This is a genomic window from Pseudoalteromonas sp. AS71, from assembly GCF_038900275.1.
GTDB lineage: Bacteria > Pseudomonadota > Gammaproteobacteria > Enterobacterales > Alteromonadaceae > Pseudoalteromonas.
Genome location: NZ_JBBMQZ010000007.1, coordinates 1 through 57,671 on the forward strand (window position 1 = coordinate 1; position 57,671 = coordinate 57,671).

At 39.5% G+C, this 57,671-nt stretch carries 55 protein-coding genes (1 of these 55 running past the window's edge); 30 read left to right on the top strand and 25 right to left on the bottom strand.

The features are described from left to right. From ftsY to rpoH, 4 genes are all read left to right on the top strand, one after another. Window positions 1-1,356 (top strand): signal recognition particle-docking protein FtsY (ftsY, locus tag WNY98_RS06730; protein WP_342877462.1); only part of this gene is annotated, 1,356 nt, incomplete at its 5' end. Window positions 1,357-1,443: 87 nt separating this feature from the next. Then, complete coding sequence (gene ftsE, locus WNY98_RS06735) at window positions 1,444-2,121, top strand: cell division ATP-binding protein FtsE (protein ID WP_007582842.1); 678 nt, start codon at window positions 1,444-1,446, stop codon at window positions 2,119-2,121. Continuing rightward, window positions 2,118-3,104, top strand: a complete 987-nt coding sequence (gene ftsX, locus WNY98_RS06740; RefSeq protein WP_007582840.1) for a permease-like cell division protein FtsX — start codon at window positions 2,118-2,120, stop codon at window positions 3,102-3,104. Before ftsE ends, ftsX begins: the two co-directional genes overlap by 4 nt. Before the next feature lie 295 nt (window positions 3,105-3,399). Continuing rightward, on the top strand, window positions 3,400-4,263 hold the full coding sequence (gene rpoH, locus WNY98_RS06745; RefSeq protein WP_024600152.1) for an RNA polymerase sigma factor RpoH: 864 nt from the start codon (window positions 3,400-3,402) through the stop codon (window positions 4,261-4,263). Between the two features lie 158 nt (window positions 4,264-4,421). Here rpoH and WNY98_RS06750 read toward each other — a convergent pair whose 3' ends face one another. From WNY98_RS06750 to gpmM, 4 genes are read right to left on the bottom strand one after another with little or no spacing between them, the layout of a single operon-like run. Beyond that, entirely contained in the window at window positions 4,422-5,183 is a 762-nt protein-coding gene (locus WNY98_RS06750; protein ID WP_143475935.1) for a divergent polysaccharide deacetylase family protein, read from the bottom strand. A gap of 50 nt (window positions 5,184-5,233) precedes the next feature. Next, complete coding sequence (locus WNY98_RS06755) at window positions 5,234-6,499, bottom strand: S41 family peptidase (protein ID WP_342877463.1); 1,266 nt, start codon at window positions 6,497-6,499, stop codon at window positions 5,234-5,236. 34 nt (window positions 6,500-6,533) lie between these two features. Continuing rightward, window positions 6,534-7,673, bottom strand: a complete 1,140-nt coding sequence (locus WNY98_RS06760; RefSeq protein ID WP_024600149.1) for a peptidoglycan DD-metalloendopeptidase family protein — start codon at window positions 7,671-7,673, stop codon at window positions 6,534-6,536. 3 nt (window positions 7,674-7,676) lie between these two features. Beyond that, window positions 7,677-9,221: a 2,3-bisphosphoglycerate-independent phosphoglycerate mutase gene (gene gpmM, locus WNY98_RS06765; RefSeq protein ID WP_342877464.1), complete on the bottom strand. Its 1,545-nt coding sequence runs from the start codon at window positions 9,219-9,221 to the stop codon at window positions 7,677-7,679. A 546-nt stretch (window positions 9,222-9,767) separates the two neighbouring features. Here gpmM and WNY98_RS06770 point away from each other — a divergent pair. From WNY98_RS06770 to gpsA, 4 genes are read left to right on the top strand one after another with little or no spacing between them, the layout of a single operon-like run. Beyond that, on the top strand, window positions 9,768-10,199 hold the full coding sequence (locus WNY98_RS06770; protein ID WP_002957784.1) for a rhodanese-like domain-containing protein: 432 nt from the start codon (window positions 9,768-9,770) through the stop codon (window positions 10,197-10,199). Between the two features lie 31 nt (window positions 10,200-10,230). Then, on the top strand, window positions 10,231-10,488 hold the full coding sequence (gene grxC / locus WNY98_RS06775; protein ID WP_024600147.1) for a glutaredoxin 3: 258 nt from the start codon (window positions 10,231-10,233) through the stop codon (window positions 10,486-10,488). Between the two features lie 34 nt (window positions 10,489-10,522). Then, entirely contained in the window at window positions 10,523-11,008 is a 486-nt protein-coding gene (gene secB, locus WNY98_RS06780; RefSeq protein WP_024604566.1) for a protein-export chaperone SecB, read from the top strand. 3 nt (window positions 11,009-11,011) lie between these two features. Continuing rightward, on the top strand, window positions 11,012-12,019 hold the full coding sequence (gene gpsA, locus WNY98_RS06785; protein WP_024600145.1) for an NAD(P)H-dependent glycerol-3-phosphate dehydrogenase: 1,008 nt from the start codon (window positions 11,012-11,014) through the stop codon (window positions 12,017-12,019). Window positions 12,020-12,088: 69 nt separating this feature from the next. Here the strand turns inward: gpsA and trmL are convergent, their stop codons facing one another. After that, window positions 12,089-12,553, bottom strand: coding sequence for a tRNA (uridine(34)/cytosine(34)/5-carboxymethylaminomethyluridine(34)-2'-O)-methyltransferase TrmL (trmL, locus tag WNY98_RS06790; RefSeq protein ID WP_024600144.1), 465 nt, complete (start codon window positions 12,551-12,553; stop codon window positions 12,089-12,091). A 160-nt stretch (window positions 12,554-12,713) separates the two neighbouring features. Here trmL and WNY98_RS06795 point away from each other — a divergent pair, with 160 nt between their 5' ends. Then, window positions 12,714-13,580 carry a cation diffusion facilitator family transporter gene (locus WNY98_RS06795; RefSeq protein ID WP_165735523.1) on the top strand — a complete coding sequence of 289 codons (867 nt, stop codon included), beginning with the start codon at window positions 12,714-12,716 and terminating at the stop codon, window positions 13,578-13,580. On the opposite strand, the gene WNY98_RS06800 is transcribed toward WNY98_RS06795, so the two are convergent. Genes WNY98_RS06800 through WNY98_RS06810 form a run of 3 tightly spaced genes read right to left on the bottom strand, consistent with a single transcriptional unit; the run spans window position 13,540 to window position 16,573 of the window. Next, a complete protein-coding gene (locus tag WNY98_RS06800) occupies window positions 13,540-14,487 on the bottom strand; it encodes an alpha/beta fold hydrolase (RefSeq protein WP_342877465.1) in 948 nt (315 codons plus the stop codon). The genes WNY98_RS06795 and WNY98_RS06800 overlap by 41 nt on opposite strands. Before the next feature lie 3 nt (window positions 14,488-14,490). After that, window positions 14,491-15,906: an ATP-binding protein gene (locus WNY98_RS06805; RefSeq protein ID WP_342877466.1), complete on the bottom strand. Its 1,416-nt coding sequence runs from the start codon at window positions 15,904-15,906 to the stop codon at window positions 14,491-14,493. Then, on the bottom strand, window positions 15,884-16,573 hold the full coding sequence (locus tag WNY98_RS06810) for a response regulator (protein WP_024600142.1): 690 nt from the start codon (window positions 16,571-16,573) through the stop codon (window positions 15,884-15,886). Before WNY98_RS06810 ends, WNY98_RS06805 begins: the two co-directional genes overlap by 23 nt. Before the next feature lie 177 nt (window positions 16,574-16,750). Here WNY98_RS06810 and WNY98_RS06815 point away from each other — a divergent pair, with 177 nt between their 5' ends. Beyond that, complete coding sequence (locus WNY98_RS06815) at window positions 16,751-17,239, top strand: Spy/CpxP family protein refolding chaperone (protein WP_342877467.1); 489 nt, start codon at window positions 16,751-16,753, stop codon at window positions 17,237-17,239. Between the two features lie 74 nt (window positions 17,240-17,313). Here WNY98_RS06815 and yacG read toward each other — a convergent pair whose 3' ends face one another. The 7 genes from yacG to nadC form a co-directional block, all read right to left on the bottom strand. Further along, window positions 17,314-17,544, bottom strand: coding sequence for a DNA gyrase inhibitor YacG (gene yacG / locus WNY98_RS06820; RefSeq protein ID WP_076925028.1), 231 nt, complete (start codon window positions 17,542-17,544; stop codon window positions 17,314-17,316). 114 nt (window positions 17,545-17,658) lie between these two features. Beyond that, a complete protein-coding gene (pilB, locus tag WNY98_RS06825) occupies window positions 17,659-19,335 on the bottom strand; it encodes a type IV-A pilus assembly ATPase PilB (protein WP_076925029.1) in 1,677 nt (558 codons plus the stop codon). Between the two features lie 126 nt (window positions 19,336-19,461). Beyond that, window positions 19,462-20,103, bottom strand: coding sequence for a dephospho-CoA kinase (gene coaE, locus WNY98_RS06830; protein WP_342877468.1), 642 nt, complete (start codon window positions 20,101-20,103; stop codon window positions 19,462-19,464). Between the two features lies 1 nt (window position 20,104). Next, entirely contained in the window at window positions 20,105-20,998 is an 894-nt protein-coding gene (locus WNY98_RS06835; protein ID WP_342877469.1) for an A24 family peptidase, read from the bottom strand. Between the two features lie 121 nt (window positions 20,999-21,119). Continuing rightward, a complete protein-coding gene (locus WNY98_RS06840) occupies window positions 21,120-22,340 on the bottom strand; it encodes a type II secretion system F family protein (protein ID WP_342877470.1) in 1,221 nt (406 codons plus the stop codon). Window positions 22,341-22,387: 47 nt separating this feature from the next. Further along, entirely contained in the window at window positions 22,388-22,834 is a 447-nt protein-coding gene (locus tag WNY98_RS06845) for a prepilin-type N-terminal cleavage/methylation domain-containing protein (protein ID WP_342877471.1), read from the bottom strand. A gap of 483 nt (window positions 22,835-23,317) precedes the next feature. After that, window positions 23,318-24,169 (bottom strand): carboxylating nicotinate-nucleotide diphosphorylase, encoded by an 852-nt coding sequence (gene nadC, locus WNY98_RS06850; protein WP_342877472.1) that lies wholly within the window; start codon window positions 24,167-24,169, stop codon window positions 23,318-23,320. Window positions 24,170-24,496: 327 nt separating this feature from the next. On the opposite strand from nadC, the gene ampD reads away from it, so the two are divergent. Further along, on the top strand, window positions 24,497-25,051 hold the full coding sequence (ampD, locus tag WNY98_RS06855; RefSeq protein ID WP_342877473.1) for a 1,6-anhydro-N-acetylmuramyl-L-alanine amidase AmpD: 555 nt from the start codon (window positions 24,497-24,499) through the stop codon (window positions 25,049-25,051). Between the two features lie 13 nt (window positions 25,052-25,064). Further along, entirely contained in the window at window positions 25,065-25,916 is an 852-nt protein-coding gene (gene ampE / locus WNY98_RS06860) for a beta-lactamase regulator AmpE (RefSeq protein ID WP_342877474.1), read from the top strand. A 343-nt stretch (window positions 25,917-26,259) separates the two neighbouring features. On the opposite strand, the gene WNY98_RS06865 is transcribed toward ampE, so the two are convergent. Further along, window positions 26,260-26,712 carry a transposase gene (locus WNY98_RS06865; RefSeq protein ID WP_278380352.1) on the bottom strand — a complete coding sequence of 151 codons (453 nt, stop codon included), beginning with the start codon at window positions 26,710-26,712 and terminating at the stop codon, window positions 26,260-26,262. 861 nt (window positions 26,713-27,573) lie between these two features. Here WNY98_RS06865 and pdhR point away from each other — a divergent pair. The 5 genes from pdhR to WNY98_RS06890 all read left to right on the top strand — a co-directional run bounded on the left by pdhR (window position 27,574) and on the right by WNY98_RS06890 (window position 35,457). Then, complete coding sequence (gene pdhR / locus WNY98_RS06870; protein ID WP_008170672.1) at window positions 27,574-28,323, top strand: pyruvate dehydrogenase complex transcriptional repressor PdhR; 750 nt, start codon at window positions 27,574-27,576, stop codon at window positions 28,321-28,323. A gap of 90 nt (window positions 28,324-28,413) precedes the next feature. After that, entirely contained in the window at window positions 28,414-31,080 is a 2,667-nt protein-coding gene (gene aceE / locus WNY98_RS06875; protein WP_342877475.1) for a pyruvate dehydrogenase (acetyl-transferring), homodimeric type, read from the top strand. A 10-nt stretch (window positions 31,081-31,090) separates the two neighbouring features. After that, window positions 31,091-33,010 (top strand): pyruvate dehydrogenase complex dihydrolipoyllysine-residue acetyltransferase, encoded by a 1,920-nt coding sequence (aceF, locus tag WNY98_RS06880; protein WP_342877476.1) that lies wholly within the window; start codon window positions 31,091-31,093, stop codon window positions 33,008-33,010. Between the two features lie 205 nt (window positions 33,011-33,215). Then, window positions 33,216-34,640, top strand: a complete 1,425-nt coding sequence (lpdA, locus tag WNY98_RS06885) for a dihydrolipoyl dehydrogenase (RefSeq protein ID WP_342877477.1) — start codon at window positions 33,216-33,218, stop codon at window positions 34,638-34,640. 136 nt (window positions 34,641-34,776) lie between these two features. Further along, entirely contained in the window at window positions 34,777-35,457 is a 681-nt protein-coding gene (locus WNY98_RS06890) for a tRNA-uridine aminocarboxypropyltransferase (RefSeq protein WP_024594643.1), read from the top strand. Between the two features lie 10 nt (window positions 35,458-35,467). On the opposite strand, the gene WNY98_RS06895 is transcribed toward WNY98_RS06890, so the two are convergent. Next, a complete protein-coding gene (locus WNY98_RS06895; protein ID WP_342877478.1) occupies window positions 35,468-35,983 on the bottom strand; it encodes a hypothetical protein in 516 nt (171 codons plus the stop codon). A gap of 937 nt (window positions 35,984-36,920) precedes the next feature. Here WNY98_RS06895 and WNY98_RS06900 point away from each other — a divergent pair. From WNY98_RS06900 to WNY98_RS06915, 4 genes are read left to right on the top strand one after another with little or no spacing between them, the layout of a single operon-like run. After that, window positions 36,921-37,925, top strand: coding sequence for a Fe(3+) ABC transporter substrate-binding protein (locus WNY98_RS06900; protein WP_342877479.1), 1,005 nt, complete (start codon window positions 36,921-36,923; stop codon window positions 37,923-37,925). Beyond that, complete coding sequence (locus WNY98_RS06905) at window positions 37,925-39,556, top strand: iron ABC transporter permease (protein WP_342877480.1); 1,632 nt, start codon at window positions 37,925-37,927, stop codon at window positions 39,554-39,556. Before WNY98_RS06900 ends, WNY98_RS06905 begins: the two co-directional genes overlap by 1 nt. Continuing rightward, on the top strand, window positions 39,557-40,606 hold the full coding sequence (locus WNY98_RS06910; RefSeq protein ID WP_342877481.1) for an ABC transporter ATP-binding protein: 1,050 nt from the start codon (window positions 39,557-39,559) through the stop codon (window positions 40,604-40,606). Window positions 40,607-40,654: 48 nt separating this feature from the next. Then, a complete protein-coding gene (locus WNY98_RS06915; RefSeq protein WP_342877482.1) occupies window positions 40,655-41,554 on the top strand; it encodes a Dyp-type peroxidase in 900 nt (299 codons plus the stop codon). Between the two features lie 7 nt (window positions 41,555-41,561). Here WNY98_RS06915 and argR read toward each other — a convergent pair whose 3' ends face one another. Continuing rightward, window positions 41,562-42,029, bottom strand: coding sequence for a transcriptional regulator ArgR (gene argR, locus WNY98_RS06920; RefSeq protein WP_002957753.1), 468 nt, complete (start codon window positions 42,027-42,029; stop codon window positions 41,562-41,564). Window positions 42,030-42,254: 225 nt separating this feature from the next. Between argR and mdh the strand changes: the two genes are divergently transcribed. Beyond that, window positions 42,255-43,187 (top strand): malate dehydrogenase, encoded by a 933-nt coding sequence (gene mdh, locus WNY98_RS06925; protein ID WP_342877483.1) that lies wholly within the window; start codon window positions 42,255-42,257, stop codon window positions 43,185-43,187. Window positions 43,188-43,272: 85 nt separating this feature from the next. On the opposite strand, the gene ispB is transcribed toward mdh, so the two are convergent. Next, on the bottom strand, window positions 43,273-44,244 hold the full coding sequence (ispB, locus tag WNY98_RS06930; RefSeq protein ID WP_342877484.1) for an octaprenyl diphosphate synthase: 972 nt from the start codon (window positions 44,242-44,244) through the stop codon (window positions 43,273-43,275). 422 nt (window positions 44,245-44,666) lie between these two features. Here ispB and rplU point away from each other — a divergent pair, with 422 nt between their 5' ends. The 7 genes from rplU (at window position 44,667) to WNY98_RS06965 (ending at window position 49,412) form a co-directional block, all read left to right on the top strand. Beyond that, on the top strand, window positions 44,667-44,978 hold the full coding sequence (rplU, locus tag WNY98_RS06935; protein WP_002957748.1) for a 50S ribosomal protein L21: 312 nt from the start codon (window positions 44,667-44,669) through the stop codon (window positions 44,976-44,978). Window positions 44,979-44,994: 16 nt separating this feature from the next. Further along, window positions 44,995-45,252 carry a 50S ribosomal protein L27 gene (gene rpmA / locus WNY98_RS06940; RefSeq protein ID WP_002957747.1) on the top strand — a complete coding sequence of 86 codons (258 nt, stop codon included), beginning with the start codon at window positions 44,995-44,997 and terminating at the stop codon, window positions 45,250-45,252. Between the two features lie 140 nt (window positions 45,253-45,392). After that, window positions 45,393-46,550, top strand: coding sequence for an Obg family GTPase CgtA (gene cgtA, locus WNY98_RS06945; protein WP_342877485.1), 1,158 nt, complete (start codon window positions 45,393-45,395; stop codon window positions 46,548-46,550). Between the two features lie 73 nt (window positions 46,551-46,623). Then, window positions 46,624-47,115, top strand: a complete 492-nt coding sequence (folA, locus tag WNY98_RS06950) for a type 3 dihydrofolate reductase (RefSeq protein WP_024608315.1) — start codon at window positions 46,624-46,626, stop codon at window positions 47,113-47,115. Window positions 47,116-47,193: 78 nt separating this feature from the next. Then, on the top strand, window positions 47,194-47,571 hold the full coding sequence (locus WNY98_RS06955) for a DUF3718 domain-containing protein (RefSeq protein WP_024608314.1): 378 nt from the start codon (window positions 47,194-47,196) through the stop codon (window positions 47,569-47,571). A 294-nt stretch (window positions 47,572-47,865) separates the two neighbouring features. Continuing rightward, window positions 47,866-48,750: a UTP--glucose-1-phosphate uridylyltransferase GalU gene (gene galU, locus WNY98_RS06960; RefSeq protein WP_076925046.1), complete on the top strand. Its 885-nt coding sequence runs from the start codon at window positions 47,866-47,868 to the stop codon at window positions 48,748-48,750. A gap of 188 nt (window positions 48,751-48,938) precedes the next feature. Further along, window positions 48,939-49,412 carry a peroxiredoxin gene (locus WNY98_RS06965; RefSeq protein WP_076925047.1) on the top strand — a complete coding sequence of 158 codons (474 nt, stop codon included), beginning with the start codon at window positions 48,939-48,941 and terminating at the stop codon, window positions 49,410-49,412. 104 nt (window positions 49,413-49,516) lie between these two features. On the opposite strand, the gene WNY98_RS06970 is transcribed toward WNY98_RS06965, so the two are convergent. After that, window positions 49,517-51,643 carry a S8 family peptidase gene (locus WNY98_RS06970; RefSeq protein WP_342877486.1) on the bottom strand — a complete coding sequence of 709 codons (2,127 nt, stop codon included), beginning with the start codon at window positions 51,641-51,643 and terminating at the stop codon, window positions 49,517-49,519. A gap of 329 nt (window positions 51,644-51,972) precedes the next feature. Between WNY98_RS06970 and WNY98_RS06975 the strand changes: the two genes are divergently transcribed. Beyond that, a complete protein-coding gene (locus WNY98_RS06975) occupies window positions 51,973-53,157 on the top strand; it encodes an NAD(P)/FAD-dependent oxidoreductase (RefSeq protein ID WP_342875308.1) in 1,185 nt (394 codons plus the stop codon). Between the two features lie 197 nt (window positions 53,158-53,354). Here WNY98_RS06975 and WNY98_RS06980 read toward each other — a convergent pair whose 3' ends face one another. From WNY98_RS06980 to WNY98_RS07000, 5 genes are all read right to left on the bottom strand, one after another. Further along, window positions 53,355-54,434, bottom strand: coding sequence for a DUF4238 domain-containing protein (locus tag WNY98_RS06980; protein ID WP_024608050.1), 1,080 nt, complete (start codon window positions 54,432-54,434; stop codon window positions 53,355-53,357). A 45-nt stretch (window positions 54,435-54,479) separates the two neighbouring features. Further along, window positions 54,480-54,761 (bottom strand): hypothetical protein, encoded by a 282-nt coding sequence (locus WNY98_RS06985; protein ID WP_342877487.1) that lies wholly within the window; start codon window positions 54,759-54,761, stop codon window positions 54,480-54,482. A gap of 109 nt (window positions 54,762-54,870) precedes the next feature. Further along, window positions 54,871-56,070 (bottom strand): AGE family epimerase/isomerase, encoded by a 1,200-nt coding sequence (locus tag WNY98_RS06990; RefSeq protein ID WP_342877488.1) that lies wholly within the window; start codon window positions 56,068-56,070, stop codon window positions 54,871-54,873. Next, window positions 56,067-57,044, bottom strand: a complete 978-nt coding sequence (locus tag WNY98_RS06995; RefSeq protein ID WP_342877489.1) for a carbohydrate kinase — start codon at window positions 57,042-57,044, stop codon at window positions 56,067-56,069. The genes WNY98_RS06990 and WNY98_RS06995 overlap by 4 nt, the downstream gene beginning before the upstream one ends. Window positions 57,045-57,060: 16 nt before the next feature. Further along, window positions 57,061-57,671: the 3' end of a trehalase family glycosidase gene (locus WNY98_RS07000; RefSeq protein ID WP_342877490.1), read on the bottom strand. The gene runs 691 nt beyond the window's last position; only the last 611 of its 1,302 coding nucleotides appear in the window; its start codon lies off the right edge, out of view — the gene reads right to left on this strand; the stop codon is at window positions 57,061-57,063.

Consider the following 57,671-nt stretch of genomic DNA (forward strand, 5'->3'; position numbering starts at 1 on the left):
GAGCAAGAGCGCATTGCTTTAGAAAAAGCAGAAAATGAACGTTTAGAACAAGAACGAATTGCTGCTGAAAAAGCAGAAAATGAACGTTTAGAGCAAGAGCGCATTGCTTTAGAAAAAGCAGAGAATGAGCGTTTAGAGCAAGAGCGCATTGCTTTAGAAAAAGCAGAAAATGAACGTTTAGAACAAGAACGAATTGCTGCTGAAAAAGCAGAGAATGAGCGTTTAGAGCAAGAGCGCATTACTGCTGAAAAAGCAGAGAATGAACGTTTAGAGCAAGAGCGTATTGCTGCTGAACAAGCAGAAAACGAACGCTTAGAGCAAGAGCGTATTACTGCAGAAGAAGCAGAAAATGAGCGTTTAGAACAAGAACGTATCACAGCAGAACTTGCAATTGAAGAAGCTAAAAAAGCAGAAAAGCCGAAAAAAGAAGGGTTTTTCTCTCGTCTTAAAAAGGGCTTGTTAAAAACTCGCGTTAATATAGGTTCTGGTTTTGCGTCTATTTTTAGTGGTAAAAAAATAGATGACGAATTATTTGAAGATCTTGAAACGCAGCTGCTCACCGCCGATTTAGGCGTTGACACTACCATGAAGTTGATTGATAGCCTGACTGATGCTGCGAACCGTAAGCAGTTAAAAGATGGTGATGCGCTTTATGAGTTAATGAAACAAGAAATGGCTGCGATGCTAAAAACAGCTGAACAGCCTTTAGTAATTACCGAAGATAAAAAGCCGTTTGTTATTTTAATGGTGGGTGTAAATGGCGTTGGTAAAACAACGACTATAGGTAAGATGGCTAAGCAATTTCAAAACGAAGGTAAGTCGGTTATGCTGGCCGCTGGTGATACGTTTAGAGCGGCTGCAGTTGAGCAACTTCAGGTTTGGGGCGAACGTAACAGCATTCCTGTTATTGCCCAACATACAGGTGCAGATAGTGCGTCGGTTGTCTTTGATGCATTCCAAGCTGCAAAAGCCCGTAATATAGATGTGTTAATTGCTGATACAGCAGGGCGCCTGCAAAATAAAGATAACTTAATGCAAGAGCTTGAAAAAATAGCTCGCGTAATGAAAAAAATTGATCCCGATGCGCCGCACGAAGTCATGCTAACCATTGATGCTGGTACAGGTCAAAATGCAATTAGCCAAGTGAACTTATTTAATCAATGCGTTGGTTTAACTGGTATTACGCTTTCAAAACTAGATGGAACTGCAAAAGGTGGTGTTATTTTTGCGGTTGCAGATAAGTTTAATATTCCAATTCGTTACATTGGTGTTGGTGAAGGTATTGATGATTTACGCGCTTTTAAAAGCGATGACTTTATTGATGCGTTATTTAGCCAAGATGAGGACGACGTTTAATTTACCAAAAAAGGGAGCTTGCTCCCTTTTTAATTGCGAGGAATACCAATTTTATTAGTAAATTAATTGAATTGGCATAATAAAAAGATGATAAATTTTCAGCAAGTAAGTAAGACTTATCCTGGAGGGCACCGCGCCCTCGAAAAAGTTAATTTTCATGTTAAACCGGGTGAACTTGCCTTTTTAACCGGTCACAGTGGTGCGGGTAAAAGTACGTTGCTTAAGTTAATTAGCTTAATGGAACGTCCATCGGCAGGCAGTGTATTTATCAACGGTGTTGATTTAAATAAAGTAAACTCGCGTCAAATTCCTTATGCTCGCCGTGATATTGGTATTATTTTTCAAAACCACCGTTTACTAGAGCGCTATACTATTTTTGATAACGTGGCGCTGCCTCTTATTATTGAGGGTACTCACCATAAGCAAATAGCTAAACGTGTTCATGGTGCGCTTGATAAAGTAGGCCTGATAGACAAAATAAAATGTCATCCGTCGATGCTCTCTGGAGGCGAGCAGCAACGTGTTGGTATTGCCAGAGCAATAGTGAACTCCCCACCAATTTTGTTAGCCGATGAACCTACAGGTAACCTTGATCCTGAGCTTTCAATGGAAATACTAAAGCTGTTTGAAGACTTCAATAAACACGGCACCACTGTTCTTATAGCTACGCATGACTTAGGTTTGGTTGCACGTATGAAGTACCGCAGTCTAACTTTAAAAGATGGTCGTATGCTTCAAGATCCGCTCGCTGAGGGAGCACTATGAGTTTACTTTTTAAAAGTCGTCAAAATAGTAACGACAAGCAAAAAAAATCAGTATTAGCTGGCGGTTATTTTTTCATTATTAATATTTTTCGCCAAGGTGTTCATAGCTTAGGTGAAATGTGGCGTACGCCGCTTGCGTCTATGATGACTATTGCTGTACTTGGTTTGAGCCTAACGTTACCTGCAACACTTTATCTTGTCGTTAAAAACGTACAGCAAGTAAGTAGTGGTTTTGAAGAAGCGAGTGAAATATCGTTGTTTGTAAAAGAAAGTATGAACGAGCAAGAAACGCAAACATTAGTAAAGCGCTTAGCGTTATATCCAGAGGTTGAAAGTGTTGAGTTTATTTCAAAACAAAAAGCACTTACTGAGTTTAAAGACGTATCTGGATTTGGACAGGCCTTAGAATATTTAGATAAGAACCCATTACCAGATGTGGTACTGGTTACGCCAACAAAACGTCACAGACACCCAAATGCTGCTAAAGTACTGTTAACTAAATTAGAAAGTGAACGTGAAGTTGATTTTGGTAAGCTCGATATAGCGTGGTTAGAGCGTTTAAATGCATTACTAGATTTACTGAAAGAAAGCGTAATAACCATCGCATTATTACTGCTTACCTCAGTGACGCTTATTATTGGTAACACTATTCGTTTGTCTATCATGGATAAAAAAGAAGAAATACAAGTCATGAAGCTAGTTGGCGCAACTAACACCTTTATACATGCCCCATTTTTATGGACGGGCATTTGGTATGGTGTAATAGGTGGTTTGTTTGCCTTTATATGCGTAGGACTAATGATGTGGTGGCTTTCAAGCGCTGTGAGCAGTGTAGCAGGGGTATACCAAACAAGCTTTTCGTTAATTGGATTATCGCTTAACGAGCTTGGCTTTTTAGTGTTACTTGCAACAAGCTTAGGATTTGTAGGCTCTTACCTTTCTGTAAATCGATATATTAAAGAAATAGAACCCGATAAAGTATAAGTGAAGCAACTCAGTTCGATGTGCGTATGGTATCGGACTGGGTTGTACCTCCTGTTATTAAAACTGTCATATTTGTGTACTATCCTCCCATAAAGTAATGAGTTGTAAATAAGGTGATACAGCGAGGTTAACCTGCTGCAATCCCTCAATTCATCACTTATTCAGTCGCTTGTAGTAGACTAAACCCATACTAAAAACTGCTTGATTTATACTTTTAAAAAGTTTTAAATTGGGGTTAGCACTCTTAAAGAAAGAGTGCTAAGATAGTTTCAAATGTTTATCACCGAGGTGAAAAATGAGTAAAGATTTATACGCAATGGCACTTACAGTCGGACAACAAAGCGCAAGCATGGACGGTTACCTTCAAGCGGTAAGCACTATCCCTATGCTTAAAGTTGAACAAGAGCAAGAACTTGCTAAAAGGCTTCAGGATGAAGGCGATCTTAGTGCTGCCAAGCAACTCATTATGTCGCATTTACGCTTTGTAGCACATATTGCTAAAAGCTACTCGGGATACGGCTTGCCACAAGCTGACCTTATTCAAGAAGGTAATATAGGCCTGATGAAAGCGGTTAAACGTTTCGATCCTACAGTGGGTGTACGTTTAGTATCGTTTGCAGTGCATTGGATTAAAGCCGAGATTCACGAGTTTGTGCTTAAAAACTGGCGCATAGTTAAAGTTGCAACCACTAAAGCGCAACGTAAATTGTTTTTCAATCTTCGTAAAAACAAAAAGCGTTTAGGTTGGTTTAATCAAGCTGAGGTAAGCACCGTTGCTAGCGAGCTAGGTGTGAGTGAAAAAGAAGTACGTGAAATGGAATCGCGCATGAGCGGCCAAGATATGGGCTTTGACCTAACTGGCGATGATAACGACGACGCACCAACTAGCACTTACTCTCCAGTACAGTATTTAACAGATGGTGCAGCTGATTTAGCTGACGACGTTGAACAACAACAGTGGAAAGAGCAAGCGCATACTCGTTTATTTAGTGCACTTAAAACACTAGACGAGCGTTCACAAGATATTGTTAGCGCACGTTGGTTGTCGGATGATAAAGCGACTCTTCAAGAGCTTGCACAAAAGTACAGTGTATCTGCTGAACGTGTTCGCCAACTTGAAAAAACAGCGATGAAAAAATTACAAAGCGCTATGAGCTAAACACAGTTCAACCTGAAAAATTTAAAAAGCCCTGCATGAGAATGCAGGGCTTTTTGCTTTCGCGTTGGTTTGTGCGAAGCGAAACCCAACGATAAAATATCCTTTCAAGTAATATGCATATTGAATGGTTAGTTTGTAATTAGTGTATGAAAGCTATATCACCTAGCACTAATCTCTTTTCCCTCAGCCTGCGCTAACTGAATGTATTTACGTTCAACCAGCTGCGAAACCGGCACGAGCTCAAAACCTTGCTTAGCTAGCTCGGGTAAGGCATGGCGTAAAAATTCGATTGTTTCTGGATAGGGATGAGCAATTGCTATAGCGGAATTATGTATGGTGGCTAGTTGCTTTAATTCTTCAAGCCTCAGCTGGAGTTGTTCTGCTGTAGTTATATTGTCTAAGAACACTTGGCGACTAATATTAGCAACACCTAAAAAGTTAGCAGCATTTTGTGCTTGGCTTAAGTCGGTTGTACGGCTATCTAAAAAATATAAATGGCGCTTTTTAAGTACTTCCATTGTCCATTTCATAGCTTGGCTTTTTTGCGTGAGCGCTGAGCCCATGTGGTTATTAACGCCTTTAACTTGCGGTAAACTAGCGAGAGCTGTTCCAAGAGTTTGCTGAAGCTGCTCTTTATTCATATTTAAAGTAAGCGCGCCAGGTCCGAGTTCTTTACCGTTAAGTGCCTGCATAGGCACATGGAGTAATAACTCTTTATTTGATTGACTGGCAAGCGTTGCAAAAATTTGCGAATATGGGGTATGAGGCAAAATTGAATACGACAATTGCCCTGGTAAGGAAAGGAACTCTAAGTCCCGTTGATGATAGCCTATATCGTCTATCACTATCGCTATTTGTTTGGCGCTAATTGTTGCTGAGCTAAAACAAATAGCTAATATTAGCCATTTTATTATTTTCACGTTTATAGTTTTTATTATCTTTTTAGCTTCGTTTATACAGCTTATACAAGCTATTGCATGCTGAGTAATTGTTTTGCTTTAACTAATTGTAAATCGGTTAAGTTTCCAGTAAGTAATTGCGCGCTACTGTTAGTGTGTTCATTTTTTATTATAACGGCTTTATTACTTTGTGAAAGGTTTGTTTGATTAACAGCCACATCTGGGGTTATTCCTATTCCATCAATCGATTTACCTAATGGCGTAAAATATTTAGCTGTGGTGAGCTTTAATGCAGTGTTGCCATCACCTAGTGGAATGAGCGATTGTACAGAACCCTTCCCAAAAGATTGACTGCCTACAACAGTTGCTCGTTTATTATCTTTGAGTGCTGCTGCAAGTATTTCGGCTGCAGAGGCTGAATTTTCGTTTATAAGTACAACAATGGGGGCATTTTTTAGAATGTCTCCACGCTTTGCATAAAATGCTTGGTTGGCATCGTAAAAACGTCCTTTAGTTGTCACTATAGTGCCACTTTGTAAAAATAGGTCTGATACCGCCACAGCGCTTTGTAATGTACCCCCAGGGTTATCGCGTAAATCAATCACTAAGCCTTTAAGTGGGTAACCAAAGTGGCTTTGCAGGGCAGCAACTTGCAGAGCAACCTCATGCAATGTGTGGTTAGAAAAATTATTGATAGCAATATAACCAGTACCAAAATCTAGAAGTTCGCTTGTTACGCTTTCGAGGTTTATTTGGCGGCGTGCTACATGAAACGTGAGTGGGTTTTTATTGTTATCACGATTTATAATTAGGTCTATATTTGAAAATTTACTATCTCTTATTAGTGTTGCTACTTCATCGATTGTACGATTTTGGACTGCGTGGTTGTTTACACTTACAATAATATCGTCTGGTAAAATCCCCGCCGCTTTTGCGGGAGAGTTATTAACCACACTAACAATAGTCATATTCTCGTCGATATTTTTAACCTCAATACCAATGCCTGTGTAGCGGCCATTTGTGTTATCAAATAATGAGGTTAGTTCGTGCTCATTTAAGTACTTAGAGTAAGAGTCGAGCTTTGAATATAAACGCTCAAATTGCTGGTTATTATATTTAATGTGGTGGCTATTTTGTAAGGTGAGATCTTCAACGTAGTAGGCATGAATGTTAAAGAGTATTTCGTCTATTTGTTGTCTTTTAAGATCTTTAATCGAGCTTGCTAGTGTGTCACTAGTAAAGGCAATTAAGGTTAGTAATACGAGTAAATACAGACTTATATAAAAGCCTGTATTTTTTTGAACAGTGGTAGTTACTACAGTTTTTTTAGTTGTCATCAGCTGCTCCAGAGCGGTGCAGCGATTAATTTAATTAAATGCGTTTGCACCATTTGATAGGATTTACTGCGCGTCCTTTGTGGCGTATTTCAAAGTATAGACCAGAACTAGCTTGTCCGCCGCTTTGGCCAACTAAAGCAAGTGTTTCTCCTTCGCGTACCATGTCGCCTACATCTCTTAGCAATGTTTGAGCGTGGCCATATAGGCTCATAAAGCCCTCACCATGATCTACAACAATTACCCAACCATAGCCTTTTAGCCAATCGGCAAATACAACTTGGCCGTTATGTACGCTATTAATATTAGTGCCTTCTTTTGCACCAATTAATACACCCTTCCAATCAATACCACCATGTTTACGTTGGCCAAAAGTGTGCTCTAACTTGCCTTTGCTCGGCCAGTCTAATTTACCTTTATTTTTATTTAGGCCCAGTAATTCAATTTTTTGTGTTTTTTCTTTTTCGAGCTCTTCTATCGTTGCTACCAAAGTTTGCTGGTTTTCTTTTAAATAATTTATTGAGCTTTTAGTGCTGTTGAGCTGAGCTTGTAAGTTTTTAAGATTTGCTTGGCGTTCACTTTGTGCATTAACTAAAGCGGTTTGGCGTCTTTTTTGCTCATCAAATAAAAGTTCTAGTTTTTCTTGTGTTTTAACAAGCTCTTTTTGGTTTTGTACTATTTGCTGTTGAAGATCTTTTAGATCTTCAATTTGTTCAATACGAGCTTTATTTAAGTAGTTGTAATAACTTAGTGTGCGCTCAAATTTTGCAGTGTCTTCTTGATTTAATAACATTTTAGAGTAATCGTCGCCACCGGCCATATAGGCACTTTTGAGCTGCGCGGCTAAAACTTTCTGAAATTGAGCATGCTTTTTATCGAGCTCATCGGCTTTATTTTGCAACTCTTTTTGCTGTGTTTTAGTTTCTTTTACTGATTGCTCTGCCATGTTAAGTGCTTTAGCATTTTTAGCTATATCGAGTTCATGGCTTTTGAGGTTTTTTTGTAGTGACGCTATTTTTTTTCTTTGCGCGTTATATTCAGCCTGGCTTTGCTCAAGTGCATTTTGAACTTCTGATAAGTCTTTTTTAGTACGATCTTCATTAGCAACTGCAGATGCAGTCACTAATGAAGTTAGTATTAAACCGCACTTAATTAACCGGTTAATACGTCTATTCATGTGTTATTTCAACATCATGATAGGCGTACCAGTCATTTCGCTTGGTTGCTCCATGCCCATTAAGTGAAGCATTGTAGGGGCTACATCGCTTAATGCCTTACCTTGCATAGGCTCTGCATCGCGACCAACATAAATAAAATGTACAGGTTCACTAGTGTGGGCAGTATGCGCTTGGCCTGTTTTAAGATCAGCCATTTGCTCGGCATTACCATGATCAGCTGTTATTAGTGCTTCTCCACCAAACTCTTCAAGTGCATCAACAACACGTCCGATACAGCTATCTACAGCTTCACAAGCTTTAACAGCAGCTTCAAATACACCTGAATGACCAACCATATCACCGTTAGGGTAGTTACAAATAATAGCATCGTATTTACCGCTTTTAATTGCTGCTACTAGCTTGTCGGTTAGCATTTCTGAGTTCATTTCAGGCTGTAGGTCGTAGGTTGCTACCTGCGGCGAAGGAATTAGCTCGCGTGTTTCACCTTTAAATTCACTTTCACGTCCACCACTAAAGAAAAACGTAACGTGTGCGTATTTTTCGGTTTCTGAAATGCGAAGCTGTGTTTTGTTATTTTTTTCAAACCACTCACCAAGTACGTTTACTAACGGTGTTGAACCAAAGGCAATAGGTGCATCTATATCAGCTGCGTATTCCGTCATCATTACAAATGCGCTAAGCTCTGGCGTTCTTTTTCTTGCGAATCCTTCAAAATCGGGCTCAACAAAAGCGCGCGTAATTTCGCGGGCTCTGTCTGCTCTAAAGTTGGCAAAAATTAGCGTGTCGCCATCGTTTATTGAAGCAGGAGCGGCGCCTGTTGGTGTAATAGTTGTAGCGGCAACAAACTCGTCGTTTTCGTCGCGCTCGTACGCTGCGTTAAGTGCCTCTACGCCGTTATCAAAATTAAAGTCACCTTCAGCTAATGCAATTACGTTGTAAGCTTTTTCTACGCGGTTCCAACGATTGTCTCTGTCCATTGCGTAGTAACGGCCAACAAGTGACGCTAAACGACCGCATTTAAGTTCGCTAAATAACTTTTCAATACGTTCGATTGACGCTTTAGCACTACGTGGAGGTGTATCGCGGCCATCTAAAAAGCCGTGAAAGTAAACTTCTTTAGCGCCACGTTTTGCAGCAAGTTTTATGCTAGCAACTATATGGTCTTCATGGCTATGTACGCCACCTGGGCTTAAAAGACCCATTATGTGGACTGCTTTACCTGCTTTTACGGCTTTATCTATATTTTCAACTAAGGCTGGTGTTGAATCAAATTCGCCATCGTTAATAGCTTTTGTGATACGGGTGAAATCTTGATAAACAATGCGACCAGCACCTAAATTTACATGGCCAACTTCTGAGTTACCCATTTGACCATCAGGAAGACCTACATCTAAACCCGAAGCTGATATTAATGTGTGTGGGCGAGTGGCCCATAAATTGTCTAATACCGGTGTGTTAGCTGCAAGAATGGCGTTACTTTGCGTATCTTCGCGGTGTCCCCAACCGTCTAAAATCATTAATACCAGTGGTTTTTTATGCTCTGTCATAATAGCTCCTGAAAATTAGTATCTGTTGATGGATACTGTGCACCTAAAAAGGTTTATTAGCGTGGTTTTAGCATACCGTGTTTTTAAGCTAGGATCAGCATTGAAAACAAGATATTAAATTTTTTCACTTACTACTATATATGGGGGGCTTTATCGTTTTTTAAACGTCTCTAAGTGCTCCTAAACTCGCATTTTAGGTTGGTTTGGGTATACTTGCGTGGCTAAAGTACAAAATCCTTAAAATATTAGGGCGTGTTGCGCTTTGGTGGTTGAATTTGCAGCAGTATGTTTGGTTTTTAGGCAAGGCAGAGCCTATGAAGTGTGGTTACTCCCCATAAATAGGCGATAACGTAGCATAAATACCAAACATACGCTGCCCGTTGGGTTCTTTCTAGGGACTATTACCTCTTTGTTGCTCGGTTTTTACTTAGCCCACTAGGTTACAAATCTCGCGCCGCGATTTAATCGCCCCTAGATTGAACGAATTTCAATCCACAAAGGCCAACACGCCCTAGGTTTAAAACATAATTTCATAGTGGAAGTAGAATGGATCAATATATTGAATTTATTACAAATCATCCCATTTTAAGCCTTGCTTGGGTTGGTATTGTTTTCCTTATTGTTAGTGGCTGGATAAAGAGTAAGCTTTCAGCTGTTCGTCAAATAAATCCTCAGCAGCTTACGTTACTTATTAACCGTGATGACGGTCAAGTAATCGATATACGTGCGCAAAAAGAGTTTAATGCAGGGCGTATTTCTGGTGCTGAGCATTTGAGCCCAGAGAATGCGAAAAAATCTGACTTTTCAAGCCTTGAAAAGTACAAGACTAAACCCATTATAGTTGTATGTACTACAGGTATGACTGCCCAAGGTACTGCAGCCGCTATGAGTAAAGCTGGTTTTGAACGAGTTTACTTATTAGCAGGTGGCATGGGTGCGTGGCAATCTGCCAGCTTACCAACTACAACAGGTCGCTAATCAGTTTAGCTAGGCCGATAGAGGATTTATTATGAGTAATGTTGTTTTATACACCAAGGCGTATTGTCCATTTTGTCAGCGTGCTCTTTCGCTTTTAAATAGCAAAGGCGTTGAATACACTAATTATGATATTGGTGTACAGCCTGAACTACGCGCTGAAATGATTGCTAAAGCCGGTGGCGCAAGCACAGTACCGCAAATTTTTATTAATGATGAACATATCGGTGGCTGCGACGACATGATGGCTATTGAAGCGCAAGGTAAACTTGACGCTAAGCTAAACGCTTAATTTAATTATAATAACGAACAAGTTAGGAATAACAATGAACGAAGAAAATCAAAACGTAGCCGCTGCAGAAGCTGGCGCACAATTTACTATTCAACGTATTTACACTAAAGATGTATCGTTTGAAACGCCAAATTCTCCGGCCATTTTTCAAAAAGAGTGGACGCCAGAAGTTAAGCTAGACCTAGATACACGTTCAAACAAGCTGGACGAAGGTGTATTTGAAGTTGTTTTAGCGCTAACAGTAACTGCGTCTATTGGTGAAGAAACTGCGTTCTTATGTGAAATTCAACAAGCGGGTATTTTTACTATTGCTGAAGTTGAAGAAGTGCAGCTTGCACATATGCTTGGTGCATTTTGTCCTAACGTGTTGTTCCCATATGCACGCGAAGCTGTTTCAAACCTTGTTAACCGTGGTACTTTCCCACAGCTTAACCTTGCGCCAGTTAATTTTGACGCATTGTTTGCACAATACATGCAACAACGTACTGCGCAAGCTGACCAGGTTACAGCAGACGCATAACCTATGAGTACAGCAACTACAGCTGTTACTGTATTAGGGGCGGGGTCTTACGGCACCGCCCTTGCTATTTGTTTAGCCCGAAATGGTCACAACGTGACACTTTGGGGACGAAATAGCGACGACGTTGCCACGCTTGCAGCTGAGCGGAAAAATCAACGTTACTTACCTGATGCTCCTTTCCCAGACACTCTGACTCTTGACGCTAACTTACAACATGCCGTTGCTAGCAGCGCTATTGTACTTGTTGTTGTGCCAAGTCATGCTTTTGGCGACACACTTGCCCAGATAAAACCTGCACTGCAAGAAGGCGCTAAAGTTGCTTGGGCCACAAAAGGCCTTGAGCCTAATACAGGCCGTTTATTACAAGAAGTGGCTTTACAAGAGTTAGGTGACGATATTCCGCTTGCGGTTCTTTCGGGTCCTACGTTTGCAAAAGAAATGGCGATGGGTTCACCTACAGCTATTTCTGTGTCTTCTACGTCGCCTGAATTTGCTCAGCAGCTCGCTGATTTACTTCATTGTGGTCGCTCATTCCGTGTGTATAACAATGATGATTTTATTGGTATACAGCTCGGTGGTGCGGTTAAGAATGTAATTGCCATTGGTGCCGGTATTTCGGACGGTGTTGGTTTTGGCGCTAATGCGCGTACCGCGCTTATAACCCGAGGCCTTGCAGAGCTTACTCGTTTAGGTTGCGCTCTTGGTGCTAAGCCAGAAACCTTCATGGGAATGGCTGGCCTTGGCGATTTAATACTAACGTGTACAGATAACCAATCACGTAATCGTCGATTTGGTTTAGCACTGGGTAAAGGCGAAAGCGTCGATGCTGCTATTGAGTCAATTGGTCAAGTAGTTGAAGGCTTTAGAAACACCAAAGAAGTGTATTTATTAGCGCAACGTAGCGGTGTTGAAATGCCGATTACCGAGCAAATTTATAAAGTACTTTATGAAAATAAAGATATGAAAGAAGCTGCAATGGCGCTATTAGGCCGAGAGCAGCGTTCTGAATAAACTTATACAAATATACTAAAACTAAAAAACCGACGTTATGTCGGTTTTTTGTTGTTTGGTACAAGGTGTTTATTGCGCGTTAGGAAAACCCAACTGGCGCCACGACTCGTAAACAAACACGGCTACTGCGTTTGATAAGTTCATGCTGCGGCTATTGGCTTGCATAGGAATACGCACACGCTGCTCTTTTGGTAATGCTTGGATCATATCATCAGGTAAGCCGCGGGTTTCAGGTCCAAATACTAAGCAGTCGCCGGCTTCGTAGTTAGCTTCATGATGGAATTGGCTACCTTTGGTTGTACATGCATATACTTTTTTAGGCTTGCACTTCTCAAGATAATCTTCAAAAGAAGCATGGCGTTGAACATGGCTAAATTCGTGGTAATCAAGGCCCGCACGCTTTACTCGTTTGTCGTCCCATTCAAAACCTAACGGCTCAATTAAATGCAGTGCATAGCCGGTATTGGCACATAGGCGAATAATATTACCAGTGTTAGGCGGTATTTCAGGTTGGTATAAAACAATATCCAGCATAGTGAGCCTTTTAAATAATCTGTAGTTTAACGATTTTCAGTATACACGAAACCCTTCAAAAAAATGATATACTCACACTATTGAATACTCCTAATTATCGGATTAAAACGTGCATAACCGTAGCTACGAATTTTGGGTTAAAACTTCCAGCATTGTTACCATGGTAATGGTTAGTTTAATGATTGGCGCAAAAACATGGGCGTGGCTTGCTTCGGGCTCGGCCTCAATGCTTGGCTCGTTAACTGATTCGTTAATGGATATTACAGCCACCGCCATGAGTTTTTTGGTGTTAGGCTACGCACTGCGCCCAGCAGATGATGACCATAGGTTTGGGCACGGTAAAGCTGAAGCACTTGCTGGACTTGGGCAAGCCGCGTTTATTGCGGGCTCAGGTTGCCTACTTGCTTTTCATGGTATTGAGCGGTTATTTAACCCTATACAGTTAAGCCATTCTTTATTAGGTGTGTGGGTAAGTATTTTTGCTATTGCGTGTACGCTCGTCATTGTATTTGTACAAAACAAGGTGGTTAAGTATACCGATTCAATTGCTATAAAAGCCGACTCAGTACATTACAAAGGTGATTTAATATTAAATGCCGCTGTGCTATTAGCTATTTTGTTAGCTTATTATGGTGTGTTGTATGCCGATCCTGTTTTTGCGATAGGTGTTGCCGGTTACTTACTTTATAACAGCTGGGATATTGCTCGCGATAGTGCCGATCATTTAATGGATAAAGAGCTGCCGGACGATGAAAAGCAAAGCATATTTGATATAGCCAGAGCCCATGCAGATGTACATGGTGTGCATGATATTCGTACGCGCCAAGGCGGGAAAGTTAAGTTTATCCAAATGCACTTAGAGCTTGATGACCATTTAAGTTTGATTCGCGCGCACAATGTGGCTGATGAAGTAGAGGCAATGCTTAGCGAACGCTTTGAGTCTGAGGTAGATATACTGATCCACCTCGACCCTTTGTCGGTACTTGTTAAGCCGTCACCGACTCACAAAACTGATACAAGCTCTTAAGCAATGGCTGGCGTATTTCATCACGTTCAAAAAACAGCTCGTGTTTAGCGCCTTCAAAGCTTTTAAGTACTGTATTTGCATGTCTGTTTGCTAATTTGTATTGGGCATTGTTATCAACCACTTCGTCGTTTTGCGCACTGGCAATATAAAGTGGAATAGTCACGCTCAAGTTATCAACCGAAGTTATAAATGCAAACGTTGCATTTAGCCAGCCGTAAGTAACACCGCCGAGCTGTAGTAATGGCTCTTCTTGATATGTTTGCCTAAATAGCTCGTAACGCACTGAGCTGCTGGTTAATACATTTGTAGCAAACTCATCGGGTATGTAATCGGTTTGACCTAGTGCGTAGTTGTCTTTTTGACCCAAAAGGGTCGCGGTACTTGCTATTAATTTAGCTAAAGGTTTTGGTGTGTTTTTTGTGTAAATATCAAGCATAGGCGCTGATAAAAACGCGCCACTAAAATTGTGTTCAAAATGCGCAAGGTAATCAAAAGCAATAGCGCCGCCCATTGAATGACTCACTAATATTTTTTTGCCCGGCCAATAAGTATCGACAATTTGTGTATTAAATAAGTTTAGGTCGGCACTGTAATCTTTAAATTCATTAACATGGCCTTTGTGCTTATTTAGTAGGTGGCGATAAGAGCGGCCTTGTCCTTGGTGGTCGACTATGAATATGGCAAAATTATTATTATAAAGCTCCCATAACAGCTCTTTATATTTATCTAACCCTTCAAGGCGTCCCGAGCTTATTACAATGGCAGTTTTAGCTTTATCAGGTATGGCATAAGCATAAAATAATTGCCCGTTAGGCGTATCTAAATAAGCTTTAATTAGCGTGTTTTTATAAAAGTTATTAATTGTTATTTGATTACTTTTAAGCTCACGCTCACTACTATAAAACATGCTTTACTCTTTTATTAATGGCAAGGTTATATTAGCACACAAGCCACCTTGTTCTTTATTTGATAATACTAAACTGCCGCCATGCGCAGTAATAGCATTTTTAGCAATCGCGAGACCTAAACCCGTGCCACCACTTACGCGGTCGCGCGCATCTGATTGCCTAAAAAAGGGCTCGCAAAGCTTGCCCAGTTGCTCATTTGGCACACCAGAGCCATCATCACATATTTCTATATAAATGGCATCAGCATGCTTTAGAGTAATGCTAATTGTATTATTTGCGTATTTGATAGCGTTGCGTAGTAAGTTTTCAAGTGCGCTGGCAATAAGGCCTTCGTCGCAATTAATATTTACGTCTACAGCGCCCATTATATCTAGCTGCTTATTATTTTGTTTTGCTTCAAACTGCGCATCGTTAATAACGTGATCTACAATTATTTGTAATGATTGTTTTTGCAGTGAAAGCGCTTGGCTTTTTGCTTCTAAGCGAGAAACTTGCAGCACGTCTGCAATCATTTTATCGAGCTGGTTTGCTTCTTTTTCTATGCGTAATAAATACGATTGGCTAGCGTCGTTAGCTTGCATTTGTGCAAGTCCGGTAGCCATTTTTAAACGTGTAAGAGGCGATCGTAACTCATGTGATATGTCGGCTAACAAGCGTTTTTGTGAGCTAATTAAAAGCTCTAACTGATTAGCCATACTGTTAAAATCTCGCCCAAGTATTCCGAGTTCATCTTTACGGTTTACAGAAATATCGGCCCTTGCACTTAAGTTACCCGCAGATAATTTAATTGCTGCTTTTTTAAGGCTATTTATAGGGGCTATTAAATTACGGCTAAATACAAAACTTAAAATGAGAGATGCAACAATTGCGATGACTATTTTCATCCAATTAGGCATTAGCTTAAAGCGCATTATTAGCGGCGGTTGATGGTTAATATCTATTTCATAAAGATAAAAACTCCCTTCAGGCACTTTTATATTAACAGGGCCGAAGGCTTGGTATTTTTCAGTGAAAATAATTTGCGGTGACATGTTTTGAGTAAAGTTTAATAAACTTAAGTCGATGCTCTCTGGCACTTCTTTGTTACTAAGTGAGTCATCGGATTGTGCTGCGCTTAAATATAAAAGTTTACGCTTTGATAGGCGAGGGTGAACTAATACTTCGCTTAGGGTGCGCTTATGTTTAACAGCAGATCGCTCAATGCTTTTAGCGGTATATATCAGGTTTTTTTTCATCGGCCCATAAAGTGGCTCGTTAGATACCGCATTAATAGCGGTAATATTACTTAAAAATACAAGCGCTGCTACGGTGCCGATTATAGTTAACCAAAACCAAATAAATATTTTAAAAAATAGGTAGTGCCCAGGGTGCTTTAACCAAGCAAAGTAAGTACTTTTATTCGCCTTGGATAAAGACATAACCTGTACCTCGCATTGTTTTAATTCGCTCGCCTGGAATATGCTCCGCAATTTTTTTACGGATATTACTTACATGCATATCAATAGAGCGATCAAAAGAAGCTAAACGCCTGCCTAGCACTTCTTCGCTAATTTGCTCTTTACTAACAACTTCGCCTGCATTTTTACACAATAGCGTGAGTATTTCGTACTCTGTACCGGTAAGGGTTAGTGTAGAGCTGTCTATTGAGGCCTCTCGCGCTGCAAGGTTAACAGTAATACCATTAACGAGTAACTTACTCGTTGTAGCCGCATTTAAGCTATTAATGTGCTCTATACGGCGTGTTATCGCTTTTACGCGGGCTAGTAATTCACGATGATTAAAAGGCTTTGGAATATAATCGTCAGCGCCTAGCTCTAAACCAAAAATACGGTCAAAGTCTTCACCTTTTGCAGTAAGCATTATTACAGGGGTGAGCTTTGTTTGCCTAAGCTGTTTGAGTACTTCAAAACCATCAAGCGTTGGTAGCATTACATCAAGCAGTATAAGTGCGTAGTCGTTTGCTTGTGCTAGTTTAAGGCCCTGCTCACCGTCGTGTACGCTTTGTATTTCAAAGCCTTGAGCAGTTAAATATTCACTTAATAGCTCACAAAGGCCCGTATCGTCATCAATCATTAATAGTTTCATTTACAAACCCTTAGAGTTGTTTATAGCGTTATTTTACCCGCTAAATAGTGCAAAGGTGAATCTTTACACAACCTTTACACTGCTTTGCGTTACTTTGCGTTGAGTTGGGTATAGTTAACTCACTGGCTTAGCAGCCACAATCGCTCAACCAACCAATTCAATATTAAGGTAATGATTATGACTAAAGTAAACACACTATCAAAATTAGTACTTATTTGTGGCTTAGCAACAGCAACTCTTGGCGCTGGTAGCGTATTAGCTAAAGGCGACGGGCATAAGCAAGGCCATTCTCAAGCTCGTTTTTTACTTTCTGATCGCGGCGTTGAAAAATTAAGCCTAACAGATGAACAGCAAACTAAGCTAAAAGCTATTTTTGAAGCACAAAAAACACAAATGAAAGCATTACGCGGCGACGATAAAGAAGCCCGTAAAGCAATGCGTGAAACGCACAAAGCAAAAATGGATACGTTACTTTCGGCGGCAACATTTGACGAAAATGCAGCTAAAGAGCTATTAAGCGAACGCCGCGAAAAAGGTGAGCAATTTGGTTTAATCAAACTAAAAACGCAGCACCAAGTAATGCAAGTTCTTAACGCTGAGCAAAAAGAGAAGTTTGCTAAAATGCAAAAGCGTATGAATAAAAAGCATCGTAAGCAAAAAGACTAATCGTTCAATTATATTGAACACTAAAAAGCCAGCATCGCGCTGGCTTTTGTGCTTTTAAATGAAAAGTTCAGCGTTTATTTAAAAAAGTCATCTTCATTTTTAGCCAGCATAGCTTCAATATCTTCAATCATGTCTTGGCTAAACTCTTCTGCTGAGGTGATTGGCGCAGAAATTTTATTATTTTCAAACGACCATTCACCCAAATCAATTAGCTGACAGCGCTTGGAGCAAAAAGGGCGAAATGGGCTTTGCTCTGACCATTCAACTTTAGTTTTGCAGGTCGGGCAGTTTACAACAGTAGGCATAATTTACTCTTTACAATCTTTTTCTGCATTTTACATTACTTAGATATGAGTCTCTAGGTATAAGTAAGGCTCTGAGTTTAGTGTTCAGAACCTTGTCACTTTTACTATGGACCTTTAAAAATTAGTCACGCGATTAATTTCAGCAAGGGATGTAAGACCATCGGCTGCTTTGCGTAAACCTGATAAACGTAAATTATTAAAACCGGCTTTAAGTGATACGTCTGCTATTTCAAGCGAGTTACCACCGCGCATAATAATTTGGGCAATTTCAGGGGTAATTTGCATTACTTCGTAAATACCCACTCGGCCTTTATAACCATCGGTACAGCTATCACACCCTTTAGGTGTATATAATGTCATTTCTTCAATTTGCTCGGAACTAAACCCCTGGCGAGTCAGTTCTTCACTCGGAAGTTGTTCCGGCGTTTTACACTTGGGGCACAAACGACGTGCTAAACGTTGGGCTATTATTAAGCTGATCGAACTTGCTACGTTATAAGCCGGCACACCCATATTTAATAAACGGGTGATTGTTTCTGGTGCTGAGTTTGTATGCAATGTTGATAAAACCAAGTGACCTGTTTGCGCCGCTTTTATTGATATTTCTGCGGTTTCTAGGTCACGTATTTCACCTACCATAACTACATCAGGATCTTGACGTAAAAATGCACGCAATGCGTTGGCAAAAGTCATATCGGCTTTAATATTAATTTGTACTTGGTTTACACCTTCAAGGTTAATCTCAACCGGATCTTCCGCAGTACTAATATTGCGCTCTGGCTGATTTAATATATTTAAACCTGTGTATAGCGATACTGTTTTACCAGAACCCGTTGGCCCTGTTACCAATATCATCCCTTGAGGCTGGGCAAGCGCATCCATATAGAGCTTTTTCTGCTCAGGCTCATAGCCTAATACATCAATGCCTAACATAGCGCTTGATGAATCAAGGATACGCATTACTATTTTTTCACCCCACAAGGTAGGCATGGTACTTACACGAAAGTCGATACTTTTGCGTTCAGTAATTTTTAGTTTTATACGACCATCTTGTGGTTTGCGCTTTTCGGCAATATCGAGTCGCGACATAACCTTAATACGCGCAGAAAGCTTGGTTGCTAATGTATTAGGTGGGCTTGCCACTTCATGCAAAATGCCGTCAATACGAAAACGAATACGGTACTTGTGCTCATACGGTTCAAAGTGTAAATCAGAGGCGCCTTTTTTAATGGCATCCATTAAAATTTTGTTGATGTAAACGATGATAGGCGCATCATCTTTATCGTCATCTTGTGGTGCTGTATCTCTTTGGCTTTCTGAATCTAAATCAGCAAATTCCTGAAACTCGTCATCAGTTAGATTTAAGCTGCCAGTGGCATCTAGCAACTGCTCAATTTTGTTATCGAGTTGAATATAATCAACAACAACAATTTCGCATGAGAGACCGGTACTAAACTCAAAGTTTTCGAATGCGCCGTAATCTGTTGGGTCTGATGCTGCTATATAAACTTTTCGATCTTTTTGAACAAGCGGTAAAATGTGATGTTTACGTATGAGTTTTTCTTTTACGAGATCGGCCGGGATTCTTGTAGGATCAAAATCTTTTAAATCAAAATAAGGTACGCGAAACAAATCAATACATTGTTCAGCTAAATCTTTACTATCGATTTTTCCACATTTAGAAATAAGCTCAGCTGTTGAGGCAAATTCATTTTGTTTGTTTTTAACCGTGTCGGCATCAATGCGGCCAAGGGTTATAAATTTTCTCAATAACGGTGAGTTAATATTCATTGCGCACCTGTTTTATTCCTTCAATAGTAAGCAATTTATCAGAAAAAAGAAGGGGATTACATCACCTTTCATTCTTTGTTGTGATTTTACTAACTAAAATACGAGTTTGTGTGAGTTAGGACAGTGTTAAAGTGAGTTAGTTTTGTTGTGTAATGCATATTGTAGGTACTTTTTATGTAGATCAACAAGTTCTATATGCACTAGGTTTAAACTACGGTCGTTATTTAAAATATCATCCGCTTTTTGCTGTTTATCGGCACGTGACATTTGCGAGGCAATAATACTTTTAACTTGCTCAACGCTTGTGCTGTCACGTTTTGCTGTTCGCGCTACTTGTACAGAGGTTGGTACGTCAATAAGTAAGGTATGGTCGCAATATTTATCAAGGTTGTTTTCAAACAATAAAGGCGCTACTAAAACAACATAAGGGCTAGTTGCATTATTTAAATCGTTTAGTATTTTTATCCGTATAAGAGGGTGTATCAACGCATTAAGCCATTCTTTATCATTGTTGTTAGTAAATATTTTTGCGCGCAGCGCTGCTCTATTTAATGTGCCATCGGGCAATAAAATATGTTCACCAAAGTGTTGGGTAATCTCTTTTAGCCCTTTGCTATTTGGAAGTACTACTTCACGCGCAATTATATCGGCATCAACAATTGTAATACCAAGATCTTTAAACATATTGCTTACGGCTGTTTTACCACAGCCAATACCACCAGTTAAACCTAGTACCCAGCTATTAACTCTAGTAATTTGCTCTCTCATTTTAATAACCAATTAAATTAAAATAAGCGCCTTGAATTTGGTTGCCCCAAAGCATGGTGATCCAACCAGCTATCGCTAAATAAGGCCCAAAAGGGATGGGGGTCGCTTTGTCTTTATCTTGTATGCTCAATAGTGCAATACCAATAATGGCACCTACTACGCTCGAAAGCAGAATAATTGTAAGTAATGACTGCCAGCCAAGCAAAGCGCCAAATACTGCAAGCAATTTAAAATCGCCATAGCCCATACCTTCTTTACCGGTTAGTAACTTAAATAACCAAAACACACTCCACAAGCTTAAATAGCCACAAGCCGCACCAATAATGGCATTAGTAGGCGTAATTGTGTAACCCATTACAGAGGCAATAAGTGCAAGCCATACAAGCGGAAGTGTAAGTTGATCTGGCAATAACATGTGGTCAATATCAATAAAGGTTAGCGCTACTAAAATCCACGTTACAAAAATATATAAAAGGGCTTGCTCGGTCGCACCAAAGCTATAGGCAACAGTTAAACTTAATAGGGCAGTAATTAGCTCTACAGCAGGGTATCGGGCCGAAATAGGGTTACTACAACTTGCGCATTTACCTTTAAGTGCTAACCAACTAATAATAGGAATATTCTGCCAAGGTTTAATGGCAGTTTTACATTTTGGGCAGGTAGAATTGGGTGTTACTAAGTTAAAAGGCTCATTGTTATTGGCTTGTTTAGATTTATTAGCTGTAAGTTCATCCTCTAACAGTAGCCTGCATTCGCTTTGCCAGTCACGTTGCATCATCAACGGTAAGCGATAAATAACTACATTTAAAAAGCTACCAATACATAAACTAATTAAGCCAACGGTGGTTAAATAAAACCATAGTCGGCTTTGCATTATTTCTATAATACTTTGCATTTATTTACCTAAAACTAAAAATTCTTTTTTAATCATACCATTTAAGAGGACGCGATATAAAATCGCTGCTACATGTGCGGCCCTTTAAAATCGCAAGGTTGCTTATATTTTTCCAAAGGGATTAAATCACAGAGCCCAATTGGAAAATAGGTAAGTACATCGCAACAATCAAGCCACCAACAAGTACACCTAGTACAGCCATAATAAGTGGCTCAAGTAGGCTTGAAAGGCCATCTACTGCATCATCAACTTCTTGCTCATAAATAGTAGCTACTTTAGCAAGCATGCCATCTAGTGAGCCAGATTCTTCACCAATCGCCACCATTTGTATTACCATATCAGGGAATATTTTTGAGTTACGCATTGCCCAGTTCATCTGATTACCAGAGCTAACCTCGAGTTTTATGTCTAAAATGGCGTAGCGATAAACTGCATTACCTGAAGCGCCTGCAGCAGAGTCAAGTGCATCAACCAGCGGCACACCAGCGGCAAAAGTGGTCGAAAGCGTTCGTGCATAGCGAGCAACTGCTGCTTTATTTAAAATCATACCAATAACAGGGAGTTTTAGTATGGCTCTGTCGGTCGCATCCCTGAGTTTTAAACTTTTTAACTTTGCTTCTTTAAAAGCATAACCGAAAGCGACTATGGCTATTAGTATCATCCACCAATATTCTTGCATAAATTCAGATATGCCAATTACAAATAAAGTAAAAGCAGGGAGTTCAGCACCAAAGCCATTAAAAATATCTTGAAATTGAGGTACAACAAATATTAAAAGGATAGAGGTAACTATTAGTGCGACCACTAAAACAGCAATCGGATAAAACATTGCTTTTTTTATTTTTGATTTGAGTGCTTCAGACTTTTCTTTGTATAAAGCTACACGGTCGAATATTTTATCAAGAGATCCTGATTGTTCACCAGATGCAACTAAGTCACAATATAAATCATCAAAATAGCGGGGATGCTTTCTTAGTGCTGAATTAAGAGTTTGGCCGGCTTTAACTTCATCGGCAATAGTTCCCATTAATTTACTAATACTTTTATTAGTAGAACCAGAACCAATCATTTCGATTGACTGTATTAACGGAACGCCCGCCATCAGCATGGTGGCAATTTGACGAGTAACTAAGGATATGTCTTTAGGGGTTATTTTTTGAACGCTTTCTAAGCCAAACAGGGGTTTTGCTTTACGCTTAACTTTAGATGGTGTTATGCCTTGCTTACGTAATTGGGCTTTCACCAAGGCCATACTAGAACCCGCTAGTTCACCTTCAAGGCGCTTACCTCGAGCGCTTACACCTATCCATTGGAATGTATCTAGCTTATTTGTTTTTTTCATAATTCATCAAATAAAAAGGGCTAAACAGCCCTTTTATAAATTGTTTATTAACAAAGGTTAGGTATTCTTGTTTGCGAAGAACATGTACCACCAACTGTAAATACAAAAGTTGATGGAGGTGGATCGCCAGCTGCGATTACTGGTGGTGTCAAAGTGTAGGTGTACGCGCCAGCACTATCTGTTCCAGTTGCAGTAATTACGCCTGTTGTTGCAGCGATTGCGACTGATGATAAGTTGTCATTAGCAGCAGGTGCAGCTATACCAAGATCATCAAAAGTATCACAAGCTGTTATGATATTATTATTTTCTTGTAAACATTGTGCCATAGTTGTTTTTACCGAAGCTGCAGAGGTTTTTACTTCAGCAAAACGCGCCTTTAATGTGTAATCTTGGTAAGCTGGTAATGCTACTGCAGCAAGAATACCGATGATTGCTACTACAATCATTAATTCAATTAGGGTGAAACCCTGTTGTTTTTGAGTCATTGTTTTCATGTTTCCTCTCCTAAAGGATAGATTTTTGTAACTTAAATCACTTAAGCGGCAAAATGCCTCACTTAATTTAACTGATTTACTTTACAGTTTTACTTAAAATTAATTTTATTACACTTTAGCTTTAGAGTATGAAACACAAAAGCCGAATGTGAATTCATTATGTTTAGTACTAATTATAAAAGTTTACTAAGTGCACTACATGTTGTAGCAACAAATAGTATAGGCATAAAGTAAGTAGTTTAGTTGCTTTAGTTTTTAATTATGTCTTTAAAAAATAAAGGCACTAGTTATTTATGACTATCTTTTTAAATAAAATAGTACAACAGAATTAGTCTACCATTTTATTTTAGTATTTAGCACGTATCTTATTATAAAAAAGCGATTTAATTTAACAATTTGTTACAAAGTAAGCCTTTTGGGTTATTTAATGCTTTTTTACTTAACTTGTCAATTAATTAGCGGTATTAATTACCCATTATTGCTTTAAAATTGCTCAAAACGCATCGATAAATCGATTGATTGTAAGTTTTTTGTTAATGCTCCGCTTGATATAAAATCGACGCCTGCTTGTGAATAAGTTTTGAGCGTTTCTAGGGTCATATTGCCTGAAACCTCTAGTTTGGCGCGTTTGTTGGTTAAAATTACAGCTTGCTTAATTTGCTCTACGCTAAAGTTGTCTAGCATAATTATGTCGGCGCCAGCTTCAATTGCTTGCTTAAGTTCAGGGAGTGATTCTACTTCTACTTCGACAGGTTTGTTTGGGTGGTTTTGTTTAGCTTGAGCTACGGCTTTGTTTATTGTGCCACAAGCCGCTATATGATTTTCTTTAATTAAAAAAGCGTCAAATAATCCAATACGATGGTTTGCACCCCCACCACATTTTACCGCGTATTTTTGAAGTGCTCGCAAGCCAGGTATGGTTTTGCGTGTGTCGAGTAGTTGCGTAGTTGTGCCGCTTAGCTCTTTTACGTAACGCGCTGTAGTAGTTGCAGTGCCTGATAACGTTTGCACAAAGTTAAGTGCAGTACGTTCGGCAGTTAATATTGAACGAGCTGAACCAATAGCGGTAAATAATGTGCTGTTTGCTTTAACTGCGTCGCCATCATTTATAAGTACATTAACCTTAACGCTTGGGTCTACTTGTTTGAATACTTCAAGGATGATGTCTTTTCCACAAAAAATGCAGTCTTCGCGAGTGATTACTTTTGCGTTGGCTTGCTCGCTCTGAGGGATAAGCTGCGCGGTAATATCGCCTTCTTGCGCGGTTTGATAATTTAAATCTTCGTCAAGTGCAAGAGTGACTAGTTGAGTAATGAGGGAGTGCGAAATAGACATAGGATGCTCATAAGCGTTAATAAATTAAGCAAATTTTACTATGTTTATAAAAGAAAGAGAAGCGATTGCCTTTTCACCAATATAAAGATAAGTGCGTATAGTAAATTAGTATCTACGTGTGGGTTTGAGTTATTTGTAGGTGAGGTTTTATACCTCGCTTTTAATTTCGAAAGTTACGTTACATTGGCGGACGTAAATTCGTACCTACGGGTGGGTTTGAATTATTTGTATGTGAGGTTTTATACCTCGCTTGTTACTATCATTTTTCTAATAAATCCTTTAGCATCAGTACTATGTATCTCTTGGTGTTTATATAATAAACGTATCATGAAAATAGATTTAAATGGTGTTTTAAGTACGGTAGCGCAGCGGCCTTGTTCGCATTTTGATGAGCGCCCTGATGAGGCTGATATTTCTTTATTGGTGATTCACAATATATCATTGCCAGCAGGGCAGTTTGGTACACCTTTCGTTGATGACTTATTTATGGGTAGCATTGACTGTAATGCTCATCCAAGTTTTAGTGACTTAAAGAATTTACGTGTATCGGCCCATTGTTTTATAAAGCGCACCGGTGAGGCTATACAATATGTACCTTTTGAAAGGCGTGCTTGGCATGCAGGCCAATCTGAGTTTGAGGACGCGCCTGCGTGTAATAACTTTAGTATTGGTATTGAACTTGAAGGTACCGACATCGCACCATATTCTTTAGAACAGTACAAAACATTAACTATTATTAGTAAATCTATAATGCAGCGCTATCCAAAAATTACCTCTTCGCGTATTGTTGGGCATTGCGATATTGCTCCAGGGCGTAAAACCGATCCTGGTAGTAGCTTTAATTGGCCATTGTTTTTTAATATGCTTGAACAACTAAGTTAAGAGAGTTATTCCCATGATTTTAGTTTCTATAATAATTGCATTAATACTAGAGCGCTTAGGCGCTCGGTCTAATTACTGGCAGATAAGTTATTACGCAAATGGTTATTTAAATCGCTCTAATAAATTACTTAGTGATAAGGGCTTATTTAGCTCAGCACCGGGCTTTTTAATTTGGCTTTTGCTTCCGGTGATTGCGGTGGCACTAATTTATTGTTTGTCAGATTTTGTATTGTGGCAGTTGGGCATTAATATCGCGGTGCTTTTGGTTTGCTTTGGTTGTGCTAAGCAGCGTGCTTTATATAAGTCGTACTTAAATGCGTTAACGCGAGATGACGGTACTGCTGCATCTTTATATGCACTGCAAATTGGTCAAAAGCGTACTGATGACATCGATGGTGGTGAAACCTTTGGGCAAACATTGGCGTGGGTAAATTTTAGATTTTACTGTGCGGTTATTTTTTGGTTTGTTGTTTTAGGTGCTCCAGGTGCGGTTTTATATGCACTGGTACGTACTTTAGCTGATTTAGTACGAGAAGATCATAAAGTAATATTTGCTAAGCGTTTTAAACTTATACATAAATTACTGTTCTGGCTCGACTGGTTACCTGCACGTATTACCAGCTTTGGTTATTTAGTAATAGGTAACTTTAATAAAGGCACCAGTTGTTGGCTACGTTACGTGCTTAACTTTAAATCTCCAAACCGAGAAGTAGTAACATGTACTGCACTTGCTGCAGAGCAAGTTGAAAAGCGTTATTACGGCTGTACCTACGAAGCCACTTGTATGATTAAGCTTGTTAAGCGCAATGTATTATTTTACTTAGTACTTATAGCGCTACTTACATTATTTGGCGGACTATCGTAGTCGCGATTTTATATCGCGCATTGTGTTTTCGGTTGGGCGATTAGTTGCCAAATGTCGCGGGGTAAACCCATTGCTACGATTGCGTAGTCGCGATTTTATATCGCGCATCGTGTTTTTTGGTTAGGAGATTAGTTGCCAAATGTCGCGGGGTAAACCCGCTGCTACGATATTGTGTAGTCGCGATTTTACATCGCGCATTGTGTTTTTTTAGTTAGGAGATTAGTTGCTAAATGTCGCGGGATAAACCCGCTGCTACGATATTGCGTAGTTGCGATTTTATATCGCGCATTTGTGTGTTTTGGTTGGGCGATTAGTTGCTAAATGTCGCGGGGTAAACCCGCTGCTACGAGTTTAGATAAATACTATCCCAATATGGGTAGTCTGCAATATTTTCTATTAAATTTGCACGCAAAGGGTTTGCGACTATGTATCTAGCGCATCTATTTAAGTCTTCGGTATTTCTTATTAAGTGATCATAAAACCCTTTTTGCCAAAGCTTTTGTCTGCCAAATTGTCTATACACCGTGGCTGAGCGTCCTTTGAAGCTTCTAATTACCTCGCTTAATGTTGCGCTATCGGATAATTGTAGTAACCAATGAATATGGTTTGGCATTATCACGAAAGTATTTGATTTAATCAGTTGCTCTCTTTCTAATTTCCTCATTTCATTGATAATAGCTCTATTAATTATTAAGCTTGTGAGTAGGTTATTTCGCTCATGACAAACCAGTGTTATAGCATAATAGTGGTTTGCTTTTGATACTCTTCCCTTTCGTAATAAATATGAACGATGCATAACATACCTGTATTTTAGCAATCACAGACCCACGAATTTAAAGCATATGCAATTTTTATAAATTTGCGTAGTCGCGATTTTATATGGCGCATTGTGTTTCTCGGTTGGGAGATTAGTTGCTAAATGTCGCGGGATAAACCCGCTGCTACGATATTGTGTAGTCGCGATTTTATATCGCGCATTGTGTTTCTCGGTTGGGAGATTAGTTGCTAAATGTCGCGGGGCAAACCCGCTGCTACGATATTGCGTAGTCGCGATTTTACATCGCGCATTGTGTTTTACGTTTAGGTAATTGCTTGCACAATAGTCGCGGGATAAACCCGCTGCTACGATATTGCGTAGTCGCGATTTTATATCCCACATATGTTTTTCGGTTGGGAGGTTTTTTGCATAATAGTCGCGGTGTAAACCCGCTGCTACGATATTGCGTAGTCGCGATTTTACATCGCGCATTGTGTTTTACGTTTAGTTGATTGCTTGGCTAATGGTCGCGGGGTAAACCCGCTGCTACGATATTGCGTAGTCGCAGTTTTATATCGCGCATTGTGGTTTACTTTTATCCTGTTGTTAATTTCTTTAATAAATTCAACTAGAGTTAACACTCTATTTTTCTGGTCAGACCAATTGTTTTCATCCTATTAACGTTATAACAATTTTTGTAAATTGCGCATTGTTTAATCTTCGTTCAAAATGCGTTACGCTACTTTAATTGCTCAAATTACCTGTAAATTGACAGCTAATAAGGTTTTTGATACCGTATTGAAAAATTTTGGTATGACCAATTTACCTTTTGGGTAAATCATACTACTCAAAGCCCCGCTTTATGGGCTCTTGGTATTTATACAACGCGGACGTTGATTCATGTCTTTAAAGATCAAAGCAGCAAAGTTATCTGATGTTATTTTACAGCAACTCGAGAATATGATTCTTGAAGGCTCGTTAGCACCAGGTGAAAAGTTGCCACCAGAGCGTGAACTAGCAAAGCAATTTGAAGTGTCTCGCCCGTCACTGCGTGAGGCAATTCAAAAATTAGAAGCGAAAGGTTTAGTTACGCGTCGCCAAGGTGGCGGCACGTTTGTAAAAAATCAGCTCGAAGAAGGGCTTACTGATCCACTTTTTGATTTGATTAGTAAACACCCTGAGTCGCAGTTTGATTTACTTGAATTTCGTCATGCATTAGAAGGGATTGCTGCTTACTACGCGGCACTGCGCGGAACCAGCAACGATTTTAGTAAAGTGAAAGAAAGCTTTGATAAAATTGCCCTCGTTAATGATGATTTACAGCAAAAAGCAAAAGCAATTAATGCATTTCACTTTAGCGTGGCAGAAGCCTCGCATAATGTGGTTTTACTGCATTTAGTAAGAGGCATGAAAGCGCTGCTTGAGCAAAATGTATTGCAAAATTTAACTGTTTTATTAAAAAAGTCAGATATTAGCAGTCAGTTAGCCGAGCACAGGCGTTTATTAATGGATGCCGTTATTGACGGTAATCCAGAACAAGCCCGTTTAGCAAGTAATGCGCACTTAGCGTTTATTGAAGAAGCACTACTTGAAGCAGGCAAAGAACATTCGCGAATTGAACGTAGTTTAAGACGCACTAAACAAAATTAAGTTAGTACATAACTACTTTGAACACACAAATTAAGTAGCTGTGATATTAAATTAACAATATTCGTATTTTAAACATAAGGAAACCTCCATATGTCTGAAGTCAATAAAATTGACGTAGACGCGCTAGAAACACAAGAGTGGTTACAAGCTCTTGAATCAGTTGTGCGCGAAGAAGGTGTTGAACGAGCTCAGTTTTTACTTGAGCAAGTATTAGAGCAAGCCCGTTTAGATGGCGTTGATATGCCAACGGGTATTACCACGAACTACGTTAATACTATTCCTGTAGATCAAGAACCTGCTTACCCGGGTGATGTAAATCTTGAGCGTCGTATTCGTTCAATTATACGTTGGAACGCGATTATGATCGTTCTACGTGCATCTAAAAAAGATCTCGACTTAGGCGGCCATATGGCGTCTTACCAATCATCTGCTGCATTTTATGAAGTGTGTTTTAACCACTTCTTTAAAGCGCCAAATGATGTAGACGGTGGTGACTTAGTTTATTACCAAGGTCATATTTCTCCTGGTATTTATGCACGTGCGTTTGTTGAAGGTCGTTTATCGGCTGCACAGCTAGATAACTTCCGCCAAGAAGTTGATGGTGAAGGCTTACCATCGTACCCACATCCTAAGTTAATGCCTGAATTTTGGCAGTTCCCTACGGTATCAATGGGCTTAGGTCCTATTTCGTCTATTTACCAAGCTCGCTTCTTAAAATACTTAGATGGTCGTGGCTTAAAAGACACTAAAAACCAACGTGTATACGCGTTTTTAGGTGATGGTGAAATGGATGAGCCAGAATCACGCGGTGCTATTTCTTTTGCTGCACGTGAAAAACTAGATAACCTGTGTTACTTAGTTAACTGTAACTTACAGCGTTTAGACGGCCCAGTTATGGGTAATGGTAAAATTATTCAAGAGCTAGAAGGCTTGTTTAAAGGCGCTGGCTGGAACGTAATTAAACTAGTGTGGGGCAGCGGCTGGGATATTCTTCTAGCTAAAGATACAACGGGTAAATTACTACAGTTAATGAACGAAACTGTTGATGGCGATTACCAAACATATAAAGCTAAAGATGGCGCGTACGTACGTGAAAACTTCTTTGGTCGTTACCCAGAAACAGCAGCACTTGTTGCTGACATGACAGATGATGAAATTTTCGCGCTTAAGCGTGGTGGTCATGAGTCATCAAAATTATTTGCTGCATTTAAAAAAGCAGAAGACACTAAAGGCCGTCCAACTGTAATTCTAGCTAAAACTGTAAAAGGTTACGGCATGGGTGAAGCAGCTGAAGGTAAAAATATTGCGCACCAAGTGAAAAAAATGGACATGTCGCATGTTGCACATTTACGTTCACGCCTTGGTCTTGACGATTTAGTATCTGAAGAACAGTTAAAAGAACTTCCTTACTTAGAGCTTGAAGAAGGTTCACCTGAGTATAAATACCTACATGCTCGTCGTGATGAACTTAAAGGTTATACACCTAAGCGTATACCACGTTTTAGTGAAAAATTAGCGTTGCCAGAAGTAGAGGCATTTAAGCCGCTACTTGAAGAGCAAAAACGTGATATTTCTACCACTATGGGCTTTGTTCGTGCACTTAATATCTTATTAAAAGATAAAGGCATTGGTAAAAACATCGTACCAATTATTGCCGATGAAGCGCGTACATTTGGTATGGAAGGTTTATTCCGTCAAATCGGTATTTATAACCCGCATGGTCAAAATTATACGCCACAGGATCGTGATATTGTTTCTTACTATAAAGAAACTGTATCAGGGCAAGTGCTCCAAGAAGGTATTAATGAGTTAGGTGCAATGTCGTCATGGGTTGCTGCTGCAACTTCATACAGCACTAACGATTTACCAATGATCCCATTCTACATTTACTACTCTATGTTTGGTTTCCAACGCGTTGGTGACATGGCTTGGATGGCGGGCGATCAACAAGCACGTGGTTTCTTATTAGGTGCTACAGCGGGTCGTACAACACTAAATGGTGAAGGCTTACAACACGAAGATGGTCACAGTCATATTCTTGCTAATACCGTTCCTAACTGTATTTCATATGACCCAACTTACGCGTTTGAAGTAGCGGTTATTGTACAAGACGGTATTCGTCGTATGTACGGTGATGACCAAGAAAATATTTACTACTACCTAACGCTTATGAACGAGAACTACCATCAGCCAGCTATGCCAGAAGGCGCTGAAGAAGGTATTCGTAAAGGTATTTACAAGCTTGAAAGTTACGAAGGTAAAAAAGCCAACGTACAGCTATTAAGCTCAGGTACTATTATGACTGAAGTACGTAAAGCCGCTGCGATTTTAAGTGAAGAGTATGGCATTGCGTCTGACGTGTTCTCTGTAACGTCTTTCAACGAATTAACGCGTGAAGGTCAAGATGTTGAACGTTTCAACATGCTTAACCCTGAAGGCGAGCAAAAAACAGCATTCATCACAAGCATGTTAAACGACTCTGTGACTGTTGCAGCAACGGATTACATGAAAAACTACGCAGAACAAGCGCGTTCATTCATTCCAAGCAGCAACTACAAAGTGTTAGGCACAGATGGTTACGGTCGTTCTGATAGCCGTGAAAACCTACGTCGTCACTTTGAAGTTAACGCGGGCTATGTTGTAGTTGCTACGTTATCTGAACTTGCTAAACGCGGTGAAGTTGAGAAGTCAGTAGTTGTTGAAGCACTTAAAAAGTTCAACATCGACACTAACAAACTTAACCCACTGTACGCATAAGAGGTTTGCAATGAGTATTGAAATTAAAGTACCTGATATTGGTGACGACGAAGTAGAAGTAACCGAAATATTAGTAAGCGTTGGCGACAAAGTAGATGTTGACCAATCATTATTAAATGTTGAAGGCGACAAAGCATCAATGGAAATACCTGCTTCTCAAGCGGGTACAGTGAAAGAGATTAAAGTAAACGTTGGCGACACCGTTACAACGGGCTCTTTAGTATTTTTGTTTGAAGGCGAGAGTGAAAGCACTGGTGAAGATACTGCGCCAGCCGCTGCTCCAGCTAAATCTGAAGAGGCAGCACCTGCTGCTTCTACAGGTTCTTCAACTAAAGAAGTAACCGTACCAGATATTGGCGATGATGAAGTTGAAGTAACTGAAATCATGGTTGCTGTTGGCGACACCGTTGAAGAAGAGCAATCTATCTTAAACGTTGAAGGCGACAAAGCTGCAATGGAAGTACCTGCTCCATTTGCCGGTACAGTTAAAGAAATTAAAGTAGCCGCTGGCGATACAGTTAAAACTGGCTCATTAGTGTTTGTTTTTGAAGTAGCAGGAAGTGAATCTGCAGCACCGGCTAAAGAGTCTGCTCCTGTAGAAGCGCCAGCTGAGAGTTCAACAGCAAGTTCAGCACCAAGCACTAAAGAAGTTAATGTGCCAGATATTGGTGGTGATGAAGTTGAAGTAACTGAAATTATGGTTGCAGTTGGCGATACGGTTGAAGAAGATCAATCAATCTTAAACGTTGAAGGCGACAAAGCGGCAATGGAAGTACCAGCTCCATTTGCAGGTACAGTTAAAGAAATTAAAGTAGCTGCTGGCGATAAAGTATCGACAGGCTCATTAATTTTTGTATTTGAAGTTGCAGGCAGCGCGCCGGCAGCAGCATCAGCACCAGCTGAAAAATCAGCACCTGCAGCAGCGGCTAAAACTGAGTCGGCACCGGCTCAAGCAGCACCTGTAAAAGCAAGTAATGAAAGCTTCACAGAAAACAGCGCGTATGCTCATGCATCACCTGTTGTTCGCCGTTTAGCGCGTGAGTTTGGTATTAACCTAGCTAACGTTAAAGGCACTGGTCGTAAAGCCCGTATAGTTAAAGAAGACGTGCAAAACTATGTTAAAAATCTAGTTAAGCAAGTTGAATCTGGTCAATTATCAGCAGGTAGTCGTGCTGGTGGTAGCGAGCTTGGTCTTATTCCATGGCCTAAAGTTGATTTTGCTAAATTTGGCGAAATTGAAGAGCAAAAGCTGTCTCGTATTCAAAAGCTATCAGGCAAAAATTTACACCGTAACTGGGTACAAATCCCGCATGTTACACAGTTTGACGAAGCTGATATCACAAGCCTTGAAGTATTCCGTAAAGAGCAAAATGTGCTTAGCGAGAAGAAAAAGCTGGGTGTTAAAATTACACCACTTGTGTTTGTAATGAAAGCAGCTGCAAAAGCACTTGCTGAATTTCCAAAATTCAACTCATCGCTTTCTGCAGACGGCGAAAGCTTAATCCTTAAAAAGTACATTAACATTGGTGTTGCAGTTGATACGCCAAACGGTTTAGTTGTACCAGTGTTTAAAGATGTTGATAAAAAAGGCATTATTGAACTATCACGCGAATTAATGGAAGTATCTGTTAAAGCACGTGACGGTAAGCTTACATCGTCTGATATGCAAGGTGGTTGTTTTACTATTTCTAGCCTTGGCGGTATTGGCGGAACGGCATTTACGCCGATTGTTAATGCGCCAGAAGTTGCTATTTTAGGTGTGTCTAAATCTGAAATGAAACCTAAATGGAATGGTAAAGAATTTGAACCGAAGTTAATGGTTCCACTTTCTATGTCATACGATCATAGGGTAATTGACGGAGCATTAGCTGCACGCTTTACTGTGACGTTAGCGAGCTACATGAGCGATATTCGTCAGTTAGTGATGTAACCAATTTAATGAAATTGGTGTACGTAATTAAATAAATTGAATCAAATCCCAGCCAGTTGTTTTTAGCTGGGATTTTTAGCATTTGCAATGATACAATCTTTGTACATATTGCATCACTTTATGCGCTGCTCTGAATTTCTGCCTTGCAGAAACACGGCAGTTAAATTTTAGGGCAGTGTCCCGTTCAAACAATTAAGGTAAAAGCATGAGCAACGAATTAAAAACTCAAGTTGTTATACTAGGCGGTGGTCCTGGTGGTTATTCTGCGGCTTTCCGTGCTGCTGACTTGGGCTTAGAAGTTACATTAGTAGAATCTCGTGGAACATTAGGCGGTGTATGTCTTAATGTTGGTTGTATCCCTTCAAAAGCACTTTTACACGTAGCTAAAGTGATTGATGACGCAGCTGAAATGTCATCTCACGGTGTTACTTTTGGCGCACCAAAGATCGATCTTGACCAAGTACGCTCTTGGAAAGATTCTGTCGTTGGCCAGTTAACTGGCGGACTAGACGGAATGGCTAAAATGCGTAAAGTAAAAGTTGTGTATGGTTACGGCAAATTTACTGGCAGCAATACTTTAGTAGTTGAAGGCGAGAAAGACGCTACAACTATCACGTTTGATAACGCGATTATTGCAGCAGGTTCTAAACCAGTTAACTTACCTTTCATCCCAGAAGATGACCGTGTAATTGATTCAACTGGCGCGCTAGAACTTAAAGACGTACCAGAAAAGCTACTTGTACTTGGTGGTGGTATTATCGGTCTTGAAATGGGTACGGTTTACCGTGCGCTAGGTTCTGCAATTGATGTTGTAGAATTTGCTGATCAATTAGTACCAGCAGCTGATAAAGACATTATCAAAATTTACCAAAAATACGTAAGCAAAAAATTCAACGTAATGCTTTCAACTAAAGTTGTTGGTGTTGAAGCTAAAGAAGACGGCTTATACGTAACGTTTGAAGGTAAAAACGCACCAGCAGAACCAGTACGTTACGATAAAGTACTTGTTGCAGTTGGCCGTACTCCAAACGGTAACTTACTTGATGCTGAAAAAGCGGGCGTAAACGTTGATGAGCGTGGCTTTATTAATGTTGATAAGCAATTACGTACTAACGTAAGCCATATTTTTGCAATTGGTGACTTAGTTGGACAGCCTATGCTTGCGCATAAAGCGGTTCATGAAGGTCATGTTGCTGCAGAAGTTATTTCTGGTCAGAAGCATTTCTTCGACCCTAAATGTATTCCTTCAATAGCGTACACAGACCCAGAAATCGCTTGGGTAGGTGTTACTGAGAAAGAAGCAAAAGAGCAAGGCTTAAAAGTTGAAACTGCGGTATTCCCGTGGGCAGCATCTGGTCGTGCAATTGCATCTGCTCGTACTGAAGGTTCTACTAAACTTATCTTTGATAAAGAAAGTGGCCGTATAATCGGTGGTGCTATGATCGGTATTAACGCGGGCGAAATGCTTGGCGAAATCGGTTTAGGTATTGAAATGGGTGCTGATGGTGAAGACTTAGCGCTTACAATTCATGCTCACCCAACATTGAATGAATCAATCGGCCTTGCAGCTGAAATTTTTGAAGGTTCAATCACTGATTTACCAAACAAAAAAGCAGCTAAAAAGAAGTAATTTAACTTCTTAGTATTTGCTTAAAAAACCCAACTTCGGTTGGGTTTTTTTATGTCTATTTTTAACTTAGATAAATATAAGATTAAATAACAAGAAGTCGTTACAATGCGCGCTTAATTAATTGAAGGTAAATACAGTGAAAAACTCAGTTTTAGCATTACGCGCTCAACAAATAAGTGAATCTCGTCGAGAGTTTAATGCTCGAGGCGGTAAATTAGATCGCTGTGAACAATGCCTGATTGCTAAGCACTACTGTATTTGCAAAGGTGTTGAGCATGCAGATTGTAAGGCCGCTGTGTGCTTACTGATGTATCATAATGAAAGCTTTAAACCTTCTAATACAGGGCGTTTAATTGCTGAAATAGTGCCAGATAACCACGCATTTAGATGGGATAGAACAGATCCTAACCCCGCTCTTTTAGCTTTAATAAATGATTCGCAGTATCAGCCTATGGTCGTCTTTCCTGCTGAAGATGTAGAAGAGGGCAGAGCCATTACAGAAGTGAGTATTGAATCAGGTAAAAAGCCGCTATTTATATTCTTAGATGGTACGTGGCGCGAAGCTAAAAAAATGATTCGCAAAAGCCCTTATTTAGATAACTTGCCTGTACTTTCTGTTACTGCTGATAAACTATCTGATTACCGATTACGTGTAGCCCCTCATGCGCATCAACTAGGCACTGCTGAAGTGGCTATTATGGTATTAGCACTTGCGGGCGAAATGGATGCATCGACAAAATTAGAGCAGCATTTTATTAAGTTTCGTGATGCGTATTTATTGGGTAAGCGCAATAAAGGCCGACCGCTAGAAGGTTAATTTTACGAAGTTAAGCAAATGCTTGCTGATTTTTTAAGTGAGCAAGTGCTTTATTTTGAATTGCTCTGAAGCCTTCTTCAGATGTTAATTGTAAAACAGTGTTGTACAGTTGGCTTATATTGTTGTGCACCTGAATAAATGAGATGCAGTCTTCACCAATCATATCCTTTGCTTCCTCAACTCGTTTTAAAAAGTAACCGCTAATGTCTATTCTGCCATTAAATTGAGTAGTTGCTATAGCATTCGATATTCTATTAAGCTGATAACTAAATTCATCAGGTCGGGCACCTTCCCCCCATTTACTAATAGAAATATCGCCTTCTAACTGGATAATTACGTTAAGTATGTTTTTAAACTCACTCATTGGCATATTAAAAAAGTTATAACCTTTAGGGTTAAATAAAGCTTTATATGGATTTACGCTGGGAGTTTGGGCAGTAAAAATACCAATTGGTTTTGCTGTACTTGTGTCTGATACTTTATATAAAAAGGTATTGCTTTGAGGTGTTTTAAAATTCATATCCATTGAGTATTTTTAATTTATGCGTTATTTAGTTATCGGCGCAATTAATAAAAAACTTAGCGAAGTTTAAAATATTAATGAAGTATTTGGTGGTATTAATATTGAATGGCTGGAATGCGGTATTACCCAGTAAAAATTAGTGATAGTTGCTTGGGTCTTTACTAAACCTAAATTTTAGACAAAGAAAAGCGCGCTCTATTTCTAGGCGCGCTTGCGGAATCTTCTAATTTTCTGCATCCTGCAATTGAACTTAATCAACTCCAATTTTCACTAATCCATGTTTATTACTATATTACTTTTTAGTTCTATGTAATGTAGACCATCCGGGCCTGTATCCTTAAATTCCTGAACATCCTGTAGGGTAAATACTATTACCAAATCCTAAATTACACTTCCTAGTGTATCCCTATTTTAACCAATCCATTGTGTTGCCTTGAAGGCCTGTCCATTTATTCCTTCAACATCCTGTTAAACAACTTAGCCGCGTTGTTATCCTTTTCGCATCTTCCTGACGCTATCCTTTTTACAACATTGCGTTGTGATACTCATCCTGAGCCTGTCCTAAAATCCGTGTTGTCCTGGTAACCTAATCATTGGTTGGTTGAGTAAGCAATCCATTTCCTTTTACTCAATAAGCATCATTGCTTGGTTGATGCGTAAATTATAGTGCAATAGAGCAACCAAAATAGGGATAAAACTACATTCAATTAGTATTTATGCAATAGTAATAATATAAAAGCTCTTTTAATACAGGTGGTTAAGTGTGTTTTTGTATGTTTTTATCTTGATTTTTACTCATTAGCTGTCACATCCGTGAGACATCTCTTACACGGCATTTCCTTTTTGGGCGTTATTTACATATTTACATTTATTTAAAGTGTGCACTTTTTGAATGAGCGCGGTAGAATTCGATGATAATAACAATTATTTAGGTGAAATAATGAAGACAGTATTTACACTTGTTTTGGGATTAGCAGCATCGGCACCAGCCTTTGCAAGTGACGTTGTTAATATCTATTCTTTTCGTCAGCCGTTTTTGATTCAGCCAATTTTAGAAGATTTTACAAAACAAACGGGAATAAAAACCAATGTAGTTTTTGCTAAAAAAGGGTTAATTGAGCGTGTTAAACGTGAAGGTAAACACAGTAAAGCCGATTTAGTATTAACCTCTAATTTTAGTGCGCTTATTCAATTAGAAGATTTAAAATTAACACAAACTATAAAAAGTGACGGTGTAAATAGTAACGTGCCTGCAGCTTTTCGTGACGGTGATGGCCAATGGGTCGCGCTTACTAAGCGAGTGCGTAATGTCTATTCATCAAAAGAGCGAGTTGGTGCGTTACCTGAACTCACTTATGAAGATTTAGCAGATCCTAAATACAAAGGACAAATTTGTACGCGATCTGGCAAACATCCATATAACTTAGGTTTAGTGGCTTCTATGATTGCACACCACGGTGAAGCGCAAACCAAAGAGTGGCTTGAAGGTGTTAAGGCTAATTTAGCACGCAAACCTCAAGGTAACGATCGTGCTCAAGTTAAAGCCGTTAAAGAAGGTTTATGTAACTTAGCATTAGGCAATAGTTACTATCTTGGCAAAATGCTAGAAGATAAAGAGCAAAAAGGTTGGGCTGAGGCCGTAAATATTAACTTTCCGAATCAAACTAATCGTGGCTCACACATAAATGTTTCGGGTGCGGTTATTACCAAATATGCTAAAAACCCTGAAAATGCATTAAAGCTCATCGAGTATATGACCGATAGCAAAGCACAAAACATGTATGCCTCGTTAAATATGGAGTATCCAGTTAAGTCGGGTGTTGAACTATCAAGTTTGGTTGCCTCTTGGGGTAGCTTTAAAGAAGACAGCTTGCCACTTGATGAGATTAGTAAGTATCGTCCGTTAGCACTTAAGCTAATTGATGAGGTGAAGTTCGATCTTTAATGACTAATAAATTTAAGCTGTCTAAATGGCAGCTCTTTGCGTGGTCGACAGGCTTAATTCTATCGGCCCCGTTGTTTTTTCTTCTTTTTGAATCTCTACAAGGTAGCTCTGAGGTGTTTTCTCACCTGTGGGATACCGTGCTTTGGGATTACATAACTAATACCGTATTGCTTGTTTTAGGTGTTTGCGTCCTTAGCTGCGCCATAGCTTTGCCACTTGGGTGGCTAACGGCTTACTGTAGTTTCCCGGGTAAAAAACAGTTTGAATGGGCTCTTATGCTGCCCCTTGCTATGCCCACCTATATTATTGCCTATGTATACACTGATTTATTAGATTATGCGGGCCCGGTGCAAATAGCACTGAGAGAATGGTTTGGCTGGCAATCGCCTAATGACTATTGGTTTTTTGATATACGTACACTGCCCGGTGCCATCGTTATGCTTGCCTTGGTTCTTTACCCGTATTTATTTTTAATTTTTAAAACGGCCCTTCGCGAGCAGTCATTCAAATTAGTGCAAGCTAGCCAGTTAATGGGGTTATCTCCTTGGCAAAGCTTTTTTAAAGTAAGCTTAGTGCTCTCTCGTGGGGCTATTGTGGCGGCTCTTGCGCTTATTAGCATGGAAACCATGGCTGACTTTGCAACAGTGAGTTATTTTGCCGTGAGTACATTAACAACCGCCGTATACGATACGTGGTTTGGTTATTACTCACTTACAGCGGCCGCTAAAATATCGGGTGTGATGTTATTACTGTTATTTTTAGCATTAATGGCAGAGCGCTTTAGTCGTCGTAATCAAGCGGTATTTGAGCGCCAATCAAGCGTAAATAGTGAATCTCTCTATGTATTAAAAGGAAAGTCAGCTTGGCTATCAACGGCCTTTTGCAGCTTTATTTTACTTATCGCGTTTGTAATTCCTATTGCAGTACTTATAAATTACGCCATTACCTACTTTGATAAAGCATGGAATGTAGAGTTTTTTAGTTACGCTTGGCAAAGTTTAAAAGTGGCAGGGGTTGTGAGCCTAATAACGATTACGTTGAGTATTTTTGTTGTTTTTTATCAGCGTGTGGCAAAGCAAACGTATCCGCTTGTTCCTGGGCGTTTAGCAAGCACAGGCTATGCGTTGCCTGGCACGGTACTCGCTATTGCGGTTTTGTTACCCCTTACATTATTAGAGAACACCATTAACACAGCGCTCGAGCCGTATAATTTAGATATTGGCTTACTGCTTACAGGTAGCATTCTTACTATTATTATTGCTTACATTGTTAGGTTTTACGCCATTGCACACGGAGCAATTGAGTCGAGTTTTTTACGTATTAGCCCATCACTTGATATGGCAAGCCAATCAATGGGTAAAAGCCAAGGGCAAACGCTGCGTTTAGTGCACTTACCTTTACTGCGAAGAGGATTGCTTACTGCTGCGTTATTGGTATTTATTGAGTGTATGAAAGAGTTGCCGGCTGCGCTATTGCTCAGACCGTTTAATTTTGAAAGCTTAGCTACTCATGTATTTCAGTATGTGAGTGACGAGCAATTAGAGCTTGCTTCAATATCGGCTTTATTTATTGTTATTGTTGGGTTTATTCCTTTGTATTTTATTAATCGTTCTATGGAGCAGCGTAGTTAAATGAGTAGTTTAATTTTACAAGGCGTGAGCTATCACTATAACGGCACAAAGGTTATCCACGATTTAGATTTAACGGTGGGTAAAGATGAAATTGTTTGTCTACTTGGAGCGAGTGGGTGTGGCAAAACGACCACGTTAAAAGCGATTGCAGGTTTAATTGAAGCTAAGCAAGGGTCTATTTTTATAGACGGTAAATTAGTGAGTGATGAGCAATCGTTTGTCTCGCCTGAGCACCGTAACATCGGCATGATGTTTCAAGATTATGCGCTGTTTCCGCATTTAACGGTGGCAAATAATATCGCATTTGGGCTTAGTAAAATGAGTAAAGCTCAAAAGCAGCAACGCGTTGATGAAATGCTTAAGCTTGTACATTTAATTGGCTGTGCTGACAGGTTTCCACACCAGTTATCGGGTGGTCAACAGCAGCGTGTAGCTATTGCTCGTGCATTAGCTTATAAGCCTAGTTTATTGCTACTTGATGAGCCCTTTTCAAATATCGACACACAAGTACGCTTTGAATTAATTGCTGATATACGTCGAATTATTAAGGCAACTCGAGTATCTGCTGTATTTGTTACACATTCAAAAGAAGAGGCATTTGCCTTTTCAGATACACTTGCCATTATGCATCGCGGTAAAATTGAGCAACAAGGCACGCCTGAGCAGCTTTTTGCAGCTCCATGTTCAAAGGAGGTTGCAGAGTTTCTGGGTCAAGGCATATACTTGAGTGCAGAAGCATTAACAGCAACTGAATATAAAACACCATTTGGTTTAGTCGAATCTTATGTTGAGAGTAAACATAACGTAAGCGTCGGGCTTATATATGTACGCCCCCATCAAATAGAATTAGTGGCAGATAACCAAAGTGACAAATTCAGCAAGCGAGCTACAATCATAAGTCGTCGCTTTATTGGTTCGGCGTATGTTTATTCGGTTGTTATTGATGAACAAGAAATTGAAGTTGCTGCACAATATGGCCAGTCATTTGAAAATAATGAGCAGGTTATAATAAAAATAAAACCTCACACGGTGAATTTTTTCGAATCGTAATTAATTTGTTATTCGCTGTGTTTTTATCTGTAAAACTAAGGAATAACAATGGCGCAAGCGCAATCAGGGATTTGTGCTGAAGCAAACTTACACGGTTTGCACTTATTTTTTAATGTGTTTGATGGTCAAGATGAATCACTTCGCGCAAAGTTAAAACAAGTAAGCGCCATTGAAGAAGAGTTTAGCGATCAATTTTCAGAATCAATGCTCTCTTGTATGGTTGCTATCGGTGCGCAATATTGGCCGCATATCCTCCCTGAATACATCCCAAGCGAATTACAGAGCTTTCCTAATATAAACCATAGCGATCATCAAATGAGCGTACAACCGTGCGATTTATTTGTACAAATTCGCTCTGACCGTGAAGACGTTAACCATTTATTTGCGCTGCAAGTTTTAAAATTATTTGCCCCCGATGTTGAGCTGGTGGAGCAAATTCGTAATTTTCGCTTTTTAGATGGTCGTGATTTTAATGGTTTTATTTATGGTGGCGATACAGCTCATGGAAGAAAAAAGCGCGCTACGGCTTTAATTAGTAACCCTGGTAATTTTGAAGATCAGGGAAGTTATATTCATGTACAGCGTTATAAGCATGACTTAACTATGTGGCAGCACTTATCATTGAGCGAGCAAGAACAAATAATGGGGCGTACGCGCCTTGATAACACACTAATTACCCCCGCAATTGAAACCAGCCATGCTTCGCGAAGTGAGCTAAAAGACGAAGACGGACAATCGCTACTATTAAATCAGAGCATGCCTTATGGCGATGTGTATGAGCAGGGAATGTTATCAATTACATGCGCTTGTACGGGTACCGCATTTGAAAAAGTACTTAATAGTCGTTTAGGGGAAGGGGATTGTTACGACCACTGGCTTGATTTTACTCAAGCCGATATGGGTTCTGCTTTCTTTGCGCCTTCAGTCGGGTTTTTAAAACAAATTTAGTTTGCTATTAAACCGTATCAAATAAAATGCGAACACGTTCAAGTGTTACATCTATTTCAGATATTTTAGCAGGAGCGATAAAAATAGTATCGTCGCCTGCAATTGTTCCTAGTACGCCATCTGCTTTACCTAATGAATCTAATAAACGCGCAATAAGCTGAGCAGCACCTGGACTGGTACGAATGATGATCATCATTTCGTTGTGCATAATGTCGATTACTAATTGGCGTAATGGGCTTTTAGCCGTAGGTACACCCATTTCAGCAGGTAAGCAGTAAACCATTTCTTGCTTGGCATTACGTGTGCGTACAGCGCCAAATTTACTTAACATGCGTGATACTTTACTTTGGCTTATATTGTCAAAGCCTTGATCTTTTAACGCATCAACTATTTCGCCTTGAGATCCAAAATTTTCTTCTTTTAATAGTGATTTAAATGCTTTTACCAGTGCTTCTTGTTTATCTTGTGGTTGCATAGTCTTTATTCGTTTTTGTTATTTATGCTGCAAATTCTACACAAAAATGAATAATTATGCAGCAGTTGTTTAGTTAACTTGCCAGTTTGATGCGTTAAATCACAAAAGTTTACGACTATGGTCGAAAATATACTTGAAATAGACAGGATAAATTTGTTTTTAGTCGCTAATTTCATTATCTTAAGAGCCACAAATGTTTCCTACCTCAAATTACGGAGAATTCCAATGAAAGTTGCTGTATTAGGTGCTGCAGGCGGTATCGGCCAAGCGTTATCTTTATTATTAAAAACAGGCTTACCAGCTGGCTCTGAATTATCACTTTATGATGTTGCACCAGTAGTACCAGGTGTTGCGGTTGACCTTTCTCACATCCCAACAGATGTTAAAGTAGCAGGCTTTGGCGCAGACGAATTAAACAAAGCGCTTGAAGGCTCTGATATCGTTCTTATCCCAGCGGGTATGCCACGTAAACCAGGTATGGATCGTGCTGATTTATTTAATGTAAATGCTGGCATCATCAAAACTTTAGCAGAAGGCATTGTTGCTAGCTGTCCTAAAGCGTTAGTAGGTATTATTACTAACCCAGTAAATGGCACAGTTCCAATTGTTGCTGAAGTATTCAAAAAAGCAGGTACTTACGACGCTAAACGCGTATTCGGTATTACTACGCTTGACGTTATTCGTTCAGAAGCATTTGTTGCTGAACTTAAAGGCGTAGACGTAGCAACTGTTAAAGTACCAGTAATTGGCGGTCACTCAGGCACAACTATTCTTCCTCTACTTTCTCAAGTTGAAGGTGTTTCTTTCACTGATGAAGAAGTTGCTGCACTTACTCCACGTATCCAAAATGCGGGTACTGAAGTTGTAAATGCTAAAGCCGGTGGCGGTTCAGCTACATTATCAATGGGCGCAGCTGCTGCTCGTTTTTGTATGTCTTTAGTTAAAGGCCTACAGGGTGAAGAAGTGGTAGATTACGCTTATGTTGCTATTGAAAATGGCGATGCAGAGTACTTTGCTCATCCAGTACGTTTAGGTAAAAACGGCGTAGAAGAAATTCTTTCTTACGGCGAACTAAGCGCATTTGAAACAAAAGCAAAAAATGACATGCTTGAAACACTGAAAAAAGACATCAAAGAAGGTGTTGATTTCATGGCGTAATAGCCAATTTAAGCAACAAAAAAGCCTGCATTTGCAGGCTTTTTTATTGCTCAGAATTAATTTCACACTGTGTAACTAGTTAAAACTAGTGGTCGCGGTCAACCGCAATACGTGCAAGGCTTATAAGTGCTTGCTTATAGTCAGACTCAGCTAAAAAGTCTAAACACGCAATAGCTTTGTCAGCTTCAAGCTCAGCTTTTTGCATTGTAAATTCAAGCGCATTAGTTTGCTTTAGTGCCGATAAAATTTCTTCTAAATACTCCATACCATTACTGTGCTCTATTGCATCACGAATAAGCTGTGTTTGCTGCTCGCTACCATGTTGCATGGCATAAATAAGCGGAAGGGTTGGTTTGCCTTCAGCTAAATCATCACCAATGTTTTTACCCAACTGCTCAGCATCTGCATTGTAATCAAGTACATCATCTACTAGCTGAAATGCAGTACCTAAATGCATACCGTACAGGTTTAGTGCATCGAGAGTACTTTGGTCTTGCTCAGTAATAATGGCAGCAAGCCCTGTCGCTGCTTCAAACAACTTAGCTGTTTTAGAGTAAATAACCTGCATATAACTGGCTTCGGTCGTATCTGGGTCGTTGCAGTTCATTAACTGCAATACTTCACCTTCAGCAATAATGTTTGTTGCATCGGCAAGTACTTGCATAACCTGCATTTTGCCAAGGCCAACCATAAGCTGAAATGAACGAGTGTAAATAAAGTCACCAACCAATACGCTAGCAGCATTACCAAATTCAGCATTTGCTGTAGGCGTGCCACGTCGTAAGTTTGATTCATCTACAACATCATCATGCAATAGCGTTGCTGTATGAATAAACTCAACAATTGTTGCAAGTGTTATGTGATCTTTACCCTGATAACCGAGCGCCTTGGCTGCTAAAATCGCCAGCATTGGACGAACGCGTTTGCCGCCACTGCTAACTATATATAAACCAAGCTGATTAACTAACGCCACATCTGAGCGCATTTGCGCATGTATAAGTTGATTGACGTCATTCATATCGCTTTCGATTAACGCCTGGATAGCTTTTATATCCATTGATCTCCGAGCCAATTTTTATGTGTGAACGGCGCAGATTGTACAACAAAAAATGCACTAGCTCGATATTTTGTGACGATTGATTGAAAAAACACTATTAAAGTACTTAATTTAGACTGAATTGGCCAAGATAACTGATTAATTGATAATCAATATACAGTTTGTGGTGTGCTTAGATATTAAGCTGTGAGGGTCATATTTGAGTACATTAATTTATTTCGACTAAGAGTTAAAAAGCGCTTGGCAAAAGGGCTAATTAATATAAAATGGGGTAAATATTGAATTGCTCTCAAAGCAGCTACTTTTTATTCATTTTAATTACAAAATAGGCTTGCTAGTTATTTCGCGTTAGCGTAAACTTCGCGCCCTATCGAAGAATATTTTAGTTGCGCCGATTTGAGGGTGCACAGACGGAGTTAATTATGTACGCGGTTTTCCAAAGTGGTGGTAAACAGCATCGTGTGACTGAAGGTCAAACGATTCGTCTTGAAAAATTAGACGTTGAAACTGGTGCGGCAGTAGAATTTGATTCAGTACTTTTAGTTGCTGATGGTGAGAAAATCGAGATCGGTGTACCGTTCGTAAACGGTGGCAAGATAACAGCTGAGGTTGTTTCACATGGTCGCGGTGAGAAGATTAAGGTTGTTAAATTTAGACGCCGTAAGCATTCTCGTAAGCAAATGGGCCATCGTCAATGGTTCACTGAAGTTAAAATCACTAGCATTAGCGCTTAATTAGAGGTACTTAGAAATGGCACATAAAAAAGCAGCTGGTAGTACTCGTAACGGTCGCGATTCAGAAAGCAAACGCCTAGGTGTTAAGCGTTTTGGTGGCGAATCAGTTCTAGCGGGTAGCATCATTGTTCGTCAGCGTGGAACTCGTTTCCACCCTGGTACTAACGTAGGTATCGGTAAAGATCACACTATCTTCGCAAAAGCAGATGGTAAAGTTCAGTTTGAACAAAAAGGTCCTTTAAACCGTAAATACGTAACTATCGTAACTGAGTAATCAGTAAGGTAGTTAAAAACCCCGCCTTTGCGGGGTTTTTTGTTTTGTAGTCAGTCAAAATATATACCCAAGCCTGCATTTGTGTTGGCTTGGGTATATAATAGAGTTATTAAACAAGCCAATCCCTAAAGTGAGTAATCATGAAGTTTGTAGATGAAGTAGAAATTCGCGCAGAAGCTGGAGACGGTGGCAGCGGCATCGTGTCTTTCCGTCGTGAAAAATATGTTCCAGATGGTGGACCAGACGGCGGTGACGGTGGAGACGGTGGTAGTGTTTATCTACAAGCTGATGAAAACTTAAATACCCTAATTGATTATCAGTTTGAGCGTTTCCATAGGGCTGAACGTGGGACTAACGGTCGTAGCCGTAACTGTACAGGCCGAAAAGCCGACGACTTATTTGTTATGGTGCCTGTAGGCACACGCATCATGGATGTTGATACCCAAGAGGGACTTGGCGACTTAACTCAACATGGTCAACGAATTTTGGTTGCAAAAGGTGGTTTCCACGGCTTGGGGAATGCACGTTTTAAATCAAGTACTAACCGTGCACCTCGTCAAAAAACATTGGGCACACCTGGTGAAGTACGTAACTTAAAATTAGAGTTACTATTATTAGCTGATGTAGGCTTACTCGGATTACCAAATGCAGGTAAATCTACGTTTATCCGCAGTGTATCTGCAGCGAGACCAAAAGTAGCTGATTACCCATTCACGACGCTTATTCCTAATTTAGGTGTGGTACGTCCTGAAGCAAATAAATCGTTTGTTATAGCCGATATTCCAGGTCTAATTGAAGGTGCATCTGATGGTGCAGGCCTTGGTATTCGCTTCTTGAAGCATTTAGAGCGTTGTCGTGTGTTATTACACATTATTGATGTAATGCCGGTAGATGGTTCAAACCCTGTTGATAATGCATTCTCGATTATTAACGAGCTACACCAATACAGCCCTAAATTAGCTGAAAAGCCACGCTGGTTAGTGTTTAATAAAATAGATTTATTACCAGAAGACGAAGCAAAAGCGCTATGCGAAGCGATTGCAGAAGAACTGGGCGAAAGTGAAAATATTTATCACATCTCAGCAATTAATAAACTTAATACTCAACCTTTAATCCACAACATAATGACGCTTCTCGATAGCATGCCTAAAGAGAAGTTTGTACAAGTTGAAGATGAAGAAGTTGAATTCAAGTGGGATACCTATCATGAAAAAGCCACTAAAGGTAAGGGCAATGATGATGATTGGGACGACTGGGATGAAGATGATTACGACGTAGAAGTAGTCTACGAGCGTTAATTAAATAGAATTTATTAAAAAGGAGCTTATGCTCCTTTTTCTTTGTTTAAGAATAAAGTACTAGGTGTTTATTATGATAATTTCAATGATTGCAGCAATGGCAAATAACCGTGTAATTGGCCTAGATAATAAAATGCCATGGCATTTACCAGCGGATCTTCAGCATTTTAAAAAAGTAACTACGGGTAAACCTGTGATCATGGGTCGTAAAACTTTTGAGTCAATAGGCCGTCCTTTACCTGGGCGTCGTAATATTATTATTACTCGAAACAGCGAATATTCTGCAGAGGGTATTGAAACTGTAACCACCCCAGAGGATGCATTAAATCTAGTTTGTGATGTAGAAGAAGTGATGATTATTGGTGGTGGCAATATTTATGAGCAATTTTTACCGAAAGCAGATCGCTTGTATTTAACTTTTATTAATTTAGATGTTAATGGCGATACGCAGTTTCCTGATTACAACAAAATCGCAAATTGGAATATAAAAGAAGAGCAAGAAAACCTTCCAGATGATAAGAACAAATCTAGTTATAAATTCGTAACTTTATATAAAGAACATTAACATTATTGCGTAATTTTTGATAGATTGATATAATATTCGATAGTCTATGTAAGAATAAAGTATTATAAAGGGTTTGTCATGTTTAAATTACCAAAGCTAGTTGCACTTACTGCTGTTGTCGCTGTAAGTTCGTTGTCGTATACAGCACCAGCAAATGCTGAAGATCAATTAGCGGTATCTATTTGTGAGTACATTGCTGCTGATGATAAAAACCGATTACGTAGTAAGCTTAAAAGCTCTCGCGTAAAAATTCGTAATATCTACGATGCAGTACAATGTAATGGTAATAACTTACTACGTCATGCCGTTGCGAGTAATGCAGTAGATACAGGTGAGTATATAGTTAAAAACTTATCAAAAAGTGCTTTAACAGATGGTGCCGACATTGCTTGGGCTGAAGGCAACTTTGCCAGCTCACCACTTATTGCAGTAATTAAAGATCGCGCTGGTCTTTAATCATAAATAGATTTTACAGCTCTACTTCGAATAAGTATTGTTGAAAAATTGATTGGTCTAGGTTTGTTATTAATAACAAACCTAGACTTATTTCTCTTAGCTAATCTAATCTCACTTCCTAACAAAATTATTAATAAGTTCACTATTTACCTATCTATTTTATATTCCCAAAGTGTAGAGTCTTCACTTTAAAAGCAGCTTCAAATTTACTTCTTCAAAAGAGGTAACTTTATTCAGCTGGTATCTATTTTGTATCTGCTAGTTTATTTACAAACTTAATCACTAAGGATAGATATGAAAGCTGTAATTCCAGTGGCTGGCTTAGGGACAAGAATGCTCCCTATGACAAAAGCTATTCCAAAAGAAATGCTCCCTATAGTCGATAAACCACTTATCCAATATATTGTCAGCGAATGTGTGTCTGCTGGTATTAAAGATATTGTATTAGTTACACACAGCTCTAAAAATGCAATCGAAAACCATTTTGATACAAGTTACGAGCTAGAAGCTACTCTTGAAAAGCGTGTTAAACGTGCTTTATTAGATGAGATTCGCTCTATTTGTCCGCCTGATGTAACTATTATGAGTGTTCGCCAAGGTGAAGCTAAAGGGCTAGGGCATGCTATTTTGTGTGCTAAGCCAATAGTAGGTGACGACAACTTTGTAGTGCTCCTGCCAGATGTGATACTTGATGCTTATACTGCCGATCAAGAAACTGAAAACTTAGCGGCCATGATTAAACGCTTTAAAGAAACTCAAGCAAGTCAAATAATGCTTGAGCCAGTAGCTAAAGAAGACGTTAGTAAATATGGTATTGCTGATATAAACGGTGTTGAGTTAATGCCAGGTAAAAGTGCTGCAATTAAAGCGATGGTTGAGAAACCTGATGCAGACTTAGCACCTTCAAACCTTGCTGTTGTAGGGCGATATGTACTGAGTAAGAATATTTGGCCTCTACTCGCAAAAACGACTGTAGGTGCTGGCGGTGAAATACAACTTACAGACTCTATTGACGCATTAATGGCGCAAGAAACCGTTGAAGCATTTCATATGAGTGGTCGCTCTCACGATTGCGGAGATAAGTTGGGTTATTTAAAAGCAATTGTAGAGTACAGCATGCGGGATAAAAAGTTAGGTAATGACTTTTCTCGCTTTATAAACGATTTGAATTTACCTTAACTACAGAGCAATAAATTTTATGAAAACTATAGAAGCTAAAATAGTTTTCATAAAATGTAGTGAACTCAGTCTATAAACCCTTGCTAGACTACCTTGAGTTACTAAGTTAGTTACACTTTACCTACACTGTAATAGGTTACGTAGTATGATTGTTACTTATTCTGTATTGATCTTTTAAAGGAACCACCATGATTGAGCAAGGCCAAGAATTACCATCGGTTACGTTAACGCAATTAACTGACGACGGTATGCAATCTCTTACAAATAAAGAGTTATTTGAAGGCAAAAAAGTCGTGTTATTTGCAGTACCAGGTGCATTTACACCAACGTGTTCAAATGCCCATTTGCCTGAGTTTATTACTCTTGCTGATAAAATTAAAGCAAAAGGTGTTGATGCTATTTACTGTGTATCTGTTAATGATGCATTTGTTATGAAAGCATGGGGCGACTCGCAAAACGCGCAAGAAATAGCAATGCTTGCTGATGGCGATGGTAGTTTCACTAAATCGTTAGGGCTTGATAAGGATACCGCTAGTTTTGGTGGTGTACGCTCAACGCGTTACGCTATGATTATTGAAAATGCAGTCGTAACTGGTTTATTTGTAGAGCAAGACAAAGAGTTTGTTGTAAGCCGTGCAGAATCAGTACTAGAGAAGTTATAACAGTAATAAAGTGTAGGTTTTAGCTTTAATTAATCAGCTACTTACTATTTAAAAACCGATGTTGGAAACAACATCGGTTTTTTATTTACGGTTTAAACTTTAAATTACGGTTGGTACTGCCCGCTAAGTGTTAAACCAGAGAAAGTGCTATAAGCGTTCACGCTTAAGTGCCAAGTACCTGCTTGTGGATTGGTAAATGTACATGTTTCTGCGTTGCCATTTTTATAAGGGCGACAATCGTACGTAGTGGTTGTTGGTTGGCTGCCATATTTTACAAATAAGTCTGCATCGCCACTTCCACCTGACGTTGTTACTGTAAACGTACTCATTCCTGCAGGTACATCTAACGTGTAATGTTTCCACTGACCAGTATTGGCTGTCACATCGCTTATAGTGCCGCCGCCAGCTTGTGGAGTACCTGAACCGCCACCAGATGATGAACCACCAGTAATATTACCCACTAAGCTCACAGCTGAATACGCAGAGTAGCCGTTAAGCATTACGTGGTAAGTTCCTGCTGTAGGGTTATCAATAGAACACTCTTCGCTATTACCGCCTTTATAAGGGCGACAGTCATAGGTAGTTGTTGTAGGTTTGCTGCCCGCACGTACGTATAAATCAGCATCACCAGTACCACCACTCATAGTGAATGTTACGTTAGTAGCACCGCTTGGCACTGTCATCGTGTAAAATGCTTGTACGTTCGCAGCCCCACTTAAACCTGTTTTAGCTTCACCATTAATAAGCTCGCTATCGCCACCTGTAGGCGGGGTAGTGCCGCCACTTGCTGCTGCAACAGCTGCGGCTGCATCAACAATACCCGTACCACAGCTAGTACATGTCGCAGGGAACGAACGGGTTGTCGACTTTAAAATACTTTCTATTTCATCAGGCGTTGCATCTGGTTTTGCTTGCTTAATAAGTGCCGCAACACCTGCTACGTGAGGCGCAGCCATTGATGTACCTTGCGAATAACCGTAACTGTCGCTTGAAGGTGTAGACGAACCTGAATTGTAAGTTGATAAAACACCTTCTGAGTCGTTTGCAAAGCTTTGCGCGCCGCCCGGTGCTGCAACATCAATATTGCTACCGTAGTTTGAGTAATAAGCTCGGCCGCCATTACGGCCTACTGATGCTACGTTTACTACACCATTACAGTTACCTGGGTTGTAGTTTGCCGAGTTATCGTTATCGTTACCTGCAGCAATAACTACCACAGTGCCGTTACTACGCGCGGTATTAATTGCATTTTGAGTTGTAGAGCTACATGAACCGCTGCCACCTAAACTCATATTAATTACATCTGCAGGGTTTGAGTTTGCCGGAATGCCTGAAACACTCCCACCAGATGCCCAAATAATACCGTCTGCAATATCAGAGGTTAAACCACCACACTTACCAAGCACACGAACAGGCACTACTTTTGCATTATAAGCTACGCCTGCCACGCCTTCGCCGTTATTGGTTACCGCAGCAACAGTGCCGGCTACATGTGTACCATGCCAGCTAGAATTTTGTGCACCGTTAGTACCACACTCGTTTGCTGCAACAGCATCACCCGGATCACGTGCATCGCTATCGCGACCACCGCCATCGTTTGCTACCGATAGGTTAGAGATCATATCGTAACCCGGTAAAATGTTAGCATTTAAATCGGCATGTGGGCGGTAACCCGTATCTAGTACAGCTACAACTACACCGCTACCCGTTGCGGTATCCCAAGCGGTCGGTAAATTTAAACCACCGGCTTGCTCGTAGTAATGCCATTGGTCATCAAAGCGAGGGTCGTTAGGAGTTGAAAACGGCTTTAACATTTGATCCACTTCAATGTATTCAACATTGCCAGAATCAACCATTTCTTGCATAAACTCTTGCGCTTCTGCTGTACTTAATTTTTTATCAGCACGCATTACGTGGTGGTTATTAAGTGCCATTGCACGAATATATTTTGCTTTTACTTTGCCTTTTTTAGAAGCGAAGTTTTTAACAAAGCTCTGTGCGCGCTTTTTCATGCTAGATGGGCTTGCGTCAGCAGTTGAGAGGCTCGCCATTTCGTTATTATTTTTATATTTAATAATAAACTGAGTTTCAAAGCCGCCTTGGCTTTGTAGCTTAGCTGATGTTTCAGCCATTGAACTTGAAACCGATTGAGCCATGCCAGATGTTGCTGCAAAAAGCGTACTAACTGTAATTGCAATTGCGCATCTTTTAAAAGTTTTACTTGTTGTCATAATTATCCCTAGATTTTTATTTATTATTTCGTGATTTAAGATCACGATGCGGGAACAAAAGTAAACGATCTGTTAATTTGGTTAAAATATCAATTTAGTATGTACCTCTTTCATTTAGTTATAACTCAGGTTTTTAGCGGTTTACTCGTTGTTTAGTATTTGTCATATAAATTGAAAATAAGTATAAAGGGTTGTTTTTTTTGTGCGGGTAATTATTCCTCTCTTATTACTGATGCGTTTTTGTTGTGTTATTACTAATAATTGAAATGCTGCGCTGTTAGCTATTAAATTTTGCTATAATCGAGCAAATTTTTTAATGAGATAAATAAATGACCCAAGTAGATGTAATTGTAATAGGTGCGGGAGCAGCAGGATTAATGTGTGCAGCGCAAGCTGGATACCGTGGCCGAAGCGTTACAGTACTTGATATGGGAAAAAAACCAGGTCGTAAAATTTTAATAAGTGGTGGTGGGCGTTGTAATTTTACAAATGAAAATGCAACCCCGGATAACTACTTATGCACAAACTCTCATTTTGTTAAATCATGCTTAAGTCGTTATACACAGCATGACTTTATTGAGCTGGTGGACAGGCATGGCTTGGCGTATCACCATAAAACACTAGGTCAGCTTTTTTGCGATAACAATGCACAAGACATTGTTGATATTTTACTGACCGAATGTGAGTGGGCCGGGGTAAATATAAAGCTACGCAACGAAGTGATCAGCGTATCAAAAACCGAAATCGGCTATAGCGTTACCACAGAGCAAGAAACATTAAGCTGTGAGTCGTTAGTCATTGCATCAGGTGGCTTAACCATGCCAAAACTAGGTGCAACACCAATAGGTTATAAAATTGCAGAGCAGTTTGGATTAAGTGTATTACCAACTATGGCTGCACTTGTACCGTTTACTTTGCATCAGCACGATAAAGAGCGTTTTGAAGGGCTCTCGGGAATTAGTATTCCTTGTGAAGTTTCAAGCGAAGACGGCACTGTATTTAAAGAAAATATCCTCTTTACCCACCGAGGGTTATCGGGCCCTGCAATATTGCAAATAAGCTCATTTTGGCGAGCAGGGCAGGCTGTTACTATAAACCTATTACCTGAAATTAATTTAAGGCAGCAACTTGCCGATTGGCGAGAAGCGCAAGCCCAAAAGTCGCTAAAAAACAGCCTTTCGACTATTTTACCTAAACGCTTTATAGAAATACTGCACGAAAGCAAAGCGATACCAGATTGTAATATTAATCAGCTTACACATGCCCAAATAGATGAGTTAGTAAATTACATTCATGCGTGGCAAATTAAACCCAATGGCACAGAAGGTTATAGAACAGCAGAAGTAACATTGGGCGGTGTAGATACCGACGAGTTGAGCTCAAAAACCTTTGAAGCTAAAAAAGCTAAAGGCCTATACTTTATAGGCGAAGTAACTGACGTAACGGGCTGGCTTGGGGGCTACAATTTCCAGTATGCTTGGAGCTGTGGATTTGCTTGTGGGCAGTACGCTTAGGTTGTGTAGAGACAATAAAGTTTGTAACCTTGGGGTGATCGCTTCACCCCTTAACCTTGGTAAAAAATATTATTTAAAATATGATTAAAAGTTAACCACTTGAATTTAATGTATTTTATTCCTTAAAAATAAAGTCATAATTTAAGTCATAAAAGCAATAAAATAGCGATTGAAAAACAAGCAAATAAGTCATATTTTTATTCTTTTTTTGACCTCATTTCTTTAATGAATTGTTCATGTTTAGCTAATTCTTCAGGTATTCGATCATAACAGGTTATATCCTGACTTTTTTTCTTGTTTTTAACTTTGCAAAATGACAACCATCTATCAAAAATATAAGATTTACGCCAGAGGGTGATTTTACTTTTAGCTTCCCTTCCAATAATTGTGGGAGCTATGGCTTTTACTGTATTACTATAAATGCTATTCGCTGGAAACTTATCGCTCATTTTTTTAACATAGTTTGAGTCATCTGTAGACCTAAAAACAATAAATGAGCCTCGACTCCTAAATTGAAGTTCATTTAGCAGATGTATATCTGGTAAGTTTTCAATTATGGTACAGGAACTATTTTTAGCTCCCATTTTATAGATCTTACTATCATATAAACATAAGGTAATAGTGCTTGATATTGGTAAGAAAACTTGCAATCCACATTTAGACAAACCACTGATATCTATTGAGTGTAAGTTACGAAGATACCAGTTGTAATGAACCACAGGATGATCTGATATCACAAACTCAGTGGCTGTTTCATTAATTAGTATGTGCCACTCTAAATCTAAGAGAAGAGGCACTTTGAGCGCAGCTTCCAGTGTTTGCAGTTGAAGAAAATATTTTGGGTTATCAAAAGAAACTTTTATACCGTCTAGAGCTTCTTTATCAAAACCATTTAATTGACCTAATTGATTTATTAATTCATTAAAATAATTGTCAATATTATCTAGCGAGGAAGAATATGCATTTGGTGTACGGCTTAATTGAACTAAAATAAACCGAAGAAGGTCTACTCGCCCTTCAAAATCCAATTGTCCATCAACTTCCCTTGTAATTATTTTTAAAGCCTGAGCGCCTGGCCCTTCAATATAATCACGCAAAAAATTTTCGATCGTGTTGTCTTTATCATAGAAGTTATTCTCGAATAGTTCAGCTCCAACATTAGATGGCCGTAACTTATTCCTAGTTGAATCGAATATATTAATAGCACCATCGTTATAGCTAAAGTTTTTAAGTAAACACCTGGGTACGAAGTGCTGCTTCCTTGTTATCTTTTTCATTTATATTTTCCCTACAATGTAGCGGCAATTATTAATAACCTCTAGCTATTTAATGCTAACGATCTTAGATTTTGATTCTCGTAATAATCTAATTCTATCTTCTATATCTAGAAAATTCATCATCGCAGTTAACAGCATTGTTTGCTCTGCATATGCTTCATCTAGCCTTTGATTAGCAACATCTAACTCATGTCGGTATTTATCTTTTAGCCTTTTTTCTTTTGATTTATCTTCTTTAATTCTCTCCAAGTCAGTGCTAACAGAGCGTTTACGAGCCTTACCAGTTTTTTTAGCCTGAGTTTGTTTCTCTGATGAGATTGCATCCAAAACCTCAAGATACAAGTGGTACAGTGATTTTGGCCACCCATTAAGAAAAAAACCGCCAAACTGGCGGTTAAAAGGTCTACACAATACTGTAAAAGTTATAACTACATAGTTACTTTAATAGTTCGAGCACATCAAAACAGGCACCCATTGTATGGTAATCAGTTTTACCTATTGGGCTTTTCATCGTGTCTATTTTTTTATTGTCAGCGGTTAAAATTCTAAACCAAGCGCCGTATTTATGATCGACTAAATGCTGCCACGAATACTGCCAAATTTTGTCATACCATTGCTGATATTTTTCATCCCCTGTTGCTTGATAAAGATACGCGGCACAACACAGAGTTTCGGCTTGAACCCAAAAGTATTTATCGTCATCGCAAATAGTTTTATCAGGAGCAAAGCCGTAGCAAATACCGCCGTACTTTTTATCCCACGCTACATCTATTGATTTATCGAATAATGCTTGAGCGCGCTCAATAAGCCATTTTTGTGGTTTATGCTTATTTAAAAACATAAGTAGTTTTGACCACTCTGTTTGATGGCCAGGCTGAAAGCCCCACGGACGAAATAAATTTTTAGGATCGTCTTTGTTGTACTCTAAATCGACCTGCCAATTTATATCGTAATGCTCCCAGATTAATCCGCCCATTAAATTAGCTTGGCGATTAACCATATTGTCGGCAAGTGTGAGCGCACGGTTTAAAAATATTTCATCATTTGTGGCTTCATAGGCGGCAATAAGGGCTTCACAGGTATGCATGTTGGCATTTTGGCCGCGGTATGAATCGCACTTTGTGAAGTCGCTGTTGTGCTGATCTTTATATAACCCTGCTTTTGCATCCCAAAAATGTGTTTCCATTGTTTGAAATGTATCATTTAGGTATTCGCGCGCTTCAGTAACACCTGCGCGGTATGCCCAGCTGTACGCTAAAATAACAAACGCAAAGCCATAACAGTGGTTTGTATTATCGAGCACGGTAGCTTGACCGTTTTCAACTTTTAATAACCAGTTGTAGCCGCCTGTTTGCTCAACAAGGTGATGCTTACGAATAAACTCAATCCCTGATTTAACACGGTTTAGGTACTTTTCGCCATTAAAGGTTTGATACGCGCGTGCATAGTTAAATACAAAACGAGTAGAGCTTACTAAGTGGCGAGTGTGTTTATCAAATACCTCACCATTATCAGAAAAGTTTTGGTAAAAACCGCCGTGTTCGTCGTCAATATTTGGCTCATAAAACGCTAGCGTATCGGCAATATGTTGTGTTAAAAATTCGCGGCTTTTAAAGTTATCAGGTGTACTTTTCATAGTGCGCTCCTAAAATCGTTAAGCGATTTTTCGTTAGGTAAGGAGGTAAACGCTCCTTTATAAGATGCGGCATGAGCACCACATAATGAAGCAAATTCAAAAATAGTATTTAGTGTTTCGGGCGTGTTGCAAAGCTCGCTAAAAGAGTTGGGTGTCAGGTTTTGTAAGCCTAGTTGATACAGCAGTCCACCTACAAACGCATCTCCTGCAGCGGTGGCATCAACCATAGTAACCTTCTTAGGGTGAAGCGTTTGTTTGGCATTTTTTGTATACCAATGCATAGGGTTGCCTGCATCGGTAACTACAAATAACTCACAGCCGTTACTCAGTGTTTGGGCAATAAACTCATCGCTCGATTGCTCACCCGCTAAGTATTCAAGCTCTTCTTTTGAGGCTTTAATAATTGAGCAGTCTTTTAATAACGGTAAAATATGCTCGCGAGGGTTGGCATTGCTTGGCCATAAATTAAGGCGCAAGTTAATATCAAAGCTCACAATTGAGTTATTTTGTTTTGCAAATTTAACACCGTAAGCAGTGGTGTTTCTGATGTTTTTGTCGGTTAATGTGTTTGAGCAAATATGAAAAATATCGCATTGCTCAAACCATTCGCGACTAAAGTCATTATTACTAAAGTGCAGATCGGCGGTGTTATCACGGTAAAACTCAAATGTGCGATCGCCGTCGTTATCAAGTGATACAAACGCGAGAGCTGTTTTTGCTTGGTTGGTAAAACGCATAAAGTCGGTTTTTACACCTTGCTCTTTTAATGCGTTATGTAAAAAGTCGCCAAAGCTATCAGTGCTTAGCATTCCTGCAAAGTAGGCATTACCGCCTAGCTTTGCAATGGCAACGCTTACGTTTGCAGGCGCACCGCCTGCAAACTTTGTAAACGCTTCGTGTTCGTTGCTGTTTTGGCTCAATTTATTTGAAAGTAAATCAACCAGTACTTCACCAAAGCATATTGTGTGTTTCATGATGTTGCCTTAGTTGTTAGTCAAGTAGCCAATGCAGTGCTATTGCCGCTGTCCACGAGAAATCTTTACCACCGCAGCCTGCGCCTGTTTCTGGGTTAAAGTATTCGTAGTAGCCTGACTTAACAACGAGGTTGCGAGTGTCATCTTGAATTTTTTCAGCCGTTGTTACAAAACCTGCTTCTTTAAGGCCTGTGGCTATCATCCAGTTTATGTGTAGCCAAATAGGACCACGCCAGTAGCGTTGTGGCTCGTATTTTTCTTCTTTAGGGTGAGTAGATGCCACACTAAATTGACTCGACTCAATAAAATCTTCAGTGGCTGTATTAATTATTTTAGTTTGCTCATCGCTTGTTAAACCTGCATATACAGTTAATAGCGCAGCTGATGTTTTAACTTTAGCTAAGCTGTTAGTTAGTACATCTCTGCAATAAAAGTACTGGCTTTGTTCACACCATAAAGTGTTTATGGCTTGCTCTGTTATTTGTAAACGCTGTGCTAAGTAATCAGTACGAGCATCGTTTAAGCCAAGTTGTTCACCCATTTTGAGTAAATCTTTGGTTGCACGGTGTAAAATAGCAATAATACCTAGGTCATTCATTTTGTAAGGGCTGGTTTCGTAAATTACTT

Excerpts from the sequence above, each read along its gene's own strand:
- ftsE (WP_007582842.1), top strand. The coding sequence starts at position 1,444 with ATGATAAATTTTCAGCAAGTAAGTAAGACTTATCCTGGAGGGCACCGC.
- ftsX (WP_007582840.1), top strand. The coding sequence starts at position 2,118 with ATGAGTTTACTTTTTAAAAGTCGTCAAAATAGTAACGACAAGCAAAAA.
- rpoH (WP_024600152.1), top strand. The coding sequence starts at position 3,400 with ATGAGTAAAGATTTATACGCAATGGCACTTACAGTCGGACAACAAAGC.
- WNY98_RS06755 (WP_342877463.1), bottom strand. The coding sequence starts at position 6,499 with ATGACAACTAAAAAAACTGTAGTAACTACCACTGTTCAAAAAAATACA.
- WNY98_RS06760 (WP_024600149.1), bottom strand. The coding sequence starts at position 7,673 with ATGAATAGACGTATTAACCGGTTAATTAAGTGCGGTTTAATACTAACT.
- gpmM (WP_342877464.1), bottom strand. The coding sequence starts at position 9,221 with ATGACAGAGCATAAAAAACCACTGGTATTAATGATTTTAGACGGTTGG.
- WNY98_RS06770 (WP_002957784.1), top strand. The coding sequence starts at position 9,768 with ATGGATCAATATATTGAATTTATTACAAATCATCCCATTTTAAGCCTT.
- grxC (WP_024600147.1), top strand. The coding sequence starts at position 10,231 with ATGAGTAATGTTGTTTTATACACCAAGGCGTATTGTCCATTTTGTCAG.
- secB (WP_024604566.1), top strand. The coding sequence starts at position 10,523 with ATGAACGAAGAAAATCAAAACGTAGCCGCTGCAGAAGCTGGCGCACAA.
- gpsA (WP_024600145.1), top strand. The coding sequence starts at position 11,012 with ATGAGTACAGCAACTACAGCTGTTACTGTATTAGGGGCGGGGTCTTAC.
- trmL (WP_024600144.1), bottom strand. The coding sequence starts at position 12,553 with ATGCTGGATATTGTTTTATACCAACCTGAAATACCGCCTAACACTGGT.
- WNY98_RS06795 (WP_165735523.1), top strand. The coding sequence starts at position 12,714 with ATGGTAATGGTTAGTTTAATGATTGGCGCAAAAACATGGGCGTGGCTT.
- WNY98_RS06800 (WP_342877465.1), bottom strand. The coding sequence starts at position 14,487 with ATGTTTTATAGTAGTGAGCGTGAGCTTAAAAGTAATCAAATAACAATT.
- WNY98_RS06805 (WP_342877466.1), bottom strand. The coding sequence starts at position 15,906 with ATGTCTTTATCCAAGGCGAATAAAAGTACTTACTTTGCTTGGTTAAAG.
- WNY98_RS06810 (WP_024600142.1), bottom strand. The coding sequence starts at position 16,573 with ATGAAACTATTAATGATTGATGACGATACGGGCCTTTGTGAGCTATTA.
- WNY98_RS06815 (WP_342877467.1), top strand. The coding sequence starts at position 16,751 with ATGACTAAAGTAAACACACTATCAAAATTAGTACTTATTTGTGGCTTA.
- yacG (WP_076925028.1), bottom strand. The coding sequence starts at position 17,544 with ATGCCTACTGTTGTAAACTGCCCGACCTGCAAAACTAAAGTTGAATGG.
- pilB (WP_076925029.1), bottom strand. The coding sequence starts at position 19,335 with ATGAATATTAACTCACCGTTATTGAGAAAATTTATAACCCTTGGCCGC.
- coaE (WP_342877468.1), bottom strand. The coding sequence starts at position 20,103 with ATGAGAGAGCAAATTACTAGAGTTAATAGCTGGGTACTAGGTTTAACT.
- WNY98_RS06835 (WP_342877469.1), bottom strand. The coding sequence starts at position 20,998 with ATGCAAAGTATTATAGAAATAATGCAAAGCCGACTATGGTTTTATTTA.
- WNY98_RS06840 (WP_342877470.1), bottom strand. The coding sequence starts at position 22,340 with ATGAAAAAAACAAATAAGCTAGATACATTCCAATGGATAGGTGTAAGC.
- WNY98_RS06845 (WP_342877471.1), bottom strand. The coding sequence starts at position 22,834 with ATGAAAACAATGACTCAAAAACAACAGGGTTTCACCCTAATTGAATTA.
- nadC (WP_342877472.1), bottom strand. The coding sequence starts at position 24,169 with ATGTCTATTTCGCACTCCCTCATTACTCAACTAGTCACTCTTGCACTT.
- ampD (WP_342877473.1), top strand. The coding sequence starts at position 24,497 with ATGAAAATAGATTTAAATGGTGTTTTAAGTACGGTAGCGCAGCGGCCT.
- ampE (WP_342877474.1), top strand. The coding sequence starts at position 25,065 with ATGATTTTAGTTTCTATAATAATTGCATTAATACTAGAGCGCTTAGGC.
- WNY98_RS06865 (WP_278380352.1), bottom strand. The coding sequence starts at position 26,712 with ATGCATCGTTCATATTTATTACGAAAGGGAAGAGTATCAAAAGCAAAC.
- pdhR (WP_008170672.1), top strand. The coding sequence starts at position 27,574 with ATGTCTTTAAAGATCAAAGCAGCAAAGTTATCTGATGTTATTTTACAG.
- aceE (WP_342877475.1), top strand. The coding sequence starts at position 28,414 with ATGTCTGAAGTCAATAAAATTGACGTAGACGCGCTAGAAACACAAGAG.
- aceF (WP_342877476.1), top strand. The coding sequence starts at position 31,091 with ATGAGTATTGAAATTAAAGTACCTGATATTGGTGACGACGAAGTAGAA.
- lpdA (WP_342877477.1), top strand. The coding sequence starts at position 33,216 with ATGAGCAACGAATTAAAAACTCAAGTTGTTATACTAGGCGGTGGTCCT.
- WNY98_RS06895 (WP_342877478.1), bottom strand. The coding sequence starts at position 35,983 with ATGGATATGAATTTTAAAACACCTCAAAGCAATACCTTTTTATATAAA.
- WNY98_RS06900 (WP_342877479.1), top strand. The coding sequence starts at position 36,921 with ATGAAGACAGTATTTACACTTGTTTTGGGATTAGCAGCATCGGCACCA.
- WNY98_RS06905 (WP_342877480.1), top strand. The coding sequence starts at position 37,925 with ATGACTAATAAATTTAAGCTGTCTAAATGGCAGCTCTTTGCGTGGTCG.
- WNY98_RS06910 (WP_342877481.1), top strand. The coding sequence starts at position 39,557 with ATGAGTAGTTTAATTTTACAAGGCGTGAGCTATCACTATAACGGCACA.
- WNY98_RS06915 (WP_342877482.1), top strand. The coding sequence starts at position 40,655 with ATGGCGCAAGCGCAATCAGGGATTTGTGCTGAAGCAAACTTACACGGT.
- argR (WP_002957753.1), bottom strand. The coding sequence starts at position 42,029 with ATGCAACCACAAGATAAACAAGAAGCACTGGTAAAAGCATTTAAATCA.
- mdh (WP_342877483.1), top strand. The coding sequence starts at position 42,255 with ATGAAAGTTGCTGTATTAGGTGCTGCAGGCGGTATCGGCCAAGCGTTA.
- ispB (WP_342877484.1), bottom strand. The coding sequence starts at position 44,244 with ATGGATATAAAAGCTATCCAGGCGTTAATCGAAAGCGATATGAATGAC.
- rplU (WP_002957748.1), top strand. The coding sequence starts at position 44,667 with ATGTACGCGGTTTTCCAAAGTGGTGGTAAACAGCATCGTGTGACTGAA.
- rpmA (WP_002957747.1), top strand. The coding sequence starts at position 44,995 with ATGGCACATAAAAAAGCAGCTGGTAGTACTCGTAACGGTCGCGATTCA.
- cgtA (WP_342877485.1), top strand. The coding sequence starts at position 45,393 with ATGAAGTTTGTAGATGAAGTAGAAATTCGCGCAGAAGCTGGAGACGGT.
- folA (WP_024608315.1), top strand. The coding sequence starts at position 46,624 with ATGATAATTTCAATGATTGCAGCAATGGCAAATAACCGTGTAATTGGC.
- WNY98_RS06955 (WP_024608314.1), top strand. The coding sequence starts at position 47,194 with ATGTTTAAATTACCAAAGCTAGTTGCACTTACTGCTGTTGTCGCTGTA.
- galU (WP_076925046.1), top strand. The coding sequence starts at position 47,866 with ATGAAAGCTGTAATTCCAGTGGCTGGCTTAGGGACAAGAATGCTCCCT.
- WNY98_RS06965 (WP_076925047.1), top strand. The coding sequence starts at position 48,939 with ATGATTGAGCAAGGCCAAGAATTACCATCGGTTACGTTAACGCAATTA.
- WNY98_RS06970 (WP_342877486.1), bottom strand. The coding sequence starts at position 51,643 with ATGACAACAAGTAAAACTTTTAAAAGATGCGCAATTGCAATTACAGTT.
- WNY98_RS06975 (WP_342875308.1), top strand. The coding sequence starts at position 51,973 with ATGACCCAAGTAGATGTAATTGTAATAGGTGCGGGAGCAGCAGGATTA.
- WNY98_RS06980 (WP_024608050.1), bottom strand. The coding sequence starts at position 54,434 with ATGAAAAAGATAACAAGGAAGCAGCACTTCGTACCCAGGTGTTTACTT.
- WNY98_RS06990 (WP_342877488.1), bottom strand. The coding sequence starts at position 56,070 with ATGAAAAGTACACCTGATAACTTTAAAAGCCGCGAATTTTTAACACAA.
- WNY98_RS06995 (WP_342877489.1), bottom strand. The coding sequence starts at position 57,044 with ATGAAACACACAATATGCTTTGGTGAAGTACTGGTTGATTTACTTTCA.